The organism is Streptomyces sp. NPDC002788 (assembly GCF_053592115.1).
Window position 1 is genome coordinate 169889 of record NZ_JBSFVB010000004.1, and the last position, 55273, is coordinate 225161.

The 55273-nt window shown below is 72.0% G+C and carries 52 protein-coding genes, 2 tRNA genes and 3 pseudogenes (2 of these 57 cut by a window edge); 24 read left to right on the top strand and 33 right to left on the bottom strand.

Annotation, left to right across the window (positions count from 1 at the left end; all coding sequences use genetic code 11):
• The 4 genes in view from ACWD1U_RS09790 to ACWD1U_RS09805 are tightly spaced (at most 5 nt apart) and all read right to left on the bottom strand, a layout consistent with a single transcriptional unit that may run on beyond the window.
• Positions 1-806, bottom strand: partial view of a sugar phosphate isomerase/epimerase family protein gene (locus ACWD1U_RS09790; RefSeq protein WP_451106032.1) — the 5' portion only. Its footprint begins 97 nt before the window's first position; 806 of the gene's 903 nt are visible here — the first part of the coding sequence; its start codon is at positions 804-806; its stop codon lies off the left edge, out of view.
• Between the two features lies 1 nt (position 807).
• Positions 808-1719, bottom strand: coding sequence for an ATP-binding cassette domain-containing protein (locus ACWD1U_RS09795; protein ID WP_451106034.1), 912 nt, complete (start codon positions 1717-1719; stop codon positions 808-810).
• Between the two features lie 5 nt (positions 1720-1724).
• Positions 1725-2801 (bottom strand): ABC transporter permease, encoded by a 1077-nt coding sequence (locus tag ACWD1U_RS09800; RefSeq protein ID WP_451106035.1) that lies wholly within the window; start codon positions 2799-2801, stop codon positions 1725-1727.
• Positions 2801-3820, bottom strand: a complete 1020-nt coding sequence (locus ACWD1U_RS09805) for a sugar ABC transporter substrate-binding protein (RefSeq protein WP_451106036.1) — start codon at positions 3818-3820, stop codon at positions 2801-2803. Before ACWD1U_RS09805 ends, ACWD1U_RS09800 begins: the two co-directional genes overlap by 1 nt.
• 323 nt (positions 3821-4143) lie before the next feature.
• On the opposite strand from ACWD1U_RS09805, the gene iolC reads away from it, so the two are divergent.
• The 8 genes from iolC to ACWD1U_RS09845 all read left to right on the top strand — a co-directional run bounded on the left by iolC (position 4144) and on the right by ACWD1U_RS09845 (position 15534).
• Positions 4144-5121: a 5-dehydro-2-deoxygluconokinase gene (gene iolC, locus ACWD1U_RS09810; protein ID WP_451106038.1), complete on the top strand. Its 978-nt coding sequence runs from the start codon at positions 4144-4146 to the stop codon at positions 5119-5121.
• Between the two features lie 12 nt (positions 5122-5133).
• Positions 5134-6012 (top strand): Cgl0159 family (beta/alpha)8-fold protein, encoded by an 879-nt coding sequence (locus ACWD1U_RS09815; RefSeq protein WP_451106039.1) that lies wholly within the window; start codon positions 5134-5136, stop codon positions 6010-6012.
• Positions 6013-6087: 75 nt separating this feature from the next.
• Complete coding sequence (gene iolB, locus ACWD1U_RS09820) at positions 6088-6981, top strand: 5-deoxy-glucuronate isomerase (protein ID WP_451106041.1); 894 nt, start codon at positions 6088-6090, stop codon at positions 6979-6981.
• On the top strand, positions 6978-8852 hold the full coding sequence (iolD, locus tag ACWD1U_RS09825; RefSeq protein ID WP_451106043.1) for a 3D-(3,5/4)-trihydroxycyclohexane-1,2-dione acylhydrolase (decyclizing): 1875 nt from the start codon (positions 6978-6980) through the stop codon (positions 8850-8852). Before iolB ends, iolD begins: the two co-directional genes overlap by 4 nt.
• A gap of 43 nt (positions 8853-8895) precedes the next feature.
• On the top strand, positions 8896-10389 hold the full coding sequence (locus ACWD1U_RS09830; protein ID WP_451106044.1) for a CoA-acylating methylmalonate-semialdehyde dehydrogenase: 1494 nt from the start codon (positions 8896-8898) through the stop codon (positions 10387-10389).
• Positions 10390-10410: 21 nt separating this feature from the next.
• On the top strand, positions 10411-11196 hold the full coding sequence (locus ACWD1U_RS09835; protein ID WP_451106045.1) for a GntR family transcriptional regulator: 786 nt from the start codon (positions 10411-10413) through the stop codon (positions 11194-11196).
• A gap of 79 nt (positions 11197-11275) precedes the next feature.
• Complete coding sequence (gene galE, locus ACWD1U_RS09840; protein WP_451106047.1) at positions 11276-12376, top strand: UDP-glucose 4-epimerase GalE; 1101 nt, start codon at positions 11276-11278, stop codon at positions 12374-12376.
• Positions 12377-12423: 47 nt separating this feature from the next.
• Entirely contained in the window at positions 12424-15534 is a 3111-nt protein-coding gene (locus tag ACWD1U_RS09845; RefSeq protein ID WP_451106415.1) for a putative bifunctional diguanylate cyclase/phosphodiesterase, read from the top strand.
• 11 nt (positions 15535-15545) lie between these two features.
• On the opposite strand, the gene ACWD1U_RS09850 is transcribed toward ACWD1U_RS09845, so the two are convergent.
• Positions 15546-17357 (bottom strand): glycoside hydrolase family 15 protein, encoded by a 1812-nt coding sequence (locus ACWD1U_RS09850; protein WP_451106049.1) that lies wholly within the window; start codon positions 17355-17357, stop codon positions 15546-15548.
• Between the two features lie 191 nt (positions 17358-17548).
• Here ACWD1U_RS09850 and ACWD1U_RS09855 point away from each other — a divergent pair, with 191 nt between their 5' ends.
• From ACWD1U_RS09855 to ACWD1U_RS09875, 5 genes are read left to right on the top strand one after another with little or no spacing between them, the layout of a single operon-like run.
• Positions 17549-18376 (top strand): glycosyltransferase family 2 protein, encoded by an 828-nt coding sequence (locus tag ACWD1U_RS09855; protein WP_451106051.1) that lies wholly within the window; start codon positions 17549-17551, stop codon positions 18374-18376.
• Positions 18373-19659: a glycosyltransferase gene (locus ACWD1U_RS09860; protein WP_451106053.1), complete on the top strand. Its 1287-nt coding sequence runs from the start codon at positions 18373-18375 to the stop codon at positions 19657-19659. The genes ACWD1U_RS09855 and ACWD1U_RS09860 overlap by 4 nt, the downstream gene beginning before the upstream one ends.
• 15 nt (positions 19660-19674) lie before the next feature.
• Positions 19675-21018 (top strand): lipopolysaccharide biosynthesis protein, encoded by a 1344-nt coding sequence (locus tag ACWD1U_RS09865; RefSeq protein ID WP_451106055.1) that lies wholly within the window; start codon positions 19675-19677, stop codon positions 21016-21018.
• Positions 21019-21034: 16 nt separating this feature from the next.
• A complete protein-coding gene (locus ACWD1U_RS09870) occupies positions 21035-22015 on the top strand; it encodes a glycosyltransferase family 2 protein (protein WP_451106057.1) in 981 nt (326 codons plus the stop codon).
• The gene (locus tag ACWD1U_RS09875; protein ID WP_451106059.1) at positions 22012-22836 is read left to right on the top strand and encodes a polysaccharide deacetylase family protein; all 825 of its coding nucleotides are present in this window, start codon (positions 22012-22014) and stop codon (positions 22834-22836) included. The genes ACWD1U_RS09870 and ACWD1U_RS09875 overlap by 4 nt, the downstream gene beginning before the upstream one ends.
• Before the next feature lie 6 nt (positions 22837-22842).
• Here the strand turns inward: ACWD1U_RS09875 and ACWD1U_RS09880 are convergent, their stop codons facing one another.
• The 3 genes from ACWD1U_RS09880 to ACWD1U_RS09890 are packed head-to-tail and all read right to left on the bottom strand — an operon-like array spanning position 22843 to position 27223.
• The gene (locus tag ACWD1U_RS09880; RefSeq protein WP_451106061.1) at positions 22843-23664 is read right to left on the bottom strand and encodes a glycoside hydrolase family 16 protein; all 822 of its coding nucleotides are present in this window, start codon (positions 23662-23664) and stop codon (positions 22843-22845) included.
• Positions 23665-23669: 5 nt separating this feature from the next.
• On the bottom strand, positions 23670-25397 hold the full coding sequence (locus ACWD1U_RS09885; RefSeq protein ID WP_451106062.1) for an NAD(P)-binding domain-containing protein: 1728 nt from the start codon (positions 25395-25397) through the stop codon (positions 23670-23672).
• A complete protein-coding gene (locus ACWD1U_RS09890; protein ID WP_451106064.1) occupies positions 25394-27223 on the bottom strand; it encodes a glycosyltransferase in 1830 nt (609 codons plus the stop codon). The genes ACWD1U_RS09885 and ACWD1U_RS09890 overlap by 4 nt, the downstream gene beginning before the upstream one ends.
• Positions 27224-27447: 224 nt before the next feature.
• Between ACWD1U_RS09890 and ACWD1U_RS09895 the strand changes: the two genes are divergently transcribed.
• Positions 27448-28293, top strand: coding sequence for an alkaline phosphatase family protein (locus tag ACWD1U_RS09895; protein ID WP_451106065.1), 846 nt, complete (start codon positions 27448-27450; stop codon positions 28291-28293).
• Positions 28294-28303: 10 nt separating this feature from the next.
• On the opposite strand, the gene ACWD1U_RS09900 is transcribed toward ACWD1U_RS09895, so the two are convergent.
• Both ACWD1U_RS09900 and ACWD1U_RS09905 read right to left on the bottom strand, forming a co-directional pair.
• Positions 28304-29392: a GNAT family N-acetyltransferase gene (locus ACWD1U_RS09900; RefSeq protein WP_451106067.1), complete on the bottom strand. Its 1089-nt coding sequence runs from the start codon at positions 29390-29392 to the stop codon at positions 28304-28306.
• Positions 29389-30480 carry a phosphotransferase family protein gene (locus tag ACWD1U_RS09905; RefSeq protein WP_451106068.1) on the bottom strand — a complete coding sequence of 364 codons (1092 nt, stop codon included), beginning with the start codon at positions 30478-30480 and terminating at the stop codon, positions 29389-29391. Before ACWD1U_RS09905 ends, ACWD1U_RS09900 begins: the two co-directional genes overlap by 4 nt.
• A 154-nt stretch (positions 30481-30634) precedes the next feature.
• On the opposite strand from ACWD1U_RS09905, the gene ACWD1U_RS09910 reads away from it, so the two are divergent.
• Positions 30635-31363 carry a TetR/AcrR family transcriptional regulator gene (locus tag ACWD1U_RS09910; RefSeq protein WP_451106070.1) on the top strand — a complete coding sequence of 243 codons (729 nt, stop codon included), beginning with the start codon at positions 30635-30637 and terminating at the stop codon, positions 31361-31363.
• Here ACWD1U_RS09910 and ACWD1U_RS09915 read toward each other — a convergent pair.
• From ACWD1U_RS09915 to ACWD1U_RS09925, 3 genes are all read right to left on the bottom strand, one after another.
• On the bottom strand, positions 31329-32153 hold the full coding sequence (locus ACWD1U_RS09915; protein ID WP_451106072.1) for a DUF427 domain-containing protein: 825 nt from the start codon (positions 32151-32153) through the stop codon (positions 31329-31331). The two genes, ACWD1U_RS09910 and ACWD1U_RS09915, sit on opposite strands and share 35 nt — an antisense overlap.
• A 234-nt stretch (positions 32154-32387) precedes the next feature.
• Positions 32388-33371, bottom strand: a complete 984-nt coding sequence (locus tag ACWD1U_RS09920) for an aldo/keto reductase (protein WP_451106074.1) — start codon at positions 33369-33371, stop codon at positions 32388-32390.
• A 163-nt stretch (positions 33372-33534) separates the two neighbouring features.
• A tRNA-Pro gene (locus tag ACWD1U_RS09925) sits at positions 33535-33608 on the bottom strand.
• Positions 33609-33706: 98 nt separating this feature from the next.
• On the opposite strand from ACWD1U_RS09925, the gene ACWD1U_RS09930 reads away from it, so the two are divergent.
• The 3 genes and pseudogenes from ACWD1U_RS09930 to ACWD1U_RS09940 all read left to right on the top strand — a co-directional run.
• Positions 33707-34246, top strand: a complete 540-nt coding sequence (locus tag ACWD1U_RS09930; protein ID WP_451106075.1) for a DUF309 domain-containing protein — start codon at positions 33707-33709, stop codon at positions 34244-34246.
• A gap of 87 nt (positions 34247-34333) precedes the next feature.
• On the top strand, positions 34334-35104 hold the full coding sequence (cobF, locus tag ACWD1U_RS09935) for a precorrin-6A synthase (deacetylating) (protein WP_451106077.1): 771 nt from the start codon (positions 34334-34336) through the stop codon (positions 35102-35104).
• 138 nt (positions 35105-35242) lie between these two features.
• Positions 35243-35431 (top strand): annotated as a pseudogene (locus ACWD1U_RS09940) (HAD hydrolase-like protein); the annotation flags it as partial.
• Here the strand turns inward: ACWD1U_RS09940 and ACWD1U_RS09945 are convergent.
• Together ACWD1U_RS09945 and ACWD1U_RS09950 are read right to left on the bottom strand one after the other, a co-directional pair.
• A complete protein-coding gene (locus tag ACWD1U_RS09945; RefSeq protein ID WP_451106078.1) occupies positions 35417-36190 on the bottom strand; it encodes a sulfite exporter TauE/SafE family protein in 774 nt (257 codons plus the stop codon). The pseudogene ACWD1U_RS09940 and the gene ACWD1U_RS09945 overlap by 15 nt on opposite strands.
• Positions 36191-36278: 88 nt before the next feature.
• A complete protein-coding gene (locus ACWD1U_RS09950) occupies positions 36279-37466 on the bottom strand; it encodes a thiolase family protein (protein WP_451106079.1) in 1188 nt (395 codons plus the stop codon).
• 185 nt (positions 37467-37651) lie between these two features.
• Here ACWD1U_RS09950 and ACWD1U_RS09955 point away from each other — a divergent pair, with 185 nt between their 5' ends.
• Together ACWD1U_RS09955 and ACWD1U_RS09960 are read left to right on the top strand one after the other, a co-directional pair.
• Complete coding sequence (locus ACWD1U_RS09955) at positions 37652-37909, top strand: WhiB family transcriptional regulator (protein WP_451106081.1); 258 nt, start codon at positions 37652-37654, stop codon at positions 37907-37909.
• Positions 37906-38388 carry a Dps family protein gene (locus tag ACWD1U_RS09960; RefSeq protein WP_451106082.1) on the top strand — a complete coding sequence of 161 codons (483 nt, stop codon included), beginning with the start codon at positions 37906-37908 and terminating at the stop codon, positions 38386-38388. Before ACWD1U_RS09955 ends, ACWD1U_RS09960 begins: the two co-directional genes overlap by 4 nt.
• A gap of 140 nt (positions 38389-38528) precedes the next feature.
• Here ACWD1U_RS09960 and ACWD1U_RS09965 read toward each other — a convergent pair whose 3' ends face one another.
• The 7 genes from ACWD1U_RS09965 to ACWD1U_RS09995 are packed head-to-tail and all read right to left on the bottom strand — an operon-like array spanning position 38529 to position 45474.
• On the bottom strand, positions 38529-39218 hold the full coding sequence (locus ACWD1U_RS09965) for an SDR family oxidoreductase (protein WP_451106084.1): 690 nt from the start codon (positions 39216-39218) through the stop codon (positions 38529-38531).
• A complete protein-coding gene (locus ACWD1U_RS09970) occupies positions 39215-40096 on the bottom strand; it encodes a cupin domain-containing protein (RefSeq protein WP_451106086.1) in 882 nt (293 codons plus the stop codon). Before ACWD1U_RS09970 ends, ACWD1U_RS09965 begins: the two co-directional genes overlap by 4 nt.
• Positions 40093-41454 carry an amidohydrolase family protein gene (locus tag ACWD1U_RS09975; RefSeq protein WP_451106088.1) on the bottom strand — a complete coding sequence of 454 codons (1362 nt, stop codon included), beginning with the start codon at positions 41452-41454 and terminating at the stop codon, positions 40093-40095. Before ACWD1U_RS09975 ends, ACWD1U_RS09970 begins: the two co-directional genes overlap by 4 nt.
• Before the next feature lie 34 nt (positions 41455-41488).
• Positions 41489-42469, bottom strand: coding sequence for an alpha-ketoacid dehydrogenase subunit beta (locus ACWD1U_RS09980; protein ID WP_451106089.1), 981 nt, complete (start codon positions 42467-42469; stop codon positions 41489-41491).
• Positions 42457-43434, bottom strand: coding sequence for a thiamine pyrophosphate-dependent dehydrogenase E1 component subunit alpha (locus tag ACWD1U_RS09985; protein ID WP_451106091.1), 978 nt, complete (start codon positions 43432-43434; stop codon positions 42457-42459). Before ACWD1U_RS09985 ends, ACWD1U_RS09980 begins: the two co-directional genes overlap by 13 nt.
• A complete protein-coding gene (locus ACWD1U_RS09990) occupies positions 43425-44783 on the bottom strand; it encodes a M24 family metallopeptidase (RefSeq protein WP_451106093.1) in 1359 nt (452 codons plus the stop codon). Before ACWD1U_RS09990 ends, ACWD1U_RS09985 begins: the two co-directional genes overlap by 10 nt.
• Before the next feature lie 52 nt (positions 44784-44835).
• On the bottom strand, positions 44836-45474 hold the full coding sequence (locus ACWD1U_RS09995; protein WP_451106095.1) for a helix-turn-helix domain-containing protein: 639 nt from the start codon (positions 45472-45474) through the stop codon (positions 44836-44838).
• Between the two features lie 315 nt (positions 45475-45789).
• Here ACWD1U_RS09995 and ACWD1U_RS10000 point away from each other — a divergent pair, with 315 nt between their 5' ends.
• Positions 45790-46602, top strand: coding sequence for an SAM-dependent methyltransferase (locus tag ACWD1U_RS10000; protein WP_451106097.1), 813 nt, complete (start codon positions 45790-45792; stop codon positions 46600-46602).
• Between the two features lie 236 nt (positions 46603-46838).
• Positions 46839-47366 carry an NUDIX hydrolase family protein gene (locus tag ACWD1U_RS10005; RefSeq protein ID WP_451106417.1) on the top strand — a complete coding sequence of 176 codons (528 nt, stop codon included), beginning with the start codon at positions 46839-46841 and terminating at the stop codon, positions 47364-47366.
• A 176-nt stretch (positions 47367-47542) separates the two neighbouring features.
• On the opposite strand, the gene ACWD1U_RS10010 is transcribed toward ACWD1U_RS10005, so the two are convergent.
• Positions 47543-47616 (bottom strand) — tRNA-Pro (locus tag ACWD1U_RS10010).
• A gap of 91 nt (positions 47617-47707) precedes the next feature.
• On the opposite strand from ACWD1U_RS10010, the pseudogene ACWD1U_RS10015 reads away from it, so the two are divergent.
• Positions 47708-47962, top strand: a pseudogene (locus ACWD1U_RS10015) (transketolase); the annotation flags it as partial.
• Positions 47959-48611: pseudogene (locus ACWD1U_RS10020) on the top strand (transketolase); the annotation flags it as partial. The pseudogenes ACWD1U_RS10015 and ACWD1U_RS10020, both read left to right, overlap by 4 nt.
• Before the next feature lie 12 nt (positions 48612-48623).
• Here ACWD1U_RS10020 and ACWD1U_RS10025 read toward each other — a convergent pair.
• The 10 genes from ACWD1U_RS10025 to ACWD1U_RS10070 form a co-directional block, all read right to left on the bottom strand.
• On the bottom strand, positions 48624-48983 hold the full coding sequence (locus tag ACWD1U_RS10025; RefSeq protein ID WP_451106098.1) for an MmcQ/YjbR family DNA-binding protein: 360 nt from the start codon (positions 48981-48983) through the stop codon (positions 48624-48626).
• 30 nt (positions 48984-49013) lie between these two features.
• Positions 49014-49541: an N-acetyltransferase family protein gene (locus ACWD1U_RS10030; RefSeq protein WP_451106099.1), complete on the bottom strand. Its 528-nt coding sequence runs from the start codon at positions 49539-49541 to the stop codon at positions 49014-49016.
• Entirely contained in the window at positions 49538-50110 is a 573-nt protein-coding gene (locus tag ACWD1U_RS10035; protein WP_451106100.1) for a helix-turn-helix domain-containing protein, read from the bottom strand. The genes ACWD1U_RS10030 and ACWD1U_RS10035 overlap by 4 nt, the downstream gene beginning before the upstream one ends.
• 46 nt (positions 50111-50156) lie before the next feature.
• Positions 50157-51074 carry a LysR family transcriptional regulator gene (locus ACWD1U_RS10040; protein ID WP_451106102.1) on the bottom strand — a complete coding sequence of 306 codons (918 nt, stop codon included), beginning with the start codon at positions 51072-51074 and terminating at the stop codon, positions 50157-50159.
• An 18-nt stretch (positions 51075-51092) separates the two neighbouring features.
• A complete protein-coding gene (locus ACWD1U_RS10045; RefSeq protein WP_451106104.1) occupies positions 51093-52298 on the bottom strand; it encodes a glycine C-acetyltransferase in 1206 nt (401 codons plus the stop codon).
• 34 nt (positions 52299-52332) lie between these two features.
• Positions 52333-53361, bottom strand: coding sequence for an L-threonine 3-dehydrogenase (tdh, locus tag ACWD1U_RS10050; RefSeq protein WP_451106106.1), 1029 nt, complete (start codon positions 53359-53361; stop codon positions 52333-52335).
• 182 nt (positions 53362-53543) lie between these two features.
• Complete coding sequence (locus ACWD1U_RS10055) at positions 53544-54116, bottom strand: GAF domain-containing protein (protein WP_451106107.1); 573 nt, start codon at positions 54114-54116, stop codon at positions 53544-53546.
• A 61-nt stretch (positions 54117-54177) separates the two neighbouring features.
• Positions 54178-54807 carry a GTP-binding protein gene (locus tag ACWD1U_RS10060; protein ID WP_451106108.1) on the bottom strand — a complete coding sequence of 210 codons (630 nt, stop codon included), beginning with the start codon at positions 54805-54807 and terminating at the stop codon, positions 54178-54180.
• Positions 54785-55156: a DUF742 domain-containing protein gene (locus tag ACWD1U_RS10065; protein ID WP_333935161.1), complete on the bottom strand. Its 372-nt coding sequence runs from the start codon at positions 55154-55156 to the stop codon at positions 54785-54787. Before ACWD1U_RS10065 ends, ACWD1U_RS10060 begins: the two co-directional genes overlap by 23 nt.
• 2 nt (positions 55157-55158) lie before the next feature.
• Positions 55159-55273 carry the final stretch of a roadblock/LC7 domain-containing protein gene (locus tag ACWD1U_RS10070; protein WP_451106109.1) on the bottom strand. 317 nt of this gene lie beyond the right edge of the window, so the window shows 115 of its 432 coding nt (coding positions 318-432); its start codon lies off the right edge, out of view; it ends in the stop codon at positions 55159-55161.

The following is a 55273-nucleotide window of genomic DNA, read 5'->3' on the forward strand; positions in this document are numbered from 1 at the left end:
AACAGGTCCACGCCCAGTTTCTGCGCCGCCGTGAGGACCGGGCCCAACTCGGGTACGCCGGCGGGCGGTTCGCACATCACGCCGCGCTGCACGGCCGGGCCGAACGGGATCTCGTTCTTGACCACGTCGGCGAGGATCTCCGGGTCGACCTGCTTGAGGTGCAGGTAGCCGATGCGCTCGCCGTACGTCTCGATCAGCTTGACGCTGTCGCCGCCGCAGTAGGCGTAGTGGCCGGTGTCCAGGCAGAGGTTGACGACGTCGGAGTCGGTCGAGTCGAGGAACTGCTCGACGTGCTCCTCGGTGTCGATGTGGGTGTCGGCGTGCGGGTGGACGACGATGTCCAGACCGTACGTGTCCTTCACCTCACGGCCGAGGCGCTCCATGCCCGTGGTGAGGTTGCGCCACTGCTCGCCGGTCAGCTCCGGCGGCTCCAGGATCTCGGCGGTCTTGTCGTCCCGCCAGAACGACGGGATGACCACCAGGTGCTTGGCGTCCATCGCCTGCGTGAGGGCGGCGACCCGGCTGACCTGCTCCCAGGTGGAGTCCCACTCGGAAGGGCCGCGGTGCAGTCCGCAGAAGATCGTGCCGGCGGAGACCTTCAGGTTCCGCTTGGTCACCTCGTCGGTGAGCCGGGCCGGGTCCGTCGGCAGGTAGCCGTACGGACCGAGTTCTATCCACGAGTACCCGGCCTCGGCGACCTCGTCGAGGAAGCGTTCCCAGGGCACCTGCTGGGGGTCGTCGGGGAACCAGACACCCCAGGAGTCGGGGGCGGAGCCGACCCGGATCCGGTCGAGCGCAGAGGCCATGTCAGGACTTTCCTTCCGAAGACGTGGCTACGGGAGCGGTGAGGTCCCCCTCCTCGGGGAGCCCCTCGACGTCGACGCCGCGGACCTGCGCCAACTCGTGCTTGAGGGAGGCCAGTTCGGCACCGCCGGCCATGTGGTTGGTCAGCTCTTCGAGGCTGACGTCGCTGCGGGCGGCGGACAGTTCCATGGTGCCGAGGCGCAGCACGCTGAAGTGGTCGCCGACCATGTAGGCGTGGTGGGGGTTGTGGGTGATGAAGATGACGCCGAGGCCCTTCTCGCGGGCGGCGGCGATGTACTTCAGCACCACACCGGACTGCTTGACGCCGAGGGCGGCGGTCGGCTCGTCCAGGATGAGGACGCGGGCGCCGAAGTAGACGGCGCGGGCGATGGCGACGCACTGGCGCTGGCCGCCGGAGAGCGTGCCGATGGGCTGCTCCAGATCGTCCAGGACGATGCCCATGTTGCGCAGCTCTTCGTCCGCGGTCTTCTTCATCCCCTCGATGTCGAGACGGCGCACGGGCCAGGGGCCCTTGGTCATCTCGGAGCCGAGGAAGAAGTTGCGCCACACCGGCATCAGCGGCACGACGGCGAGGTCCTGGTAGACCGTGGCGATGCCCTTGTCGAGGGCCTCGCGCGGGGTGGAGAAGCGCACCGGCTCGCCGTCGACGAGGAACTCGCCCTCGGTGTGCTGGTGCAGACCTGAGATGATCTTGATCAGGGTGGACTTGCCGGCGCCGTTGTCGCCGAGGACGCAGGTCACCTTGCGCGGATGGACGGTGAGGTCGACGCCGTGCAGGGCGCGGATGTTGCCGTAGGACTTGCCGGCCCCGCGGAGCTCGACGAGGGGGCGGTCCCCGGCGGGCGGGGTGTCCGTCAGGACGGCACCGTGGGTGCCGGCTTCTTTGCTGGTCATCGCGGTCACCTCCGGGTCGCCGTGCGCTGGACCCACAGATTGATGAGGACGGCGCCGAGGAGCATCACGCCGAGGAAGGCCTTGAACCAGTCGGGGTTCCAGCCGGCGTAGACGATGCCCTGCTGCACCATGCCGAACATGAAGGCGCCGAAGACCGGGCCGATCGCGGAGCCGTAGCCACCGGTCAGCAGGCAGCCGCCGATGACGGCCGCGGCGATGTAGATGAGCTCCTGGCCCACGCCCTCGCCGGACTGCACGGTGTTGAAGGAGAACAGCTGGTGCATGCCGACGAACCAGGCGCCGAAGCCGACCAGCATGAACAGGGAGATCTTGGTGAACGTCACGGGCACACCGACGGCCCGCGCGGAGTGCTTGTTGCCGCCGACGGCGAAGATCCAGTTGCCGTACTTCGTGCGCAGCAGCACCCACGTGGCCAGGGCCGCGAAGACCAGCCACCACACCACGGTGATCTTCACCTGGACCCCGCCGACGTCGAACGTCGAGGCGAAGAGTTTCTGCGCCTGGGTGAAGCCGTCCATGTCGCTGATGTCGTCGGTGGCGACGTTGCCGGTGACCAGCTTGGTCACCGCGAGGTTCACGCCCTGGAGGATCAGGAAGGTGCCCAGGGTGACCAGGAAGCTCGGAAGGCCGGTCCTGACCAGCAGCCAGCCGTTGAAGGCGCCGATCGCGAGCGAAACGAGCAGGGCGACGATCACACCGACCCAGACGTTCATGGTCAGCTGGTAGCTGAGCATGGACGCGGTCAGCGCCGAGGTGATCACGGCGACACCGGCGGACAGGTCGAACTCGCCGCCGATCATCAGCAGGGCCACGGGCAGCGCCATGATCCCGATGGTCGACGACTGGTACAGGATGTTCGCCATCGAGCTGCCGTCGCGCACCGGCGGCGCGGCGAACAGGAAGAACACGAGCACGGCGACGGCGCCGAGGAAGACGCCGACCTCGGGCCGGGCGAGCAGCCGCAGCGCCAGCGGGCGCTGCCGCGTCCGGCCGTCCGACTGCTTCTGGCCGGGGGCCGGCGGTGTTCCCACCGCCGGCGTGGCCTGCTGGGTCATGCTCATCACCGGGTGCCCTTCGCGGCGAACTCCCCGATCTTGTCAACGTTGGACTTGTCGACGAAGGCCGGGCCGGTCAGCACGGGCTGCTCGCCACCGCCGCTGTAGTTGCCGTTGTTCTTGTAGAGCCACAGGCCGTCGACGGCCAGGTAGCCCTGCAGGTAGGGCTGCTGATCGACGGCGAACTGGATGTCGCCGGCCTTGATGGACTTGATCAGGTCCTTGTTGAGGTCGAAGGTGGCGACCTTCGCCTTGCTGCCGGCATCGGCGACCGACTGCACCGCGGTCAGCGCGAAGGGGGCGCCGAGGGTGACGACGTAGTCGATGGACGGGTCCTGCTTCAGCTTGGCGGTGATCGTCGACTTCACGGACGGCATGTCGGTGCCGTTGACGTTCTGCGGGTCGACCTTGCCGTCGAAGGTCTTGGCGACGCCGTCGCAGCGCTGGGTGAGGCCGACGTTGCCCTGCTCCTGCATGACGCACAGGACGTGCTTGGCGCCGACCTCGTTCAGCTTCTTGCCGAAGGCCTCGCCCGCGACGGACTCGTCCTGGCCGAAGAACTCCAGCAGGTTGAGCTTCTTCCAGTCGCTCAGGCCGGAGTTGAGGCCGACGACGGGTATGCCGGCCTGCTCGGCCTTGCCTATGACGCCCTTGAGCGCGTCCGGCTTGGCGAGGGTGACGGCGATGCCGTCGACCTTCTGGTCGATCGCGTTCTGGACCAGGTTGGCCTGGTTGCCCGCGTTCGGGTCGGCGGAGTAGACGAGCTTGATGTTGTCCTTGTCCGCGGCGGCCTGGGCGCCCTTGCGAACGGTGTCCCAGAAGGTGTCGCCGGGCGCCTGGTGGGTGACGAGGGCGACGGTCATGCGCGGCGTGTTCGCCTTGCCGGCGGAGGCGGCCGCGCCGCCTTCCTCGGACTTCTTGCCCCCGGAACTGCTGGAGCAGCCCGCGAGGGTCAGGGCCGCTGCGGCGGCCACGGCGACGACGGGCGCGAACCTGCGGGAGCGGGGGTGAGAAGAGCGGTCCATCTTTCCTGGCACCTCACTGTGCTACTGCGGGGAAAGGGGAGGGGATCACGAAGGGGTCCGTGGTCCCGGAGCCTTACGGAGTTTGGATCATGATGCCGCAAGCCGACTGTTGCGATGGCACGGGATACAAGTCCCTGCCGCGCCCGCTGTCAATACTTTGTTAAGACATCATTTCACGAGCAGGTCCGAATGTAAGTACAAACTATTGACAGCGCCGCCCTCCGGGACCTACACCTGGGAGGCGGCAGGTCCAGTGGATCCACGCCCCCACCGTGTCAGGGCGCCCCGGGACCCGCATCCCCAGCTTCCCGAGGAGGTCGCGCATGGCCGAGCCAGCCCAGTATTTCGATGTGATCACGATGGGACGCATCGGGGTCGACCTCTATCCCCTGCAGACCGGCGTCCCCCTGCCCGAAGTGGAGACCTTCGGGAAGTTCCTGGGAGGTTCGGCGGCCAACGTGGCGGTCGCCGCGGCCCGCCTCGGACGCCGGACGGCGGTGATCACGCGCACCGGCGACGACCCCTTCGGCACATACCTGCACGAAGAACTGAAGGGCTTCGGCGTCGACGACCGCTGGGTCACCCCGGTCGAGGCGTACCCGACACCGATCACCTTCTGCGAGATCTTCCCGCCGGACGACTTCCCGCTGTACTTCTACCGCCGTCCCAAGGCGCCGGACCTGGAGATCCACACCGACGAACTCGACTTCTTCGCGATCCGCGGGGCCCGGATCTTCTGGATCACCGGGACCGGCCTGAGCGAGGAACCCAGCCGTTCCGCCACGCTCGCCGCACTCAAGGCCCGCGACAAGTCGGGCATCACCGTGTTCGACCTCGACTGGCGGCCGATGTTCTGGGCCGACCCCGAGGAGGCCCGCCCGTACTACCGCGAGGCGCTGCGCCACGCCACCGTCGCGGTCGGCAACCTCGACGAGTGCGAGATCGCCACCGGGGTGCGCGAGCCGCAGGCCTGCGCGGAGGCGTTGCTGGCGGCGGGCGTGGAAATGGCCGTCGTCAAGCAGGGCCCCAAGGGCGTGCTGGCCGTGCACCGCGACGGCAGCAGGGCCGAGGTGCCGCCGGTGCCGGTCGAGGTGGTCAACGGCCTGGGTGCGGGCGACGCCTTCGGCGGCTCGCTCTGCCACGGTCTGCTCGCCGGCTGGGACCTGGAGCGGACCATGCGCCATGCCAACGCCGCCGGCGCCCTCGTCGCCTCCCGCCTCGCCTGCTCCTCCGCGATGCCGACCGAGTCCGAGGTCGAGGACCTCCTCGCCGGGGTGCCGTCGTCGAGCCCGAGCCACTGAACGGAGCCTTCCTTGAACATCGGCATCCCCGACCTCACCACGGTCCGAGCCCGCAACCCCGAGGCCGTCGCCGAGGCGGCCGCCCGCCGGGTGCGCCGCCCGCTGATCGGCGACAGCGGCCGGCTGATGATCGTGGCCGCCGACCACCCGGCGCGCGGCGCGCTCGCCGTCGGTGACCGGCGCCTGGCCATGGCCAACCGCGCGGACCTGCTTCAGCGCCTGTGCACCGCGTTGTCGCGGCCCGGCGTCGACGGGGTGCTCGCCACCGCCGACATCCTGGAGGACCTGCTCCTGCTCGGGGTGCTGGAGAACAAGGTCGTCATGGGTTCGATGAACCGCGGGGGTCTCGCCGGCGCCGCGTTCGAGATGGACGACCGCTTCACCGGCCACCGCGCCGAGGACATCGCCCGGCTCCGCTTCGACGCGGGCAAGCTCCTGGTCCGCGTGGACTACGACGACCCGGGCTCGCTGACCACTCTGGAGTCCACCGCGCGGGCGATCGACGCCATGGCGGCCCACCGGCTGCCCCTGTTCGTCGAGCCGTTCATCTCCCGGCGGGCCGGCGGCAAGGTCCGCAACGACCTGTCCGCCGAGGCCGTCACCCGGTCCATAGCCATCGCCTCGGGCCTGGGCGGCACCTCCGCCTACACCTGGCTGAAGCTGCCCGTCACCGACGACCCGGACGACATGGCCGAGGTCCTGGAGACCTCCACGCTGCCCGTCGTGCTGCTCGGCGGCGAGATCGGCGACGACCAGGAGGGCGCCTACGCACGCTGGCGCAAGGCTTTGCGGCTGCCCACCGTCCAGGGCATGGTCGTCGGGCGCTCGCTGCTCTATCCGGCCGAGGGCAGCGTGCAAGAGGCGGTGGACACGGCCGTCGCTCTGCTGTGAATCAGCCTGTCGTGAATCGGCCTGCTGTCTCTCGCTCCGCTGTGACTCGCTCCGCTGTGATCCGAAAGGCACACGATGACGCATCACCTTCCCGCCGGTAAGGCCCTCGGCGGCCCCTACACCGTCGACGTCACGCCCGAGAAGGCCGGCTGGGGGTACTCCAGCCTGCGGATCCTGGAGCTGCCGCCGGGCGGCGCGCACTCCTTCGACACCGGTGACAGCGAGTGGATCGTCGTCCCGCTGAGCGGCGGCTGCACGGTCGCCGCGGCGGACGACTTCGGCCAGGACACCTTCGAACTCGCGGGCCGCGCCGATGTCTTCAGCGGCGTCAGCGACTTCGTCTACGTGCCCCGCGACGCCCGTACGACCGTGACGTCCGCCACCGGCGGACGGTTCGCGCTGACCGGAGCGCGCTGCACCCGCCGGCTGCCCGCCCGCTACGGACCGGCCTCCGAGGTGCCCGTGGAGCTGCGCGGCACCGGGAACTGCTCCCGGCAGGTCAACAACTTCGGCGCGGCCGGGGTCTTCGAGTGCGACAAGCTCATCGCGGTCGAGGTGATCACCCCGGGCGGCAACTGGTCGTCGTTCCCACCGCACAAGCACGACGAGCACCGGCCGGGCGAGGAGTCCGTGCTGGAGGAGATCTACTACTTCGAGTTCGCCGGCCACGAGGGCACGCCCGGCCTCGGCTATCAGCGCGTCACGCCGTCCGGCCCGGGCCGGGACACCGACGTCCTGGCCGAGGTCCGCGACGGCGACGTCGTCCTCATCCCGGACGGCTGGCACGGGCCGTCGATGGCCACGCCCGGCCACCACATGTACTACCTCAACGTCATGGCGGGCCCGGAGGCCGAGCGCGCCTGGCTGATCTGCGACCACCCCGACCACGCCTGGGTCCGCGACACCTGGCCGGACCAGCCGGTCGACCCCCGGCTCCCCCTCTACACCGCCCCGGAGACCCCCGCATGAGCGCCCGCACCCGCCGACTGACGACCGCCCAGGCCCTGGTGCGGTTCCTGTCCGCCCAGTACACCGAGCGGGACGGCGTGCGCCGTCGGCTCATCGCCGGGACCTGGGGCATCTTCGGCCACGGCAACGTGGCGGGCCTCGGCCAGGCCCTTCTGGAGGCGGGCGAGGAGGCCATGCCGTTCCACCAGGGCCGCAACGAGCAGTCGATGGTGCACGCGGCGGTCGGCTACGCCCGGCAGCTGAACCGCCTGTCCGCGCAGGCGGTGACGACCTCGATCGGCCCGGGCGCCACCAACCTGGTCACCGGCGCCGCGCTGGCGACGATCAACCGGCTCCCGGTGCTGCTGCTGCCCGGCGACTACTTCGCCACGCACTGCGCCGACCCGCTGCTCCAGCAGCTGGAGCACCCGGTCGAGGCAGACGTGTCGGTCAACGACACGCTGCGCCCGGTGTCCCGGTACTTCGACCGGATCACCCGGCCCGAGGCGTTGATCCCGTCGGCGCTCCAGGCGATGCGCGTGCTGGCCGACCCGGCCGAGACGGGCGCCGTCACCCTCGCCCTGCCGCAGGACGTGCAGGCGGAGGCGTACGACTGGCCGGAGGAGTTCTTCGCCGAGCGCGTCTGGTACGTGCGGCGTCCCGCGCCCGATCCGGTGGAGCTGACCGCAGCCGTCGAGGCGGTCCGGTCGGCCCGGCGGCCGCTGATCGTGGCGGGCGGCGGCGTCCACCACAGCGAGGCGGAGGAGGCGCTGAAGGCGTTCGTGGAGGCCACCGGCATCCCGGTGGCCTCCACGCAGGCGGGCAAGGGATCACTGCGCCACGACCACCCCGCCGACCTCGGCGGCATCGGCCACACCGGCACGGCGGTCAGCGACGACCTCGCCCGCACCGCCGACCTGGTGATCGGCGTCGGCACCCGCTACACCGACTTCACCACCGCCTCCGGCACCCTCTTCCGGAACCCGGACGTGCGGTTCCTGAACCTCAACATCACCGGCTTCGACGCCCACAAGCTGGCGGCGCGCACGCTGGTCTGCGACGCGAAGTCCGGTCTCGAGAAGCTGCTGGACGCGCTCCGGGGCCACCGGGTGAGCGAGGCGTACGAGGCCGAGTACCGCGCCGGCAAGCAGCGCTGGGACGAGGTCGTCGAGGCCGCCTACCGCGCCGCCGACGAGAACGCGGTCCCGACCCAGACACAGGTGCTCGGCGCGCTGGACGCCACCGTGCGCGACGAGGACGTGGTGATCAACGCGGCCGGCTCGCTCCCCGGCGACCTGCACAAGCTGTGGCGCTCCCGCAGCCCGCGCCAGTACCACCTGGAGTACGGCTACTCCTGCATGGGCTACGAGATCCCGGCCGGCATCGGCGTCCAGCAGGCCGCCCCGGGCACGCCGGTGTGGGCGCTGGTGGGCGACGGCACCTACCTGATGATGCCGACGGAGATCGTCACGGCCGTCCAGGAGGGACTGCCGGTCAACATCGTCCTCATCCAGAACCACGGCTACGCCTCCATCGGCGGACTGTCGCAGGAGACCGGCGGCGAGCGCTTCGGCACCGCCTACCGCTTCCGGGCCGCGGACGGCACCTTCACCGGCGCCCCGCTCCCCGTCGACCTCGCGGCCAACGCCGCGAGCCTGGGCATGGACGTGCTGCGCGCCAAGACCGTGCGCGAACTGCGCGAGGCTCTGGCCGCGGCCCGCGCCTCCGACCGGCCGACGTGCGTCTACGTCGAGACCGACCCGGCCCCGACCGCTCCCCCGGCCGAGGCCTGGTGGGACGTGCCGGTCGCCGAGACCGCCTCCCGCGAGGCCGCCGTCGAGGCCCGCGAGCGCTACGACCGGCAGGTCGCCGGACGCCGTCGCCACATCTGAACTCCCCGCTGACATCAGGCACCACGAAAGGCCCTTGCACCCGATGAAGACCATCACCCACTGGATCGACGGCAAGCCCGTCGAAGGCACCTCCGGCCGGTTCGGCCCTGTCTACAACCCGGCCACCGGCGCCCAGGAGAAGCAGGTCGCGTTCGCCACCGTCGACGAGGTGGACGCCGCCGTCGCCTCCGCCAAGGCCGCCTTCGAGTCCTGGGGGACGTCCTCGCTCGCCAAGCGGACGGCGATCCTGTTCAAGTACCGCGAGCTGCTGGACGCCCACCGCGACGAGATCGCCGAGCTGATCACCGCCGAGCACGGCAAGGTGCACTCCGACGCGCTCGGCGAGGTCGCACGCGGCATGGAGATCGTGGAGCTCGCGTGCGGGATCTCCGTCCAGCTGAAGGGCGAGCTGTCCACCCAGGTCTCCACCCGGGTCGACGTCGCCTCGATCCGCCAGCCGCTCGGTGTCGTCGCCGGCATCACGCCGTTCAACTTCCCCGCCATGGTGCCGATGTGGATGTTCCCGCTGGCCATCGCGTGCGGCAACACCTTCGTGCTGAAGCCTTCCGAGAAGGACCCGTCGGCCTCCTTCAAGCTGGCCGAGCTGGCCGCCGAGGCCGGGCTGCCGGACGGTGTGCTGAACATCGTGCAGGGCGACAAGACGGCCGTGGACCGCCTCCTGGAGCACCCGGACATCGAGGCGGTCTCCTTCGTCGGCTCGACCCCCATCGCCAAGTACATCCAGCTGAAGGCCGTCGAACACGGCAAGCGGGTGCAGGCCCTCGGCGGTGCCAAGAACCACATGCTGGTGCTGCCCGACGCCGACCTGGACCTCGCCGCCGACCAGGCGATCAACGCCGCGTACGGCTCGGCGGGCGAGCGCTGCATGGCCGTGTCGGTGGTCGTGGCGGTCGGTGACACCGGTGACGAACTGGTCGGCAAGATCGCCGAGCGCGCGAAGAACCTGAAGATCGGCCCCGGCGACGACCCGGCGTCCGAGATGGGCCCCCTCATCACACGCGAGCACCGCGACAAGGTCGCCTCGTACGTGGCGAGCGCGGCGGAGCAGGGTGCCGAGGTCGTCGTCGACGGCACGGGCTTCTCGGTGGACGGCCACGAGAACGGCTTCTTCCTCGGCGTCTCCCTGCTGGACCGGGTGCCGCTGACGGCGGACGCCTACCGGGACGAGATCTTCGGCCCGGTGCTGTGCGTGGTCCGCGCGCAGACGTACGAGGAGGCCATCGAGCTGATCAACGACTCCCGCTGGGGCAACGGCACCGCGATCTTCACCCGGGACGGCGGCGCCGCCCGCCGCTTCCAGCTGGAGGTCAAGGCGGGCATGGTCGGCGTCAACGTGCCGATCCCGGTGCCCGTCGGCTACCACTCCTTCGGCGGCTGGAAGGACTCCCTCTTCGGCGACCTGCACATCTACGGCAACGACGGCATCGCTTTCTACACGCAGGGCAAGGTCGTCACAACGCGCTGGCCGGACCCGTCCGACGGGGGCATCAACCTCGGCTTCCCGAGCAACTCCTGACATCGCAAGGGGGGGGCGATCGTGGCGAGGACCGGTGACCGCGCCCGGACCGCGGCCGCTCCGGCGCTCGGATCGCTGGACTTCGCCCTGGACCGGGGCAGTCCCGTGCCGCTGTACCACCAGTTCGCGCAGCAGCTGGAGGCGGCGATCGAGCACGGGGTCCTCACCCCGGGCGACCTGCTGGGCAACGAGGTGGACCTGTCGGTGCGCCTCGGCCTGTCCCGTCCCACCGTCCGCCAGGCCATCCAGTCCCTCGTCGACAAGGGACTGCTGGTCCGGCGGCGCGGGGTGGGCACGCAGGTGGTCCACAGCCAGGTCAAGCGACCGCTGGAACTGAGCAGCCTCTACGACGACCTCGCGGCGGCCGGGCAGGGGCCGACCACGCAGGTCGTGCGCCACGAGACGGTCCCGGCCTCCTGCGACGTGGCGGCCGCTCTCGGCGTGCCCGAGGGCGGTGAGGTCACCGTCCTGGAACGGCTGCGGTGTACACACGGCCGGCCGGTGGCCCTGCTGTGCAACTACCTCCCGGCGTCCCCGCTCGACCTCGACGACGCCCGCCTGGAGTCGACCGGCCTGTACCGGATGATGCGCGCGGCGGGCATCACGCTGCACAGCGCCCGCCAGAGCGTCGGAGCCCGGGCGGCCACCGCCGAGGAGGCGGCCCGCCTGGACGAGCGGGAGGGTGCGGCCCTGCTCACCATGCAGCGCACGGCCTACGACGACACCGGGCGCCCGGTCGAGTACGGCACGCACATCTACCGTGCCTCGCGCTACACCTTCGACTTCCAGTTGCTGGTGAGGCCTTGACCGACCCCCGGAACCGGGTGCAAAGTCGTACATATACACCGTAAACATACGGTGCCGCCCCCGACGCGAGAGTGCTGGCATGGCCCGCAGGAGACAGTCGCCGCCCGTACGAGGAGCCAAGTCCTCGTGGGCACCCTCGACTGTTCTCGTCACCGGCGGGGCCGGTTTCATGGGCAGCCACACCTGCGTGGAACTGCTGGACCACGGCTACGAGGTGATCGTGGTCGACGACTACTCCAACAGCACACCGCAGGTCTTCGCCCGGGTGGAACGGATCGCCGGCCGCTTCGTCGGTGCCGTCTACGAGCTGGACATCCGTGATCGACACGCCCTTTCGGCCGTCTTCGACCGACACTCCGTGGACGCCGTCGTGCACTTTGCCGCGCACAAGGCCGGGGGCTTGTCGACACGGATGCCCGTCGCGTACTACGACACCAACATCGGCGGCACCACCGCCCTGCTGCGGACCATGCACGACCACGGGGTGCACCGGCTTGTCTACGCGTCCTCCTGCTGGATCTACGGCGACGCCGACGGCGGTCCGCTCGACGAGGCCACCCCGGTCCGGCCCGGCACCCCGTACGCGGCCTCGAAATGGATCTGCGAGCAGATCCTCGCGGACGTCTGCCACCGCCATCCCGAGTACACCGTGCTGTGCCTGCGCTACCCCGTTCCGGCCGGTGCCCACCCCAGCGGGCTCCTCGGCGAGGACCCGCCGCACATCCCCGAGAACCTGCTGCCCCGCCTCGCGCAGGTGGCCGTCGGCCGGCGCGAGAAGGTCTCCGTCTACGGCGACGACTACCCGACCCCCGACGGCACCGGGATCCGGGATTATCTGCACGTCATGGACGCCGTCGAGGCGCACCGCGTCGCGCTGGACCATCTGGCCGACTCCCCGGGCATGCAGGTGTACAACCTGGGTGCGGGAGCGGGCAGTTCGGTCCTCGACGTCGTCTCGGCGTTCTCCCGGGCCAGCGGCATGCCGATTCCGTACGACATCGCGCCCCGCCGCCCCGGGGACGTCGCCGAGCTGGTAGCCGACGCCACGGCCGTCGGGCATGCCTGGGGCTGGCGTCCCACCCGGGGTCTCGACGACGTGTGCCGGGACGCCTGGCGCTTCCAACGGCTCAACCCGCACGGCTATGTGGACACCGTGCAGGGGCCGGGGACGAAGGAGTAGCCGCCGTGCCCCCGCCGCCCGGCAGAGGCGGTCCGGCCGGCCGGCTGATGGCCGGCTATCTCACGCTGGCCGCGGTTTTCAGCGTCGTCTACGTGAGCGTCCCAGTGTTGCGCACGCCGGTGTGGGCCCTCGTCGGGACGGCAGGCGCGGCCGCCGTCGTCGCCGGGGTGCGGATCCACCGACCCGCCCACCGCGGGTCGTGGCTGGTCCTCGCCGCGGGGCTGCTGGTCCTCGCCGCGGGCGGCACCTACTACACCGCGCAGGAGGCGTACCTCTCGGCGTCGCCTCCGTTCCCCTCCCCGGCGGACACCTTCTGCCTGCTGATGTACCCCCTGTTCGCCGTGGGCCTGTCCGGTCTGCTGCGCTACCGCTGGACGGGCCGCGACCTGTCCGTCCTGCTCGACTCCCTGGTCATCACCGCGGGGCTCATACTGCCGGTGTGGGTGTACCTGGTGCAGCCGCTGGCCCGCCAGGAGGGACTGACCTGGCAGCAGCGCACGGTCGCCGTCGCCTACCTGCTCGGGGACGTCCTGGTGCTGGCCCTGCTCGCCCGGCTTCTCGCCCGCGGCCCCGGGCACGGCCCCGACCGGTCCGTGCGGCTGCTCGTCCTCGGCGCCCTGGCGCTGCTCGCCTCCGACCTCGCCGACGGCCTCCTGCGGCTCAACGAAACCTGGCAGCCGGACACCCTGCCGGACCTCGGGCGGATCGTGTTCTGCACGGCCTGGGGCCTGGCCGCGCTGCACCCCTCGATGGCGCGGCTGACCGCCCCCGACCCCCAGCCGCAGTCGCTGCTGCCGCCCCGGCGCCGGCTGCTGCTGCTCGCCACCGCGACCCTGATCCCGCCCGCGATCCTCGTCCACGAGGAGAGCGTGGGCCTGGCCTACGACGCGACCCTGCTGGCCGCGTTCTCCGGCGTGCTGTTCCTGCTGGTGATCCTCCGGCTCGCCCTGATGGTCGTCGCGCACCGCCGGGCCATGACGCGGGAGCTGGCCCTGCGCACCGCGGCCGCGTCCCTGGTCGGCGCGTTCTGGCCGGCGGAGATCGAGCGGGCCTGTGGCGAAGCGGTCACCGCCCTGTTCGGGCCGCAGGGCCGGCACGTGACCCTGCTGCTGTCGGCCGGGGAGGCCCAGGACCTGTACGCGCGCCTGGCGCGCTGCCCCGCCTGGGCCGGGGACCCCGGTGCCGCGCGCGACGGGCCCGCCGAGGTGGCCCGGGGCCGCACCCTCATGGTTCCGGTCGAGGCGCTCGGACCCGAGATCGCCGCCCGGCTCGGCGATCTGCCGACCACTCTGCTCTGCCCCATGGTCCAGCCCGAGCGGCCGGCCGGCGGCGAGCTCCCGGGCGCCCTGCTGGCGGCCGGCTCCGAACGGCAGCTCACCGAGATGCGCGGCTCTCTGGAGCTGCTCGCCTCGCACGCGGGGCTCGCGACGGAACGCATCGCGCTGCGCAGGGAAGTCATCCGCAAGGAGAACGAGGCGTACTTCCGCACCCTGGTGCACAACGCCTCGGACGTCATCCTCATCGTCGACGACGACACCACCGTCCGCTACGCCAGCCCGTCCGCGCCGAGCGTGTTCGGCAGCGCCGAACTCACCGGCATCCGGCTCCCGGACCTGGTGGACCCGCGGGAACGGGACCGGGCCGTCCGGACCCTGGCCGCCACGAGCGACCACGGCCCGCAGGAAGCGCACGACAGCTGGCGGGTGCTCCGGGACGCCGACCGCATCGAGGTGGAGGTGCGCTGCCGCGACCTGCGCCGGGACCCGACCGTGGGCGGCCTGGTCGTCACCCTGCGGGACGTGACCGAGCAGCGGCAGCTGGAGCACGAGCTGACCCAGCGGGCCTTCCACGACGCCCTGACCGGCCTGCCCAACCGCACCCTGCTGCTGGAGCGGACCGAACGCGCGCTGCGCCGGGGCCACCGGGAGTCGACGACGACCTGTCTGCTCTTCATCGACCTGGACGACTTCAAGATCGTCAACGACACGCTCGGCCACGCCGTCGGCGACCGGCTGCTGTGCGCCGTGGCCGAGCGCCTGTCGGGGACATTGCGCCGTACCGACACCGCGGCGCGGCTCGGCGGCGACGAGTTCGCCGTGCTGATGGAGGACGCGGAGCAGCCCCTCGACGCCGAAGTGCTGGCCGCCCACGTGGTCCGGACGCTGAGCCGGCCGTTCCACCTGGCGGTGGAGACGGTGAGCGTTTCGGCCAGCGTGGGCGTGGCCACGGCCGAGGACAGCACGAACGCCGGGGATCTCCTGGCACTGGCCGATCTGGCCCTCTACGCGGCCAAGTCGTCCGGCAAGCGCACCTGGCGCCGGTTCCAGCCCCAGCAGCGGACCCGGGTCGTGGAGCGGCACGAGCTGCAGGCGCGACTCGACCAGGCCGTCAGCAAGGAGCAGTTCGACCTGCGCTACCAGCCGGTGGTGGACATCGTGCGCGGCGACGTCGTGGGCTTCGAGGCCCTGGTCCGCTGGCCCGAACTCGGTCCCGATCCGGTCCCGCCGGGGCAGTTCATCCCGCTCGCCGAGGAGACCGGGCACATCTCGGCGCTGGGCGCCTGGGTGCTGCGCAGGGCCACGGCCGACCTCGCCCGGCTCCAGCACCGCACGCCAGGGCTCGGCCTGCCGTACCTCAGCGTCAACGTGTCCGCCAGGCAGTGGCGGGACACGGGCTTCCTGGACGAGGTGTGCACCGCCCTGGGCACCACCGGCCTCGCCCCGGGCACGCTGCAACTGGAACTCACCGAGTCGGTGCTCATGCGGCGGACCCGGCAGATCGACGCGCAGATCCAGGCGCTGAAGGACCGCGGGGTGCGCATCGCGGTCGACGATTTCGGCACCGGGTTCTCCTCGCTGCGCTATCTCCGGGACTTCCCCATCGACGTGCTGAAGATCGACAAGTCGTTCATCGACGGCATCCCGCACGACCCCCAGCAGGTCGCCCTGGTCGAGGGGATCGTCCATCTCGCCGAAACCCTGGGCCTCCAGGTGATCGCCGAGGGCATCGAGGAGCAGCCGCAGCGGGAGCTGCTGGCGGACATCGGGTGCCGGTACGGGCAGGGCTTCCTGTTCGCCCGGCCCTTGACGCTGGAACAGGGTGAAGTCGTGCTGCGGCAGCGGAACAGCGGGCGGCACGCGGCCGACCGAGGGCCGTGATCCCGTCGGCGTCAGCGCCGGCGCGCCCCCGGACCGCGGCGGCTCCGTGCGGACTCCGGTGACAGTCCGAACGCCGTCTCCACCAGCGCGATGTGGCTGAACGCCTTGGGCGCGTTGCCCAGTTGGCGGCCCGCGTCCGGGTCCCACTGCTCGGCCAGCAGACCGACGTCGTTGCGGGTGGCGAGGACCCGTTCGAAGGCCTCCAGAGCCTGCTGCCGGTGCCCCGTGGCGGCGAGGGCGTCTGCGTACCAGAGGGAGCAGGAGACGAAGGTGCCCTCGGCGTCGTCCGCTTCACCGGGCCCGGCGCCCCGCGTGTACCGCCGGAGGAATCCGCCGTGGTCGAGCCGGCTCAGTGCGCGTACGGTGCCGCGCACCCGCTCGTCGTGGGCGGGCAGGAACCCGACCCGGGGGATGAGCAGCGCCGAGGCGTCCAGGCCGGGTGCGCCGTAGGACTGCACGAAGGACCGGTGGGTGGTGTCCCAGCCCTCACGGCAGACCTCCCGGTGCACCTCCTCGCGCATGGCGCGCCACTGCCCGGAGGAGCCGTTGCGCCCGAGCAGCTCGCCCATGCGCACGGCGCGGTCGGCGGCCACCCAGGTCATGACCTTGGAGTGCACGAACTGGCGTCGCCGGCCGCCCACCTGCCACAGGCCCTGGTCCGGTTCGCGCCAGTGCCGCAGCAGGAACCCCATGAGCGACTCGACCAGCTCCCACACATGGGCCGGCATCGGGATCCCGGCGCGCAGCGACAGCCACAGCGTGTCCATGACCTCGCCGTACAGGTCCAGCTGGAAGCAGCTGACGGCCGAGGTGCCGAACCGCACGGGCCGGGAGTCCTCGTAGCCGGGGAGCCAGGGTGCCTCGGTCTCGGGCAGCAGCCGCTGGCCCTTGACGCCGTAGACCGTCTGCAGGTCGGCGGGGTCGCCCGCGATGGCCCGCACCAGCCAGCCCAGCCAGGCCGTGGCCTCCTCCCGGTATCCGCTGCGCAACAGGCAGGACAGGGTCCGACTGGAGTCGCGCAGCCAGCAGAACCGGTAGTCCCAGTTGCTCTCGCCGCCGATGGTTCCGGGCAGCGAGGTGGTGGGGGCGGCGACGATACCGCCCGTGGGGGCGTAGGTGAGGGCCTTGAGGGTGATCAGGGAACGCACCACGGCGTCCCGCCACGGTCCCCGGTAGCGGCACTGGGCGGCCCAGCGTCGCCAGAAGTCGACGGTCTCCTTCAGGGCGGTCTCCGCGGGGACGGACATGGGCGAGGGGGGCGCGGGCCGGTGCGAGGGGGTCCACCCCAGGGTGAGGGCCAGCCGGCGCCCGGCCGTGACGGTGAATTCCCAGACGGTGGCCTCCTCGTCACCCCGGTCCCGCACATGGCCGTCGGCACCGAGCCAGACGGCGTCCGGGCCGGCGACCGCCACGGTGCACTGGCCGACGTCCCGGACCCAGGGGACGACACGGCCCTGGTGGAAGCGGAGCCGCAGTTCGCTGCGCAGGTCCACCGTGCCCGACAGGCCCTCGACGAGGCGGACGATGCACGGCACGTCGGCCCGCGGAGGCATGAGGTCGGTGACGCGTACCGTCCCTGTCGGGGTCTCCCAGACGGAGTCGAGGACCAGCGTGTCGGCGCGGTAGGAGCGGCGCGTGCAGAGGCCGCCGGAGACAGGGGCGAGGCGCCAGTGTCCGTTGTCCTCGGTGCCCAGCAGGGCCGCCAGGCAGGCCGGGGAGTCGAAGCGTGGCAGGCAGAGCCAGTCGACCGACCCGTCCCGGCCGACCATGGCGGCCGTCTCCAGATCGCTGACGAGGGCGTAATCCTCGATGGGTGCATTCATGATCGGGGGCTACGCCGACGTGCACTTTGCCGCTTTCCACCCTACGCCTGACAAGGCGCCCGGCCCAGACCTCCCCGACGGCGGAAGCAGCGCACCTCTTGACGTAACGGACAAAACGCGCAAGATGTACGTATACGCCGTAAACATATGGCGTCTTCCCAGGAAGACGCTCCACCGGAAGACACGGCATCATGAAAAAAACGCATCGCCTGACCGAGCACCCCTCCTTCGTCGCCCAAGCCGACGGCAACGGCTCCGCGCACCCGGACCGGCCCGCGCACCCCCTGCGCCGGGCCGAGGACCGACCCCCGCCGCGGGCCACCGTGAGCCTGGTCGTCCCCGCCCGCAACGAGGCGCGCAACATCCCCTGGGTCTTCGAGCAGATCCCGGACTGCGTCGACGAGGTCATCCTGGTCGACGGGGACTCCGTCGACTGCACGGTGCACATGGCGACCCGGTGCCTGCCGACCGTCCGCCACGTCGGGCAGAGCGGCCCGGGCAAGGGGAACGCCCTGCGCACCGGTTTCGTCTCCGCCACCGGCGACTACATCGTGATGATGGACGCGGACGGCAGCATGCTGCCCGGGGAGATCCCGCACTACCTGCACTTCCTCGACAACGGCTTCGACTTCGTCAAGGGCTCCAGATTCATCGCGGGCGGCGGCTCCCTCGACATCACACGCATCCGGCGGCTCGGCAACCAGGTGCTCCTGGCCGCCGTGAACCACCTCTACGACGCCAAGCTGACGGACCTGTGCTACGGGTTCTGCGCCTTCCGCCGCGACTTCCTCGACGACCTCGACCTGCACTCCTCGGGGTTCGAGATCGAAACCGAGATGATCGCGCACGCCCTGCGTTCGGGCCTGCGCATCGCCGAGGTCCCGAGCCTCGAACTGCCCCGGCGCAGCGGACGTTCCAACCTGCACGCGATCTCGGACGGCCGCCGGGTGCTGCGCACGCTGCTGTCCGAGCGGCCCGGGGCGCGGTCCGCCCCACGGGCCGCGAGGAGTCCGGCATGAGCGTCACCCGGCGTCCGGCGGCCGCCTCCCGCACCCCGGCGCCGCATCCAGGCTCGCCCGAGCCGGCATACGCGCCGGTCGGGGTCGTCGACATGGATCTGACGCGACCGTACGAGTTCCGCCTGCCCGGGGGGCCGGGACCGGTCCGCCCGACGGCGCCGGTGCTGGCCCTGGTGCGGCTGCGCGGCCGTCCCCTGGGGCTGGTCACAGCGGCCGGCGACGAGGGCGACGCGCCCGAGGAGCTGTGGTGGTCGGCGGCCGACACGGCCCGGCGGCGGTTCCTGCTCCCGCGCACGGGAACTCCCGCCCGGGCACCCGTGCTCGCCCCGCCGTCCATCAGCGTGATCATCGCGACGCACGACCGGCCACGGATGCTCCGCGAGTGTCTGGACTCGCTGCTGCGGGTGGACTATCCGCACTTCGAGGTGATCGTCGTGGACAACGCCCCGGCCGACGACACGGCCGAGCGGCTGGTCCGCGACGCGTACGGGGACCGGGTGCGCTACGTCCGGGAGCCGGTGGCGGGCCTGGCCCACGCGCACAACCGCGGCCTGGCCGCCGCCCGGGGCGAGATCGCCGCCTTCACCGACGACGACACCCTGGTCGACCCGGGCTGGCTCGCCGCGATCGCGGCCGGCTTCGCCCAGGATCCAGGAGTCGGCTGCGTCACCGGACTCATCGTCCCGGCCGAACTGGAGACCGCCGCCCAGGCCGCCCTGGAGCACCACGGCGGCTTCGCCAAGGGGTACGCCCCGCGCACCTGGTCCCTGCGCCATCCGCCTGAAGACCCGCTGTTCCCCTTCACGGCCGGGCGCTTCGGCTCCGGCACCAACATGGCTTTCCGCACCTCCGCGCTGCGGGCGCTGGGCGGCTTCGACCCGGCCACGGGCACCGGAACCCCGGCCCACGGCGGCGACGACCTGCTCGCCTTCTTCCGGGTCCTGACGGCCGGTCACACCCTGGCCTACCAGCCGGACGCGATCGTCTGGCACCGCCACCGCCGCACCCAGGACGCCTTGGACGCCCAGGCGTTCGGCTACGGGGCCGGGCTCGGCGCGTACCTCACCGGCGCCCTGGTGCACGAGCCCCGCATGATCCCGGCCCTGCTGCGCAGGCTGCCCCGGGGCGTCCGGTACGCCCTGGCTCAGGCGCACCGCAAGGCGGAGGCGGACACCGCGCGGTCGCGACGGCTCGCCCGCCTGGAACTGCGCGGCCTGCTGTACGGGCCGGTCGGTTATCTGCGCAGCCGCCGCCGCAACCACACCGGCGGCAGCGGGGCCTGAGGAGAGACCGTGCACATGCCCCAGGAGGCAGTCGACAGGCCCGAGGCCACGGACACACCCGGCCGGGGGCGGTCGCTGACCACAGCGGTACGCACCGGCATCGCCCGCGTCCTGCCCAGCGAACCGCTGGTGCGCAACGGCCATCTACTGGCGGTCAGTTCCCTGGTCAACGCCGGAGTCGGCGCGATCTTCTGGCTGTTCGCCACCCACTGGTACGACGACGAGGTCGTGGGCGTGAGCTACTCCGCCCTGTCCGCGTCCCTGCTCCTGGCCAACATCGGCCAGCTCAACCTCAACGACTTCCTGATCCGGTTCCTGCCCTGCTCCGGACGGCAGACCCGCAGACTGCTGCTCACCTGCTACGCGGTGACCGCCTCGTGGAGCGCCCTGGTCTGCCTCGTCTTCGTCCTCCTCGTGCCCGCCCTCTCGCCCGAACTGGCCTTCCTGCGCGACCCCCTGGTCGCCGTGTGGTTCGTGGCTGCGACCGCCGCGTACACCATCTTCGTCCTGCAGGACGGAGCACTGACGGCGATGCGCCGCCCGGGCTGGGTCGTGGCGGAGAACATGGTCTTCGCCTTCACCAAGATCGCGCTGCTCGCCGGTGGTGCCCTGCTGGTCCTGAAGACCGGGATCCTGCTGTCCTGGGCGGGCGGCCTGCTCGTCTCCCTCCTCGTGGCCAACTACCTGCTGCTGCGGCGAGCCGTGCCGCGCCACGAACGGGAGAACCCGGAGGCCGTGCGCCCGCCGCGGCTGCTCAGCTACGCGGCGGCCGACTACACGGGCTCCCTGTTCCGGATGGCCGCCTACACGCTCGTGCCCCTGATGGTGCTGAGCGTCCTCGGGGCGGAGCAGAGCGCCTACTTCTCACTCGCCTGGATCATCGGCTACGTGCTGTTCCTGGTGGTTCGCAACATGGGCAGCTCGCTGGTCGTCGAGGCGGTGCGCCGCCCCGAACGGCTCGCGGAGCAGGGGCTGCGGGTGCTGCGCCACTCCGGGACGATGCTGGCCGCCGGCGTCGCCGTCATCGTCGCCGGGGCCCCTTGGATCCTGCAGTTGTTCGGGCCCGGCTACGCCGAGCACGGCACCACCCCGCTGCGTCTGCTGGCCCTGTCCGCGCTGCCCAACCTGGTGTTCAGCGTGGCCGTGGACGTGCTGCGGGCCCAGCGCCGCATGCGCCTGGTGGTCGGGCTGCAGATCGCCCTGTGCGTGCTGGTGCTGGGCATGGTCCAGCTCCTGCTGCCGGTGTTCGGCGTGACGGGCGCCGGCATCGCCTGGCTGGCAGCCGAGTGCCTGATCGCCGCACCGCTGCTGATCTGGCGGTCCCGCTGGCTGGTACCCGGTTCCGGGAGCACGTCATGACCTCCGGGAGAACCTCATGAACACCGCACCGAGCCTCTCGGTCGTCGTGTGCGCCTACACGCTCGACCGCTGGGAGGATCTCCAAGCCGCCATCACCTCCGTCCAGTCCCAGCGCCGGCCACCGGACGACGTCGTGCTGGTCGTCGACCACTGCCCGGAACTCCACCGGCTCGCAGGCCGTCTGCTGCACGGCGTCCGGGTACTGCCCAACCGGCAGCGCAAGGGTCTGTCAGGCGCCCGGAACACCGGCGTCGAAGCGGCCGTGGGGGACGTGGTGGCCTTCCTCGACGACGACGCGACCGCCCACCCCTCGTGGGCGGACCGCCTGCTGGCCGACTATCGCGACCCGCGGGTCGTCGGCGTCGGCGGGCTCGTCGTCCCCTGGTGGGAGACGGACCGGCCGGCCTGGTTCCCCCCGGAGTTCGACTGGGTGGTCGGCTGCTCGTACCGCGGTCTGCCCGAGGAACGCGCGCCGATACGCAACTTCATCGGGGCCAACATGTCCTTCCGCAAGGACGCGCTCGACACGACCGGCGGCTTCCGCACGGACCTCGGGCGGGTGGGCACACGGCCCCTGGGCTGCGAGGAGACGGAACTGTGCCTGCGCATCGCCTCCCGTCGCCCCGACACCGTACTGCTCTACGACCCCTCGGCCGCCGTCCGGCACCGGGTCCCCGCCGCACGCGCCACGTGGTCGTACTTCCGGTCCCGCTGCTACGCCGAGGGGCTCTCCAAAGCGCTGGTGGCCCGCTACAGCGACGGCCCCGCCGCCCTGTCCAGCGAGCGCGCCTACCTGACGAAGACGATCCCGCGCGCCTTCCGCGAGGCCCTGCGCCCGGGCCGGCCCGCTCCGGTGCGCACCGCCCTCGCCCTGGCCCTCGGGGTGAGCGCCACCGCCCTGGGATACGCCGTGGGCTCCGTGCGCGCCCGGCGCTCCGCCGTCCCCGCACCTCCCGCCCCGGCCCCCCGCGCGCCCGCACACGGGAGCCCGGCATGACGCACCAGCCCGTCCCCGTCCTCCTGTACCACTCGGTGTCCGCCGACCCGCCCGCGTGGATCGCCCCGTTCACGGTGAGCCCCCGCGTCTTCGCCGAGCAGCTCGGCCTCCTCGCCGACAGCGGCCTCGAGATCGTCCCGCTGCGGCGCCTGGTCGCCGCGGTGCGGGGCGGCCCGCCGCTGCCGGCCCGGTCGGCCGTGCTGACCTTCGACGACGGGTTCGCGGACTTCCACTCCACGGTGGCGCCGCTGCTCGCCGCCCGGGGCCTGCCGGCGACCCTCTACGTCACCACGGGCGCGCTGGGCGGACCGTACTGGCCGGCGGAGCACGGCAGTCTCTTCCCTCCCGCGCCGATGCTGACCTGGCGTCAGGTGCGGGAGCTGGACCCGCTCGTCGAGATCGGCGGGCACACCCGCACCCACCCGCAACTGGACACTCTCCCCCGGCAGGCCGCCCGGGAGGAGATCGAGGGCTGCAAGGCCCGCCTGGAGGACGCCCTCGGACATCGCGTCGACGCCTTCGCCTACCCCCACGGCTACTCCGACCGCGCGGTCCGCAGCCTGGTGGACGAGGCGGGCTGGACCTCGGCGACGGCCGTCCGGTACGGCTTCAGCTCCGGCGCGGACGAAGTGCTGCGCATCGCCCGGCTGATGGTGCGCGCCGACACGGCACGGGACCGGTTCCTGGCCTGGGCGCAGGGAGCGGGAGCACCCGTCGCGCCGTTTCCCGAGCCGGCCCGCACGAGGGCCTGGCGCAGGTACCGGCGGCTGCGCGCGGGCATCGACCTCCCTTACCCGTCGCTGCCCGCACCGGCGCGCTGACCTCCTTCACTCCTGCCAGATCCGCACCCAGTCCACCGTCATCCGGGCGGAGTCCACCGCCGCCGGCGGCGACCGGGGCACTCCGACGGCGAGATTGATCAGGACCTCCATGGGCACGTGAGGGATCCGCTCGGGCTCGGTCACCCGGAACCTGCGGACACCGTCGACGTACCAGCTCACCTCGTCGGGGGTCCAGAGCAGGCCGAAGACGTGATGCCTCTCCGGGAACGGGACAGGCCCGAATGTCCCCCGCGCCCGCTGGTCGCCTTCCGGGCTGCGCCAGTGCACGTACATCATGACCCGGTCCGTGCGCTCGAGGAACTCCATGATGTCCAGCTCGGGGGGCGTGAATTTGGACGCCGGCATCATCCAGAACGCGGGGAACATACCCGCCTGTGCGGGGATCCTGATGGACGCCTCGAAGTACCCGTACGTGAAGACGTGCCGGGGTTCGGCGTACCAGTCGTCCCGGCCGGTGGAGATCATGCCGGAGCGCCAGGGGTAGGTCCGGTCGTCGCTGCCGCGGGTGGAGCGCCGCTCGGCGTCGAGGCTGAGGTGCCCGTCGCCGACGGAGACCTGGCCGGGCAGGTACCACTGCTTTTCGTCGTTGCCGCTGTTGGTGCACCCGTCCTCGTTCCAGTCGTAGCAGGTCGCCCAGCGGTCGGTGTCGAGTTCCGAGCCGTCGAACTCGTCACGGAACGTCAGTTTCCAGTCCTGCGGGACGGGCTCGGGCCTGGGTGCCTCCGGCTCGGTGGCGCCGCAGCCCACGGCCAGCACCAGCGTCATCGCCAGGGTGGCCAGAGCGGCTCGCAGCCGTCGCGCGGGCACGGGGACTACCGCCGTTTTCCGGCCGCGACGGCGGCGGTGAGACGGCGCGCGGCGAAGCCGGTGCCCGTGACGAACCGCAGCAGCGGCCCGAAACTCGGCGCCGCCGCGAGCCCGGTGAAGTAGAGGCCGGGCGTGGAGGACTCGAACCCGGAGGTGAGCACCGGCGCCCCGGCGAAGACCCGCAGCGACCGCCTGAGGCCCGGCTCCAGCAGGTCCAGACGGCGCACGTCGACCCGGTAGCCGGTGGCGGCGAGGACGTGGTCGGCCACGATGTCCTCGGGCCGGCCGTACTGGTCGAGCAGCCGCAGGCGGACGACTCCGTAACCCGGCTCGGCGGCGACCAGCGTACGGCCGCACAGCACCGGGAAACGGCCCGCCGCCCGCTCCTTCAGCCACCAGGCACCGGACGGCCTCGGTACGGCGCGCAGCAACTCCATGCGCAGCGGTGCCGGGAGCCGGCGGTAGGCCGCCCCGCTGCGGCTGACGGCGCCCAGCAGCGGGCGCCCGCGGCCGAGCGGCGAGCCGGGCGGCCGGGAGCGGGCGCCCGTTCCGTTCGGTGGCGGCGGGTCGAAGAGGACGGCCGGGGTGCGGGCGACGACGGTGGGCCGGGCTCCGGCCTCGTGCAGCAGGGTGGCGCACTCGAGCGCGGACTGCCCGGCCCCGAGGACGGCCACCCGCTCCCCCGCGAAGCGGCGCAGGTCCGTGTGCTCGCTGCTGTGCGAGACGAGGCCTTGCTCGGCGCCCGCGCGCAATTTCCGCGGGACGTAGGCGAAGGGCACCGCGCCGGTGGCGAGCACCACGGAGGCGGCGAGCGGCTCCTCGCCGGAGTCGAGGAGCAGCCGGAAGCCGCCGTCCGCGGCCCGGATCCGCCGCACCCGGCAGGGCTCCAGTTCGGGCACTTGGTGCTCCTGGAACCACCGTCCGTAGTCGACGTACTCCTCGAGCGGCACCGGGCGGCGGTCGTCCGCCCGGGTCGGCCCCCGTGCCGCTTGGAAGTCCGCGAACCCGTAGCCGCGTTGCGGGGCCGCGATGGTGGAGGCGGCCGGGACGGTCTGCAGGAGCATGCCCTCGGGCATGTGAGCCCGCCATGACTCCATCGGCTGCCCGAAGACGCGGGGCCGCGCTCCGGCGGCGCGCAGATGGCAGGCGGTGGCCAGGCCGTACGGTCCGGCACCGACGACGGCGACGGTGACGCGGTCGCTCGGCCGGTCCGGGCGCCGTGTCCCGCCGGGCCGTTCGGGTGCCGGCCGGACCGTGGCGCCCGAGCCGTGCCGCGTGCCCGGCGCGGGCGGGGGCCGGCTGAGGGGTGCTGACGGTGCGCCGTCGGGGCCGGTGCGCCGCGCGCCGGGCCGGCGGCTGCCCGGGGTGGGCAGCAGGGCCAGCAGTGACGTGATGGCCGCCAGGGTGCCGATCACGCGGGCCGTGGTGAAGGAGTCGCTGAGGTAGAACGGCTCCACCGCGAGGAGCGCCAGGCACAGGCTGAGGGCCAGCGACAGGAACGCGGTCTCCACGACGAGCGGCCAGCCGCGGTCGTGCCAGGGCGTGGGCCTGGCCCACCGGGTGGCTGCGATCCCCGGGCACAGGAGCAGGAAGGCACAGACGATCAGCAGGCGCGGGACGCCCGCGTCCGCCAAGGTCGAGGTAGCGGCGAGCGCGATCCAGCCGGACAACGCGAGCCCGATGCGAAGCGGCCACCTCCACTGCGGCGGAAGGCTGGTGGGAAGCGTGGTCATGACGACTCACTCCGGTCGGGGTTCTGGTACCGGTAGACCACGGCGTCCTTGTTGCGGAACACCTGCACGAAGCCCCAGGTGTTCGACATCGCGGTGTCCATCCGCTGCATGGTGTCGGCGGGCAGGATGCCGTTCAGATAGCACTCGGCTGCCTGCGCGCGGCTGAGCACGATGTAGGCCGGCTCACGCACGGTGGCACCGTCGATGAACGGCTCCAGCCCCTCGATCGGGTCCTGCACCAGCCGCTGCCGGACCTTGAGTTCCTGTTCGTTGAGCTGGATCCGCGGGTGCTTGTCGTAGTTCATCTCCAGGCCGGGCACGTCCGAGGTGAGGGAGACGATCAGGGATCCGGGCGGTGTGGTGGCCGTGACGAAGCGGGTGGCGGCCACCTCGTCCTTGGTGAAGTAGTTGGCCGACTCCTTGCCGTAGTAGCCGAAGAGCAGTCCGCCGAGCATCGCCAGGAGCACCGGGGCGACCGCGAGCACGCGCAGCCGCGGATGTCTGCGGGACTCGAACAGCAGCGCCGAGACGAGGAGGGCGGCCGCGGGCAGCGCGAACAGATAGGCGCGGAAGATCATCTCGCCGCCGTAGGCGTTCGCGACGAGGACCGGCATCGGGGCGAGGACGAGCAGCGGCATGGCCGTGCGGCGGGTCCAGCGCCGGCTGACGAACGCGAGGGCCGCCATCAGGAACACCGCGGCGGACAGGCCCCGGTCGACCCAGGAGACCGTCACCTGTCCGGGGGCGGCGCCGCCCAGCGCCGCCAGCCCGGAGACCACGTTGGCGTCCGGCTGCAGCAGGGAGCTCACGAACTCGCTCAGATTGTCCGAGACGAACGGCCGGGCGACGGTGGCGTCCCAGGCCAGGGTGAGCAGCACCCCGGCGCCCAGCACCGGCAGCAGCACGCGTCTGTTGCGGCGCGGCAGCGACAGCGCGGCCAGCGCGCTGATCATCATCAGCGGGGTCAGGGGGTGCGAGCAGACGATCACCGCCATGATCAGCACCGCGGCCAGGAACCTGCCCGCGGGCCATGCCCTGGCCCTGGAGCCCAAAGGCCGCTCCGCCGACGCCCGCAGCTGTCCCGTCACCAGGGCGATCAGCGTGACGAAGAGCAGGAACGCGAACGCCTGGGGGGCGAAGTAGTCCTGCCCCACCCACGAGCAGGAGTAGTAGACCCAGACGGCTCCCCAGATCAGCCTGCGGTCGGTGGTCACGGACCGGTAGATCAGCAGCAGGGGGGCGATCAGCAGGGCGTTCACGACGGGCGGCGCCCACACCGCGTAGCCGAGGGACGACTCCAGGCCGGTGGCCTGCACCACCAGGGCGTTGAGGTGGAAGAAGCCCGGCCACTGGTCGTAGACGTCGAGTTTCTCCGCGCCGGGCACGTCGCCGCCGTTGCGGATCATGGCGTCGACGACCGCGACGTGCTTCCACGCCCAGCCGTAGCGGAGCGTGGGATACAGCAGGGCGGGCGTGGCGTGCAGGACCGCGATCAGGACGAGGACGTGGGCGGCGAACCAGCCGCCCCGGGTCCGCCGGTCGGACAGGGCCACGCAGAAGCCGAGGGCGAGCACCCCGAGGGCGACCCAGAAGAGCACCGGCAGCACCTGGAGCAGGCCCAGGTCGGTCATGGCGTTCAGGTTCACGTGGCGCAGGGAGAGCAGCCACAGGACGAGCGAGACGGGAAGGGCGGCCCGCGCCGCCCACTGCAGTGCCGTCGTCCGCCGCTGTCCGGGCGGTGCCAGCGCCGTGTCACCGGCTCGCCGCGGCTCGACGGTGGCACGCGGCGCCCACTGACCCGTCATCAGCGGCGAACGCTTGCCCATGGAGATGCCTCCCGCACGGCGGGTGCGACGACCAGGCCGGGGAACGCCTCTCGGCGGCGCTTCCTTCATCGGCCCACATCAGCGATCCATGCCGACCGATACGCGGCATAAGTGCTAAAAATTACGTTACTGCCGTTTGGTGCGACCGGCAGCGCGATGGAACCGGCCATCAGAGGAGTGCAGTGACGCCACGAGTGAGGACCTCGTCCCGGCCGGTGCGCCGCATGCGGACGTCGCTCGTCGCCGCCTCCGCCGCCCTGGCGGCGCTCCTGCCGGTCGCGGGCTGCGGCTCCTCTGGCCGGGACGACGACGTCCCCCGGCCGGACCACATCGTGGTGGTCGTCGAGGAGAACCGCGGCTACGAGGACATCATCGGCTCGCCCGATGCCCCGTTCATCAACGACCTGGCCCGCAAGGGCGCCAACCTCACGCAGTTCTTCGCCATCACGTATCCGAGCCAGCCGAACTATCTGGCCCTGTTCTCCGGTTCCACGCAGGGCGTCGACAACGACTGCCCGAACGACTTCACCTCCCGCAACCTCGCTTCCCTGCTGCTGCAGGCCGACCTGACGTTCACCGGTTACGCGGAGAGCCTGCCGAGAGTCGGCTTCAAGGGCTGCACCAGCGGCCCGTACGTACGCCGGCACGCGCCGTGGGTGAACTTCACGAACCTGCCGGACTCCGTCAACCGCCCGTGGACGGATTTCCCCGAGGACTTCTCGGACCTGCCGCACGTCTCCTTCGTCGTGCCGAACCTCGAGAACGACATGCACGACGGCGGCATCGAACGGGGCGACGCCTGGCTGCGCGAGAACCTCGGGGACTACGCGGAGTGGGCCATGACCAACAACAGCCTCCTGGTGGTCACCTGGGACGAGGACGAGGGCGGCGAGGACGAGGACAACCACATCCCGACCGTCGTCGTCGGCGAGCAGGTGGAGCCGGGCGACCACGACCAGCCGAACAACCTGTACGGGCTGTTGCGCACGATCCTGGACGCCTACGACCTCGACCAGCTCGGCCACAGCGCCGATGCCGAGCCCCTGGACATCTGGAAGGACCGCGCCTGAGCGGCGCCCCTCAGGCGTCCTGGAACCGGATCACGCGTTTGACGGCCGTCCGCAGCCCGCGCTCGACCGCGGAGAGGGGCAGCCGTTCCCGCCAGTAGCGGGGAGACGGGCGGCTCACCGCCCCGAAACCGGCCTTGAAGTGCTCCAGCGAGGAGCCCGGGGCTGACTCGCCCAGGTCGAAGATCCGGCAGCCCTGCTCGCACGCCTCCTCGACGGCCAGCCGGTACAGCAGCGGCGTGGCCCGGACCGGATGGGCCACGTCCCGGTTCATGGCCGCCCGCCAGAACTTGGCGTGCGGGCCGTGCCGGAGGACCACGATGGCCGCGGCGGGCTCCCCGGCGTCCCAGGCCACCCAGAGCGCGCAGGACGCGCCGAAGCGGGCGGCCACCGCGGCCAGCCGCTCGGTGGGGAACTCCCGTCTCCGGCGCCACCGGGCCAGCGCCGGCGGCTCGTGCTGCTGTGCGGCCCAACGCTCGATCGACTGGTCGTACAGCTGCTGGAAGACGGGGACGAGCCGACCGGTGCGGTCCACCTCCACGTCGAGGTGCGCCTTCTCGGCGCGCTTGACGTCACGCCGGACCCGGGTGTGGAAGCGGTCCCGCCACACCGTTTCGAAGCCGCCGTCGAGGTCCACCGCCTGGTTCGTGTGGGACTCCAGCCGGAAGATGCCCGGGGCGGCCCGCTCCCACAGCTCCGCGCCCTGCGGCCGGAAACGCACGCCGACGCGCAGGGCGGGCCGGTGCGCCAGGTCGTCGAAGAGCGCCCGTGCCTGCTCGGGACCCACGACGCCCCCGGGGGTCACCGGCCCGCCGATCCCCCAGCCGGCCGGCCAGGACTCCTCCGTGTCCAGCCGGCGGGGGCGCCGCCTCCTGCTGACGAGTGGCAGGACGATCCGGCTGCCGTCGGGAAACGCGTAGAGGCGGCTGGCGTCCCGGTACGGCCCGGTCTCGCACAGGCAGTCGAGCCAGGTCGGTGTCTGCGTGACGCTGAGGTCCGCGTCCCGCTCGGCCAGCTCCCACCAGATCGGGCGGGGCGCGGGGGTCGTGACGTGGGCGGGACCGGCCGCGGTGTCGATCACGAGTTCGGCGGGCGCGTTCACGGTGTCCTCCCGCGGGGGCGTGGGCTCGGCGCCGTCGCCTGCGCCGGGGCCTCGCCCTCGTGCGCCAGCACCTCGCCGAGGACCGACACGACGTTGTCGGCGACCCAGCGGTGGCTGCGCGCGTACCGGGCCGATTTCTCCAGGTTCCCCGCGACGTGCCACAGCCAGGTCAGCACGGTGACGGCCGTTTCCCCCCGGGTGCCGAGTTCCAGGGCCCGCGCCTCGGCCAGCAGCCGCCGGTCCTCGGGCCTGAGGGAGGCACGCCGTACGACATCGGCGACGACCTCGCCGAACTCCCGGCCGGCGAGCTGGTGCCGCAGGGTCAGCACGAAGGTGTGGCAGTCGAGCAGGGTGGGGCCCTCCGGGACGGCGCCGGCCCAGTCGATCACCCCGGACAGCGTCCCGTGGTCCCGCGACAGCAGCACGTTCCCGGGGTGGAAGTCGCCGTGCGTCCACCCCACCAGCAGCCGGCGCCCGGTCAGCTCCCGCTCCAGGAGTTCCCGCACGGTCGCCAGCGCTTCCGCGCCCTCACCCCGGCGGCACCAGCGGACCTCCTCCGTGAGGACGTCCAGCCGGGGCTCCACCCAGTCGGCCACCCGGGGTGTGACGTCCTTCGTCCGTCCGGTGGCGAGGTGCAGTTCGCGGATCGCCGAGAGGGCGGACACGGCGATCCGGCGGGCCGGCCCCGGGGAACTCCGCAGGAACGCGTCGGCCCCGACGCCCGGCAGGCAGGACTCCACCACCACCGGCAGCTGACCCTCCAGGCGGCTTTCCCGCACGACGGGAAGCAGCCGCCGCCATGAACCGAGACGCTCGTCCCGGGCCAGCAGTCGCACGGCCTCGCACTCGTGCGCCAGCGATACGGCCGCGCGTGCGCTGCGGGGGTGTTTGACCAAGGCGGCCTGCGCACCGCCGCCGTCGAGCCGGAAGACGAGGAGGTCGGAGAAGGTCCGCCGCGGCCGGTACGGGTCACCGCCGGCGCCGAGCGAGTCCGCGAGCCTGCGGGCCGCCAGCAGATCGGCGGGACGCGTCAGAAGAGGGGCGGGGCGCAGCGGCAGGAGGCCTCTCAGCTCCTCGGTCAACGTCATCCGGCACTTCCTTCAGCCTGATGCCCCGCACATACCCCGCATATCGCCTCTTTTCATCATCGGCGCAGCTCGGTTGAGGTGCTACTCGGCCGCGATCGTGTATGTGTACGTCGTAGGAGTCCCGCTCCGTCCTTCCGCACACCGAGGAGGCAGCATGGCGAACAGCCGTGGACCACGGGAGGCCCGGCGCGCCAGCGACCGCGGCCGGTACGGCCGGCTGAACCGGGAGCGGGTGCTGGCCAGCGCCCTGCAGCTGGTGGACCGCGAAGGACTCTCGGCGTTGAGCATGCGCCGTCTCGGTACCGAGCTCGGCGTCGAGGCCATGGCGCTCTACCGGTACGCCTCGAGCAAGGACTCCCTGCTCGACGGGCTGGTCGAGGCCCTGTATCTGGAGCTGGAGGAGCGGCTGGCCGAGGACCCGGGCGAGGACGCGGACTGGCGGGCCGGGCTGCACCGGATCGCCCGCGCGACCTACGACGTGTGCCTCACGCACCCCCAGGCGGTGCCGCTGCTCGCCACGCGTCTGCTGGCGGTGCCGCTGGCACGGCGGCCCGGCGCGGTGCTGCGGGACCACGAGCGGGTGCTCGCACTGCTGCGGGGCGCCGGTTTCGGCGAGGCGGCCGCGGCCGGCATGTTCCGCGCCTTCACCGCCTGGCTGCTGGGCTATGTGTCCGTGGAGCTGCGCCCCATGGTGGACAACCCCGACGAGACCGATCCCGCCTTCCGGCTGGGGCTGCACCGGCTGTCCCCCAAGGACCTGCCGACGCTGCGGGAGACGGCGGCCGCGCTCGCCGAGCGGGGCGGTCCCGAGGGCCTCGCGGCCGGTCTGGACGCCCTGCTCGACAGCTTCACCGGTGGCTCTTCCTCCGCAGCATCCGGCTGAACGGCGTCTGAGTGCGCTCCAGGCGCTCGCCGTCCACCGTGATGTCCACGACCTCGTTGAAGAAGGCGACCCGCCCCCGGATCGCCGCGACCGCGGGCAGCGGCTCCGGGTAGGCCCAGAGGATGTCGGGCGGTACGTCGCCCTCGCCGCGCCAGGACCAGTACGCGGCGGTGCCCTTGTAGGGGCAGCCGGTGCTGTGGTCGGTGGCGTCGAACAGGTCGAGGCGGACGTCCTCGCGGGGGAGGTAGTACCGCGTGGGCAGAGACGTCTCGAAGAGCAGGACCGGCGCGTGGCTGTCCGCGACGACCCGCCCGTCGATCTCGACCCGGACGTGGCGGCTGCTCGCCAGCACGTCCACGCGTTTGTGCGGGTCACGGGGATGGATGAAGATCTCCTCGTCCTCCTCGTACCAGTGGTCGAGGCCCGTGTCGGCACGCAGGAACCACTCGAAGGCGATGTGGCCGGCCAAGTCGTCGGCGGGGAACGTCCAGGCCGCGTTCTGTCGCACGTCGCCGTCGGCGTCGAGGTCGTAGAAGACCCGGGAGCCGGTGTGTGCGCCGACGGGCGGGCTCTTCGCCGGGTGGAGGAGGTCGGTGCGGACCTCCTCGCGCGGGAAGGCGTACTGCGGCACGGGCAGGTGGGGTTCCCAGACGAGGACCGGGTGCCGGCTGTCGACGACGGTGACGTCGCCCTTGCGGCCGCGCACCCAGCGCTCGCTGGGCTCCCACATGAGGCCTTCCGCAGTGGTTCTGATCGACTGGGCGGCGGGGCGGGCCGGGCGGATTCTCATGGCCGGTGCTCCTTCCGGGAGGTCCGGATGTCCGGTTCCCTCCACGGTCCCACGGTCCGGCCCCCCGACTCAGGGGTCCTTGCACTGTGCCCGCCCGGGTCGTGCGGCCTGGCACCGCGCCTCGCCGCGTTGCCCAACCGCCCAGGTAGCTCCGCTACCAGGGCACTTAGGCGCGTTGCGATGCACGGCACCGGACCACGCGACCTGATCGGACGGTCATGGTGCAAGGACCCCTCAGTGCGCCGCGTCCAGCCGGGCTCGCTGCTCGGCGGTCAGTTCCAGGTCGACCGCCGCCAGGTTCTCCTCCAGCTGGGCCACCGAGGAGACCCCGGCGAGCGGCACGATCGGCAGTCGGCCGCCGATCTGCCAGGCGAGCACGACCTGGTTGACGGTCGCGCCGGTCTCCCGGGCCACGTCATGGAGCACCGCGCGGCGGGCCGGGGTGCCGGGATGGTCGAAGTCGGCGGGCAGCCGCTCGGGGCGGGTGTAGGCGCCCTTCAGCAGCGGCGAGTAGGCGACCAGGGTCAGGCCCGGTTCGGCCCTGAGGTAGTCGAGCAGATCGGGGCCGGCGTGGCCGAGGCTGCCGTCCGGGAAGAGGGCGTCGGGTACGTCGGTGCGGGGGCGCAGGTGGGTGTGCGCGTACTGCAGCACCTCGTAGCCGGGCAGTCCGGCCGCGGCGGCCAGGGCCCGGGCCCGCTCGACGCGCCAGGTGGCGTGGTTGCTGACGCCGAGCAGTCCGACGGTGCCCTCGGCGACCAGTCCGGCGAAGGCCTCGACCGTCTCCTGGAGCGGGACGGTGCGGTCCTCGATGTGGGCGTACAGCACGTCGATCCTGGCCACGCCGAGCCGGTCTCGACTGCGTGCGGCGGACTCGCGGATCACCTTCGCCGACAGGCCCTCGGGGTTGTCGACGTAGCTGGTGCCAGGTGCCAGGGGGCGGGCGCCGAGCTTGGTCGCGATGACGATCTCGTCGCCGATGCCGCGGCTGCGCCGCCATCGGCCGAGGAGTTCCTCGCTCTGGCCGCCCTGGCCGCCGTCGACCCAGAAGGCGTAGTTGTCGGACGTGTCGATGAAGTTCCCACCGGCTTCGACGTAGCGGTCGAGCACGGCGAAGGACGTCGCCTCGTCCGTCACCGAGCCGAACAGCATCGCGCCGAGCGCGAGCACGCTCACCTCGCGGCGGGTTCGGGGGTCCGTGCCGATCGTGCGGTACTTCATGGCTGGTGCTCCCTCCTGCATTGCCCCGGGTGTCGGGGCTCGGGGAGGAGTCTTCAGCCTGGAGTGCTCTCCAAGGCAAGGGCGCAGGCACCGGGAAGCGGGGAGAGGGCGTACACACGACGAAGAGCCCCGCAGGCATCGGCCTGCGGGGCCCTTCGCACCGTCGGGACGACAGGATTTGAACCTGCGACCCCTTGACCCCCAGTCAAGTGCGCTACCAAGCTGCGCCACGTCCCGGTGCGCGCCACCCGCCGTGACCGGCGTGATCGCGCGAACAGCACTTTACCCCACACCCCTGCCCGCGCCGAAAGCGGGCCGGGCGGGACAATCGGCGTATGGGCAGCACAGGAGAGACCTACTCGGGCCGGCCGGGCGACGCACGGGACCGCGACAGCGAGGGCCGGGCGCGCAACGCCCGGCCGCGGGACGGTCTCGGACGGCCCCTGCCGTACGGCGAGGACGGCGTGCCCCGGCAGCCCGAGGGCGTGGTCCGCACCCCGGAGGAGTCCGTCACCGAGGCGCAGCGGCTGCTGGACGAGGGGAAACCCTTCCACGCGCACGAGGTCTTCGAGGACGCCTGGAAGTCGGGGCCCGAGGAGGAGCGTGAGCTGTGGAGGGGGCTGGCCCAGCTCGCCGTGGGGCTCACGCATGCCGCACGCGGCAACCTCACGGGCGGGGCGCGCCTGCTGAGGCGCGGGGCGGGCGCGGCCGAGGCGTGGGTGTCCGGCTCCGGGCAGCCGCGGCCGCACGGGATCGACATCGGGGGCGTGGCCGCGTGGGCGCGGGAGCTGGCCGGGGAGGTGGAGCGGGAGGGCCGGGCCGTGGATGCGGGGGCGCGGGCGCCCCGGCTGCGGGGAGCGGGCGCGGGGCGCTGACCCGGGACGACGCCGGAGGCGCGCTCGCCCGGCACTGACCCGGCACGCGACAGCCGTCCTGTCAGTGGCCTGCGGCAGACTCGACGCGTGCGAAAGATCCATGTCATCGGTATCGGCGCGGGCGACCCCGACCATCTGACCCTGCAGGCGGTCCGGGCCATGCGGGACACGGACGTGTTCTTCGTCCTCGACAAGGGCGAGGTGACCTCGGACCTCATCAGGTTGCGCCGGGACATGCTCGGCACGCACCTGCCGCAGGGGACGTACCGGGTCGTCGAGGCACGCGACCCGGAGCGGGACCGCGTGGCCGACGGTACGGCCTACGCCTTGGCCGTCGGGGACTGGCGCGGGGCCCGGGCCGGCGTCTACGAGCGGCTGATCGTGGAGGAGCTCGGCGAGGAGCAGACCGGCGCGTTCCTGGTGTGGGGCGATCCCTCGCTGTACGACAGCACGTCGGCGATCCTGGAGGAGGTGCTGGAGCGCGGCGCCGTGGCGTTCGAGTACGACGTCCTGCCCGGCATCAGCAGCGTCTCGGCGCTCGCCGCCCGGCACCGGACGGGTCTCAGCCGCGTCGCCCGGCCGGTGCAGATCACCACGGGCCGACGGCTCGCCGAGGGTCTCCCGGAGGGCGTGGACGACGTGGTCGTGATGCTCGACGCCCGCCGGGCCTTCCGGCAGTTCACGGACGAGGACATCGACATCTACTGGGGTGCCTACCTCGGCACCCAGGACGAGATCCTCGTCTCCGGCCCGATCGCCGAGGCGGCGCCCCGCATCGAGCGCCTGCGGGCCGAGGCCCGCGAGCGGAAGGGCTGGATCATGGACACCTACCTGCTGCGCAGGCACCCCCGTGACTGATACGACCGGGGCTCCCAGCACCGGGCAACGGGCGGATGTTCGAGCAGGCGCACATAGCCCACAGGTGTGACGCGGACCGGCGGCAGCACCTCGGGCGGCATCCGGCGCCGCGCCGCGATCGGCCCGAGACCGCCCACGGAGACCATGATGGTCGGGGACGACGTGTCCGACGTGCTGGCGGCGCAGCGGGCGGGGATCACCGGGGTCCTCATGCGGACCGGCAAGTTCCAGGCGAAGTCGCTGCGGGCCGCCGACGGATCGCCCGGCCATGTGATCGACTCGTTCGCGGATCTCCCGGCGCTGCTGCGGGGGTCAGCGCAGCAGTAGTTGCAGGCCGCCGACGATCGTGGCCGCGATGACCAACTGCTCGAACAGCCGCTGGTTGATTTTGTGCACCGCCCACTTCCCGAACAGCGCGCCGGGCACGACGAACACCACGAGTGCCAGGTCGAGGAGGAGCGAGCGGCCGTCGATCAGGCCCAGCCCGGCGCTGAAGGGCAGCTTGGCGACGTTGACGATCAGGAAGAAGAACGCCGACGTGCCGAGGAAGCCGAGCTTGCGGAAGCCTGCCGACAGCAGGTACATCGACATCACCGGGCCGCCCGCGTTGGCGACCATGGTGGTGAAACCGCCGAGAACGCCGTAGGCGCGGGCCTTGAGACGGCCGGCCCGGGTGGTGACCGGCTCCGGCTCCTCCTCCGTGTCCGCCGTTCGCCTGCGCCACACGGTCACGGCCGCCATCAGCAGCAGGATCGCGCCGATCGACGTCCGTACGATCGCGTCGTCGGCCCACATCAGGAACACGGTGCCGACGACGACGCCCGCGGCGACCGCGGGGAAGAGCCGCCACAGCGTGGGCCAGTGCGCGTGCCGCCGGTAGGTGGCGACGGCGAGGAGGTCTCCGGCGATCAGGACCGGCAGCAGCACGCCGGTGGAGGCGCGGGCGGGCAGCACCGCGGCGAAGAGGGCGAGGCTGACGGTGTTGGCCCCGCTCACGGCGGTCTTGGAGAAGCCGACGAGCAGGGCCGCGAAGGCGAGGGCGGCGAACTCCCAGCCGGTGATGTGCCAGAGTGTCATGGTGTTCATGCGAACACCGATGCTATGGGCGACGAACCGGTGGAGTAAGCGCCGTCTCGCCTGGTGGGCCCGGACGCAACGTTCGTGGTCAATACGGCTAGTGCCGCTCGACGAGCACCGCGCTCCCCTGTCCCACGCCGACACACATCGTCGCCAGCCCCCGCTCCGCCCCCGTGCGCCGCATCCGGTGCAGCAGCGTCGTCAGGACGCGGGCGCCCGAGCAGCCGAGGGGATGGCCGAGGGCGATGGCGCCGCCGCTCGGGTTGACCAGCTCCGGGTCGATGCCGAGCTGGTCCACGCAGGCCAGGGCCTGGGCCGCGAACGCCTCGTTGAACTCGGCCTCCTGCAGGTCGCCGACGCTCCAGCCGGCGCGGCTGAGCACCTTCCGGGTGGCGGGGACCGGGCCGATGCCCATGACGTCGGGGTGGACTCCGGCGGAGGCGCCGGCGACGTAGCGGCCCAGGGACTCCAGGCCGAGCTCGTTCAGCGCCTCCTCACTGACCAGGAGGAGGCCGGCGGCGCCGTCGTTCATCGGTGAGGCGTTGCCCGCGGTGACCGTGCCGCCCTCCCGGAAGACCGGCTTCAGGCGCGCCAGCTTCTCGTACGAGGTGTCCTCGCGGACGCACTCGTCGGTGTCGACGACCACCCCGTCGGGGCGTTCCACGGGCAGCAGTTCGTCGTCGAAGTGGCCGTTCTTGCGGGCCAGGGCGGCCCGTTGGTGGCTGCGCAGCGCGAAGTCGTCCTGGCGTTCGCGCGGGATGCCGTACCGCGCGGCGACCTCTTCGGCCGTCTCGCCCATGGCCAGCAGGCCGTGCAGGTCACGCATCGCCGGGTTGACCAGGCGCCAGCCGAGGCGGGTGTCGGCGGTCTCGATGCGGTGGGGCAGGGCCTCGTCGGGGCGGGGAAGCACGAAGGGGGCGCGGCTCATCGACTCGGAGCCGCCCGCGATGACGATGTCGGCCTCGCCGGCGGCGATGGTGCGGGCGGCCGTGGTCACGGCCTCCAGGCCGGAGGCGCAGAGGCGGTTGACGGTTGCGCCGGGCACGGAGTCGGGCAGGCCGGCCAGCAGCGCGGCCATGCGGGCGACGTTGCGGTTGTCCTCGCCGGCCTGGTTGGCGGCGCCCCAGTAGACGTCGTCGATCCGGGCCAGGTCGAGCGCGGGCACGTCGCCGGCCAGGGCGCGCACGACGGTCGCCGCGAGGTCGTCGGGCCGTACCGAGGACAGGGATCCCCGGAGCTTGCCGATGGGGGTGCGGCGGGCGGCCGCGAAATGGACGGGACGCACGGGAGGACTCCTCACACCGCCTGCTAATTAGCACCGCTAGTTTTGAACTATAGCCCCTCGGTCCACCCTTGTGAAGATTTCGGGGGTGGAAGTGCTCTCGAAGGGCGTTATCGCAGGCCTGGACCCCGGTATCCGCGCTTCCGCAACGGGTTTGCCCCAGAGGCGCCCGGGGCACCCGCGCGTTCATGGAGTGGTTGCGGAGCGCCGCCTGCGTGGACGAGGACCCCGAGCTGTTCTTTCCCGTGGGCACCACGGGACCCGCCGTGCGGGACGTCACCGCCGCGAAGCGGATCTGCGCCCGCTGTCCGGTCACCGACGACTGCCTGAGCTACGCCCTGAGCAACGGCCAGGCCACGGGCGTGTGGGGCGGCACCTGCGAGGAGGAGCGCGACGCACTGCTCCGGACCACGAGGAACGACGCGAGAAGGAGAAGCGCCCTATGACGGCTGTGAGGAGCACTCTGCCCGACGAGGCCCGACGGGTCGCCTGCGAGGCACTCCAGGACACCCTGGTGGATCTGCTCGGACTCTCGCTCATCGGGAAGCAGGCGCACTGGAACATCGTCGGACCGCGGTTCCGCTCCATCCACCTCCAGCTCGACGAGGTGGTCTCGGCGGCGCGGAACTTCGCCGACACGGTGGCCGAGCGCTCCGCGGCCCTCGGCGTGCCGCCGGACGGCCGCCCGGAGACCGTCGCCAAGACCTTCACGCTGCCCGCCCCGAAGGAGGGCTGGGTGCGCGACTCGGACGCCGTGCAGGTGATGGCGCAGGCGCTGCGGGACGCGATCGCCCGGCTGCGCGAGCGCGTCGACGCGACCGAGAAGGCGGACGCCGTCACCCAGGACCTGCTGATCGGCATCACCGCGGAGCTGGAGAAGCAGCACTGGATGTTCGAGGCCGAGAACGTCCCGAGCGGGGGCTGACCATCCGCCTCCGGCGGTGAACGCCCGAGGCACAGCCGTACGTCCGGCCGTGCGCGTCGACGAGTACCCGTACGACGCGTACGGCCGGACGTGCGCAGCCGGGGCGGGCATCCGGCCGGAAGGGCACCAAGGGCTGCCCCTCACCCGAGCAACCACCCGCCGTCCACGGTCAGTTCGACCGCGTTGACCGACCGGTTCCGCAGCAGGAAGTCCACCGCGTCGACCACGTCCGCCATCGTGGTGAGCCGTCCCGTGGGCGTCTCGGTGCGCAGCGCGACGAGCACCCTCTCCGGTTTGGCCTGCCAGTACGGGCTGTCGCCGACGACACCGGGGTGCACGGCGTTGACCCGGACGGGAGCGAGCTCCACGGCGAGGGAGTTCATCAGGCCGCGCACCCCCGCGTTGACCGTCGCCACCGTCGTCGCGCCCGGATAGGGGCGTTCCTTCGCCTGGCCGCCGAAGAGCACGATGGCGCTGTCGTCGTGCAGCCGGGGCCGCAGGGTGTGCACGACCTCCGTGTAGCCGACGAGCTTGAGGGTGACCAGGCGCAGGGCGGCGTCGATGTCGTACTCGGTCACCTTGTTGTCGTCCCGGGAGACACCGGCGATCACCAGGTCGTCGACGCGACCCACGTCGGCCAGCGCCGCCGCGATCTCCAGCGGCCGCGCCAGGTCGACGGCGAGTCCGCGCGCCCCGACCTCCTCCGCGACCGCGCCGGCCCGCTGGGCGTCGCGGCTGGTGAGCATCACGTCGTCTCCGCGCCCGGCGCGCGCACGGGCGAACTCGAGACCGATCCCGGACGTGCCGCCGACGACGAGCACACTGCTCATGAGCCCTCCTTCAGTGCCGTGCGCAGGTAGTCCCAGTCCCGCGTGAACCGGTACGAGTGCCGTGCCGGCGGCTGCGGCGCCTGCGTCTCCAGCCAGCGCAGCGGCCCCTGCCCGGCGTTGACGAACCCGTGCACACAGCCGGTGCCCGCCCAGGCCAGATCGCCGGGTTCCAGTCGGTACCGCTCGCCGTCGAGAGTGGCCTCGGCCACGCCGTCGAGGATCAGGTACGTCTCCTCGAAGGGGTGGTCGTGGGTGCCGATGACCCCCTCGGAGGCGTACTGCACCATGAACATCGTCGAGGCGACCGCGCCCAGATCGCTGTCGATCATCATCTTCACCGTGATGTCGCTGTAGACCAGCAGCGCGGTGCGCATGCTCGCCGTGACGGCCAGCAGGTCCTGGGACTGCTTGCCCGGGTCCATCTGGTCGGGTTCGAAGTGCCCGAAGGAGCGCGTGCGCGGGTCGCGGACGTCGATCCGGGCGGGCTCGCGCGCGGGCAGGCCGGGCACCGCCTGCGTGTCGTGTCCGTAGCGGGCCCGCGGTACGGGGGCCAGCATGTCCGCCCAGCGCCCGCCGGTGTCCCCGGCGCCGCGCCAGGCGTGCGGGACCCCGATCGGCAGCAGGCCGTAGTCGCCCTCCGCCAGGAGGTACGAACCCTCGGGCACGTCGAGGACCACGGTCCCGTCGAGGACGAAGAAGGTCTCCTCGTACGCGTGCACATGGGCGGACACGCTGCCGTCCGGGCGCAGTTCGCACCGGCCGAAGCCGGTGTGCACACTGCCGTCGTCCTCGCCGACCAGCGTCCGCCGCCGGTGCCCGTGGGCGTCGTACGGCGGCTCGGCCAGGTCGGCGGCGCGGCGCACCAGGTGGTTCGTCATGCCGTCGCCTTCGCCCCCTTCGCCTCCTTCGCCGCGAGGAGCCGGTCGCGGGACTCCTCCACGAGCCGCAGCGCGCGTGCCGTGTCGGCGCGCAGTCTGCCGTCGCGCTTGCGGATGACGCCGTCGACGAGGACGGTGTCCACGTTGGACACGTCGGCGCACAGCGCCACGGCGGCCGCCGCGTCGTGTAGGGGGGCGACGTTCGGCGCGGTGGCGTCGATCGCGACGATGTCGGCGCGCTTGCCGGGCGTGAGGGAGCCGGTGCGATCCTCCAGTCCCGCGACGTGCGCGCCGTTGACCGTGGCGATCTCCAGCATCCGGCGCGCGGTCAGCATGGTGCTGGGTGCCGGCAGGTTGGCCTGCCAGCAGTCGGCGTTGACCCGGGCCCGTTCGGCGCCGAAGGCCGCGCGGATCTGGGTGAACATGTCGCCGGGCACGGTGGTGACCACGTCGATGCTGAGCGAGGGCCGCAGGCCGTGCTCGATCGCCTGCATCACGGGCGGCCAGCCGTGCCCCATCTGCAGCTCCACCTGCGGCGCGATGGACACGGTGCCGCCGCTGTCGGCGACCATCCGCCACTCTTCCTCACTGAAGTAGCAGCAGTGGACGTAGGTGGTGTCCGGGCCGAGGAGGCCCAGCCCGTGCAGCTGCCTGACCATGCCGAAGCGGCCGGCCAGCCGGCCCATGGCCACGTGCACGGTGATCGGGATACCCAGCTCGCGCGCCATGGCCCATTCGGCGGTGACGACCTCGTTGACGCAGAAGCCGGGGCCGCGCGTGGCGAGGGCCATGGTCAGCAGACCGTCGTCGGACGCGAAGTGCGTCGACCGGATCCGCCGTACGTCGTCCGCCGGCATCGCGATCCTGCTCTCGAACCAGTAGTCGGCGAGGGAGGTGTTGGCGCTGCCGTACGCGTACCGGGCTCGGATGCCGGACTCCGCCAGGCCCTGGATCGCCGCGTCCGGGTGCTCGGGCGTGTTGTTGATGTGCGACCAGTCGACGAGTGTCGTGATGCCGGCGTTGAGGCATTCCAGCGCCCCCGCGAGGTTGCCGGCGTAGACGTCCTCCGGGGTGTACAGGGGTGCGAAGGTGTCGAGGATGTCGACGAAGTAGTCGTCGAGGGTGGCGTCGGGGGCGACGCCCCTGATGGGAGCCTCCCAGGTGTGGCGGTGGGTGTCGACGAAGCCGGGGATCACGATGTGGCCGCTCAGGTCCAGGACTTCGGCGTCGGCGGTGATCCCGGGCTCGACGGCGGCGATCCTGCCGTCCTCGACGAGGACGTCCCCCTGGGGCAGGTCCCCGATGCCGGGGTCCATCGAGATCACGTGACCGGAGCGCAGCAGGGTCCTTGTGGTCATCGCGCTTCCTCCCGTGGGATGTGCGGTGCGTGGATCAGTAGGCGGCGAGTGCGCGGACCGCCGTGACGACCTTGTCGACGGTGGGGATCACCCGCTCCTCCAGCGCGTCGGCGAACGGCAGCGGGACGCACTCCCCCGCCACCCGCCGCAGGGGCGCGTCCAGCAGGCCGAAGCCCTCGTCGGCGAGGACGGAGACGACGGTGGCGCCCCAGCCGCCCTGGTACGGGTTCTCCTCCACGGTCACGAGCCGCGAGGTCTTCCCCAGTGAGGCGAGGACGGTCGCGATGTCGAGAGGGACCAGGCAGCGCAGATCGACCACCTCCGCCTCGATGCCCTCCCCCGACAGCCGGTCGGCGGCTTTCAGGGCCAGCGGCACCGTCGCGGCCAGGGCGACGAGCGTGACGTCGGCGCCCTCACGGACGACGGCGGCCCGGCCCAGCTCGACGAGGTGATCCGGCGGGGGCGGGGCGCCCTTGGTGGACAGGAGTGCCTTGTGCTCGAAGAAGACAACGGGGTCGTCGCTGCGGACCGCCGCCGCCATCATGCCGATCACGTCGGCGGGTGCCGCCGGTGCGGCGATCTTCAGGCCGGGCACGGTCAGCGCCCAGTTCTCGGTGGCCTGGGAGTGCTGCGCGCCGAAGCCGAGCCCGCCGCCGTTGGCGGTGCGTACGACGAGGGGGACGGTCACCTGGCCGCCTGTCATGTAGCGGACCTTGGGGATCTCGTTGGCGAGGTAGTCCCAGCAGCAGGCCAGGAAGTCGGAGAACATGATCTCCACGACGGGTCGCATCCCGGTCATGGCGGCGCCCATCGCCGCACCCACGATGGCCTGTTCGGATATGGGCGTGTCCCACACCCGCTCGGGCCCGAACTCCGTCAGCAGCCCCACGGTCGTCTTGAACACCCCTCCGGCCGCGCCGATGTCCTCCCCGAGGCACACCACCGACGTGTCCCGGCGCATCTCGCGGGCGAGGCCCTCGGCGACCGCGTCGCGGTAGCTGATCACGTCCGCCATGCGGCACCTCCGTCCGCCCACACGTCGGTCAGCGCCTCCCGCGGATCGGGGGCCGGAGCGGCCCTCGCCGCCTCGACGGCCCGCTCCACGACGGCCCGGGCCCGCTCGTCGGCCGCCGCGATGCTCTCCTCCCCGGCCCCCAGCTCGGCGAGGCGTCCCCGTGCGAGGTCCAACGGGTCGTGCTTGAGCCACCGTTCGACCTCCTCGGCCGGGCGGTAGGTCGCCGGGTCGGCCCGGCTGTGCCCGAAGTGACGGTAGGTCTCGGCCTCCAGCACGGCCGGCCCGTCTCCGGCCCGGGCCCGCCGTGCCAGCCGCTGCACCGCCTCCTCGACGGCCACGACGTCGTTGCCGTCGACGACCTCGCCCGGGATGCCATGGGCGGGCGCCCGGTCGGCGGCGGGACGGGACACCGCCGTGACATCGGCGATGGGGGTGTACTCCATGTAGAAGTTGTTCTCGCACACGAACAGCACCGGCAGCTTCCAGACGGCGGCCAGGTTGAGCGACTCGTGGAAGGCGCCGATGTTGGTCGCTCCGTCGCCGAAGAAGGCGACCGCGAGCTGGTCGGTGCCGCGCAACCGGGCCGACCAGGCCGCGCCGACCGCCATCGGCAGATGGGAGCCGACGATGGCGTAGGAGCCGAGCATGCCGGTGGCCGCCTTGGTCAGGTGCATGGAGCCGCCCTTGGCCCTGCACAGCCCGGTCGCGCGGCTCATCAGCTCGGCGAGGCACTCCTCGGGGGTGGCGCCCCGGGCGAGGGCATGGTGGTGGCCCCTGTAGGTGGCGAACACATAGTCGTCCGGGCACAGGGCGGCGCTCGCGCCCACTGCGATCGCCTCCTGCCCGGCCGCGAGATGGGTGGTGCCTTTCACCAGGCCCTGCAGGAAGAGGTCGTGGGCGGCCTTCTCCGTACGGCGGATGACGGCCATCCGCTCGTAGCGGTCGAGGAGTGCGGTCACGTCCATCGGCGGTCCTCGTCGCCGGTCCGTGAGCGGTCCCCGGTGTTGAGGTGGGACTGCGCCTCGCGGCGGGTGTCCAGTTCACCGCCCACCGTCCAGTACTTGCGGCCGGCCACCAGCAGATCCTCCGCGGGGAACTTGGTGATGACCTCGCAGCCGTCCGCCGTGACGACGAGTTCCTCCTCGATGCGGGCGGCGGACCAGCCGTCGGCGGCCGGCCAGTACGTCTCCAGGGCGAACACCATGCCCTCTTCCAGGACTTCGGGGTGATCGAGGGAGACCAGACGGCTGAAGATCGGCTTCTCCCAGATCGACAGGCCGACGCCGTGGCCGTACTGGAGGGCGAAGGCGGCCGTCTCGTCCGTGAAGCCGAAATCCTCGGCGTGCGGCCACACCTGCACGACGTCGGCCGTGGTCGCGCCCGGCCGGACGAGCGCGATCGCCTCGTCCATGTACTCCCGGCAGCGCACATAGGCGTCCCGTTGAGCCGGCGAGGCGCTGCCCACGGCGAAGGTGCGGTAGTAGCAGGTGCGGTAGCCGAGATGACTGTGCAGGATGTCGAAGAAGGCGGGGTCGCCCGGGCGGATCAGGCGGTCGCTGTAGACGTGCGGATGCGGTGAACAGCGCTCGCCCGAGATGGCGTTGACGCCCTCGACGTACTCGCTGCCGAGGTCGTACAGGACTTTGCTGACCACGCCGACGCACTCGTTCTCGCGCACGCCCGGGCGCAGGTGTCCGTACAGCTCCTCGTAGGCCGCGTCGACCATGGCGCAGGCCTGGGTGAGCAGGGCGATCTCGTCTCCTGTCTTGATGCGGCGGGCCTCCAGGAAGACCTGCTGCCCGTCGACGACGTCGATGCCCTCGGCGCGCAGCGCGGTGAGGACAGGCATCTCGGCGACGTCGACGCCGAGCGGTTCGGCGGCGACGCCGTGCTCGCGCAGCTCGGCGGCGATCTTGGCGGCGACGTCCTCGGCGATGCCCGCGTCCGGGTGGAAGGCGCCGCGCAGGGTGGAGATGCCGGCGCGGGCACCGGTGGGCGGGCCGCCCCGGCCGTCGCTGTAGTCGAGCCACGGGTTGTACAGCTGGTGGTGGCGGGCGGCGGAGCCGAAGTCCCAGACGACCGGTTCGCCGTCGCGCACGAGCAGGGCGAAGCGGATCAGTTTGTCCATCGCCCAGGTGCCGATGTAGGTGGCCGTCATGTAACGGATGTTGGCGAAGTCGAAGCTGAGGACGGCGCCCAGCGCGGAGCGGTTCAGGGATTCGTGCAGCCGGGCAAGCCGCTGCCCGCGCAGCCGGTCCAGGTCGACGCGCTCTTCCCAGTCGACGGCGTTGGGGCCGTATGTGCGGATCGCCATGGCGACCACCCCCACTTCGGAGTGAACGCCCGGGTGCAGCGGGTGTCAAGTGTCACTGAACATCGCCCGAGACGAACCAGACGCCCACAGCCGGTACCTCTCCATCGTTGCGGTAGCGGTGGGGAGTCGTCGACTCGAAGCAGACGGAGTCGCCCGGGCGCAGCGTGTACTCGTCGAAACCGAGGGTGAGGATCAGCTCGCCGGAGGTCAGATGGCCGTACTCGGTCCCCGGGTGCCGCATCAGGGCCCCGGAGCCGGAGGAGGCCCCGCCGGGCCGGTACGTCACCAGCAGGAAGTCCGCGTCCGCCCCGGGCACCCGGCCGAGCCGCTCCCACACGACCCCCGAGTCCAGCTCCAGCGTCTCGCGCTCCCCGGCGCCGACCAGCGGGCCGATACGCCGGTCCGGTTCGGCCGCGAAGGCGGCGAGCGCGTGCGGGACGGTGCCGGGCGGGCTCGCGCCGGCCGTCGGCGAGGGGACCCGCGCGTCGAAGAGGGACTCGACGGAGATCCCCAGAACCGTCGTGATCGCGTACAGGGTGCTGACGGACGGCTGGCTCTTGCCGGTCTCGATCTGCGACACGAGACTCGCCGACACACCGATCTCTCGCGCCAGCGCACGCAGGCTCATCCCGCGTTCCAGACGCGCCTGCCGCATACGCGCCCCGACGGGCGGCACATCGGCGGGTGACACGGGGGGCTCCTCTGCTCGGACGGCGTGTGCAGCTTCATTGAACAGCGCGCGGGAACCCGGGCGCCACCATTTCCCCGCCGGGAACAGCACGCCGGAACCGGGACGCGGCTTCTTCCCCGCCGGGAACCCCACGTCGCCCGCCGCGAGCTCCGGCCAGCGGCACAGGGCTGCCGGCAGCTCTCTCCCGCCCGGCCCCTCCGACAGCCGCGCCCGCTCTGCCGATTCCCGGGACAGCGTGATCATCAAAGCGGCACAATGACGACGACCGTTCGGTCGTTCGGTCGTTCGGTCGTTCGGGCGAGGAGAGGACGAGTCGTGAGTGATGGCCACACCCCTTCGGGAGGGTCGGCGCGGCTGAACACCGGTGTGGCGCACAACGCGCGCGTGTGGAACTACTGGATCGGCGGCAAGGACAACTACGAGGTCGACCAGCAGGTCGGCGAGCACGTCGCCGGCATGTTCCCGATCATCCGGGACATCGCCCGGGCGGACCGCGACTTCCTCGGCCGGGCCGTGTCGTTCCTGGCCGGTGAGCGCGGCGTGCGGCAGTTCCTCGACATCGGCACGGGCCTGCCGACGGCGGACAACACCCACGAGATCGCCCAGCGGATCGCGCCCGACTCCCGCATCGTCTACGTCGACAACGACCCGATCGTGCTGGTGCACGCCCGCACACTGCTGACCGGCACACCCGACGGCGCCACCGCGTACATCGACGCCGACGTGCACGACCCGGACGCCATCCTCGAACGTGCCGCGAGCACCCTCGACCTCACCCGCCCGGTCGCCGTGATGCTGCTGGGCATCCTCAACTTCGTCCTGGACATCGACAAGGCCCGGGACATCGTGCGCCGCATGATGTCCGCCGTTCCCTCCGGCAGCTTCCTGGTCCTCACCCACCCGACCTTCGACGACGAACTCGGCGGCGCCGGCCAGATCCCGGCCATGGAGTTCTGGAACGAGAACGCCACTCCCCCGATCACCGCCCGCAGCGGCGCGGACATCGCCACGTTCTTCGAGGGGCTGGAGCCGCTGGAGCCGGGCATGGTGTCGTGCGGGCAGTGGCGGGCCGAGCCCGGCTCGGCCGTCCTGGTACCGCAGTACGGCGCGGTGGCCGTCAAAGCCTGACGCGCGGCGTCCGGGCCGCGGGGGACCGAGGAGCAGCGACGGATGACCACCCTGGCCGATCCCGTGCCCGGCGGCCCCGGCGACGTCGAGCGGGCCGCCGAGCGGGGAGCTCGCCGGCGCGGGGTGTGCACGGCCTGCCGGAGAACATCGATCGGGCGTGTGGACGGTCACAGTTCTCCCGGAACGGCTACCCAGGAAGTCCGAACGGCTGAAAGTATGATCAAGCAATGTCTGACATGACCGAGACCACGCCCGGCTGGCTGTCCTCCGACGAGCTGGAGATGGCGCGCGCCCGTATGCCGATCCTGTACGTCGAGGCCGTCCCGGTACGCGTCGACGACAGCGGCGAAGTCACCAGCGTCGGCCTGCTGCTGCGCATCGGACCCGACGGTACGGTCAGCCGGACGTTGGTCTCCGGCCGCGTGCTGCACCACGAACGTGTCCGCGACGCCCTCCTGCGCCATCTGGAGAAGGACCTCGGGCCGGTCGCCCTGCCCCGCGTGCCGGCCTCGCTCCAGCCGTTCACGGTCGCGGAGTACTTCCCGACGCACGGCATCACGCCGTACCACGACCCCCGTCAGCACGCGGTGTCCCTCGCGTACATCGTGCCGGTGACAGGCGACTGCCGGCCCCGGCAGGACGCGCTCGACCTGGTGTGGTTCAGCCCGCAGGAGGCCGTCTCACAGGCGGTGCAGAGCGAGATGCCGGGCGGCCACGGGGTGCTGCTGAAGCAGGCGCTGGCGCATGCGGGGTGTGTGATCTGACCCTCCGGTGCGCCGACGAAGGGACCTCGTCGACGCGGCCTGTCGACACGCCGCCGCACGATCCGTTCGTCGTTGCCGAAGGTCGCGCCGGCGCCGGCGGCTGAGCCCGGGTCGGCGGCTGCCCCGAACGCAATCAGCGGGTCTGCCGATATCGGCAGACCCGCTGGTCGACTCTGTCGGGACGACAGGATTTGAACCTGCGACCCCTTGACCCCCAGTCAAGTGCGCTACCAAGCTGCGCCACGTCCCGTTGCCCGCCTGACCTGGGGGTTTCCCCCGGCCGAACGCGCAGGGAAACAATACCGCACTCGCGCCGGTGAGCGCGCATCCGTTTCCGCGAGCACGGGCTGCCGATCGCCGTAGGGACGGCACTGGGGCTGCGCGCCCAGGGAATCGACGAGCCGCGGGTGTGGGCCCTGAGCGGCGACGCCGAGCTGGACGAGGGCAGCAACCACGAGGCGATCGCCTTCGCCGGGCCCGCCGGACTCGACCGGCTGCACACCGTCGTCGTCGACAACTCCTCGGCGACGTACGCGCGGCCCGGCGGGATCGCGGCCCGGTTCGAGGCGGCGGGCTGGTCCGCCCTCACCGTCGACTGGACCTCGGCCACCAGGACGCGGGCGCGGTGCTGGTGAGCGCCGCCGCCTCCTTCGACTGGCCGGCGGGCGGCTACACCCACATGGCGCCGGGCGACGTGGCGCTGCTCGACACCCTCGACGGCTGGACCGTCCATGTGCCGGGCCACCCCGACGAGGCCGAGACACTGCTGCGCCACGCGGTCGCCGCGGGCGACGACAAGGTGTACGTACGACTGTCCCTGCAGTCCAACGGGCGGGCGCTGCCCGTCGACGGGGAGCGCTTCCGCACCGTCCGCGAGGGGCGCTCCGGTGTCGTGGTCGCTGTCGGGCCGACGCTCGACGCGGTGCTCGACGCCACCGAGAACCTGGACGTCACCGTCCTGTACGCCACCACCGTCCGTCCTTTCGGCGGGGCCGCCCTGCGCCGGGCCACCGAGACCGCCGGGGGGACATCGTCCTCGTGGAGCCCTACCTGGCGGGCACCTCGACGGCCGCCGCGAACGACGCGCTGTCCGATATGCCGCACCGGGTCCTGGGGCTGGGCGTGGGCCGTCGTGAAGTGCGGCGGTACGGGCGGTTGGAGGAGCATGTCGCCGCCCACGGCCTCGACGCCCGGTCGCTGCGGGAGCGCATCGGGAGCTTCGCCGGGGCGGCCGCTGCCGCTTGAGATGCGGAGGCGTCACTCCCCCGCCGCGAGGCCAAGCCGGGGGTGTTCCTCCAGAAGCCGGGTCGGGGCCGCCTGACGCCAGGAGTCCGCGAGGATGTCCCGCAGTTCGCCCTCGTCCTCCAGCGCGGCGAGCCGGGCCCGCACCCAGGCGAACTGCGCCTCGTGGTCGGCGATCCAGAACTTCCCCGGCTCGGCGAGCACCAGCTCGTCCCGCTCCTCCTTGGGACATCGCACGGCGATCGACGTCTCGTCCTCGGGAAGGGTGGCGAACATCTTGCCCGCGACCCGGAACGTGGGCATGTTCCAGGCGATCTTCTCCGTCGTGTCCGGCAGGGACAGGGCGATCCGTCGTACGTCTTCGGCATCCGGCATGGCAGGCACCGTATCGGCTCCCACTGACAATCACCTGGTGAGAGCGGTTGCCGACAGGTGCTTGTAGTAGATCGTCGTCGGCCGCAGCTCGCCGTCGGGGCTCGCCGCGTAGTCGGGGATGGCGCCGACCGGGGTCCAGCCTGCGGACCGGTACAGGTGCTCGGCGGGGCTGCCGGTCTCGGTGTCCAGGTGCAGGAGGGTGACACCGGCCGCCGCGGCGGCGGCCTCGGCGGTGACCAGGAGCCTGCGCCCGAGACCCTGCCCGCGGGCCTCCCGGTGCACCATCAGCTTGACGAGTTCGGCGCGGTGGCGGCTGTTGGGCTTGCCGGGGAAGGCGAGGCTGACGGTGCCGAGCACCCGGCCGCCGTCGGGCGCCGCCCAGACGGCGAGCTGGCCCGCGGTCACGTCCGCCGCCCGCTCCTCCCACCACGCGAGCGCCTCGGCACGGCCGAGCGGGGCGAGGAAGCCGATCGAGGCACCGCCGTTCACGGTGTCCGTCAGCAGGTCCGCCAACGCCCCGGCGCACCGGAGCAGGTGCGTGTCGTCCAGACGGATCACGGCCGGACCACCGCCAGCAGATAGCGGACGCCCTCGGGGGCTGCGCACCGGAACCGGGTCGGCCCCCACACGCGCATGCGCAGGCAGTCGCCCGTGCCGAGGTGGTGCCCGATGTCCTGCACGGTCACCTCGAGGGCCCCTTCCAGGACCCAGATGTGCTGCTCCAGGCCGGCCACGGCAGGACGGTCGTAGGCGATGTCGGCGCCGGCGGTCAGGCGTCCCTCCACGAGTTCACCGCGCAGGGCGGAGTGCGGGGGTGACACGGACCGCCGGACGAAGCCGGAGGCCTGGTCCTGCCACCGGGGCTGTTCGGCGGCGCGCACCACGGGTGCCGGTTCGGCCTCGACCTCGCTGAGCAGTTGGGACATGGTCCGGCCGTAGACGGCGCACAGGCGGTTCAGGAGCGAGGCCGTGGGGCTGATCTCCGCCCGTTCGGCCCGGGACAGGGTGGACCGGCTCACTCCGCTGCGATCGGCCAACTCGCCCAGGGACCAGCCGTGTTCGGCCCGCAGTTCGGCCAGGCGTACCCCCAGCCGGGTATCGACGGTATCCGTCTCGTCGCTTCTCATATCCGGGACGCTATCCCTGATGTGCGACGGCCGGGTTACGGGCTCCTCACACCGGCAGCGGCTGTGCCCGGGCCGCCGCGCTCAGCGCGTCCAGCACCGGGCGGATCAGGGGGTGCCCCTCGGCTCCCCGGCGTACGGCGGCGAAGACGCGGCGGGTGGGGGCGGTGCCGTCGACGGGGCGGACGACCACGCCGGCGAGGTCCATGCCGCGCAGCGCCGAGCGCGGTACGAGGGCGACGCCCACATCGGCCGAGGCGAGGGCGACGACCGCGCGGAAGTCGTCCGAGGAGTGCTCCATGCGGGGCTGGAAGCCGGCGTTCTCACAGGCCAGGACGACCACGTCGTGGCAGGGATTGCCGGGGTACGGGCCGATCCAGGGGTCCTTGGCGAGTTCGGCGAGCGGGACCTCGGCCGCTTCGGCCAGGCGGTGCGTGACGGGGACGACCGCGTCGAAGGGCTCGGCGTACAGCGGCACGTGGGCCAGTCGCGGGTCGTCGGCGGGCGGTGCACCGCGGTACTCGACGGCTACGGCGACGTCGACCTGCCGGTCCAGCACCATGGGCAGGCTGGCGTCGCCCTCGGCGTCCTGGACGCGGATGCGGATGCCGGGCGCCGACTCGGCGAGCCGGGCCACCGCGGGCGCGACGACCAGGGCGATCCCGGTCGCGAAGGAGGCGACCGTGACGGTGCCGGCCGCGCCCGAGCTGTACGCGGCCAGCTCGGCCTCGGCACGTTCCAACTGGGCGAGGACCGCGTTGGTGTGGTTGAGCAGGATCTCGCCGGCGGGGGTGAGGCGTACGCCCTTGGCGCCGCGCTCGACGAGCCGGTGGCCGGTCTCCTGCTCCAGCGCGGCGAGCTGCTGGGACACCGCCGACGGGGTCAGGTACAGCGCGGCGGCCGCCGCCGTCACCGTGCGGTGGTCGGCCACCGCACGGAGGATGTGGAGCCGCCGCGCCTCGATCATGTGACCGATTCTCTCAGGTCACCGGCTGTTCTCAGCCTCCAGCTCCGCCCGCGCCGCCACGAAGGCGTCCACCGCGCGGTTCACGTCGTCGGCGGAGTGCGCGGCCGACAGCTGGACGCGGATCCTGGCCTGCCCCTGGGGCACGACCGGGTAGGAGAAGCCGATCACGTACACGCCGCGCTCCAGCAGCAGTTCCGCCATGCGCCCGGCGACCGCCGCGTCGCCGATCATCACCGGGGCGATGGCGTGGTCGCCGGGGAGGACGTCGAAGCCCTCCTCCGTCATGCGGCCGCGGAACAGGGCCGTGTTCTCGGCGAGCCGGACCCGCAGGTCGTCCGCCGACTCCAGCAGGTCCAGCACCTTCAGGGAGGCGGCCGCGATCACCGGGGCGAGCGTGTTGGAGAAGAGGTACGGCCGGGAGCGCTGCCGCAGCAGGGCGACGATCTCGGCGCGGGCGGCGACATAACCGCCGGAGGCACCGCCGAGTGCCTTGCCGAGAGTGCCGGTGATGATGTCGACGCGGTCCATGACGCCGTGCAGTTCGGGCGTGCCGCGCCCGCCCGGGCCGACGAAGCCGACGGCGTGCGAGTCGTCGACCATGACCATCGCGTCGTAGCGGTCGGCCAGGTCGCAGATCTCGCGCAGCGGGGCCACATAGCCGTCCATGGAGAAGACGCCGTCGGTGACGATCAGGCGGCGGCGGGCGTCGGAGGCCTCCTTCAGGCGGGCCTCCAGCTCGGCGAGATCGCGGTTGGCGTAGCGCAGGCGGCGGGCCTTGGACAGCCGGATGCCGTCGATGATCGAGGCGTGGTTCAGCGCGTCGGAGATGACCGCGTCCTGAGGGCCGAGGAGCGTTTCGAACACGCCGCCGTTGGCGTCGAAGCAGGAGGAGTACAGGATCGTGTCCTCCTGGCCGAGGAACGCCGACAGTCGCGCCTCGAGCTCCTTGTGCACCTCCTGCGTGCCGCAGATGAAGCGGACGGACGCCATGCCGTAGCCCCAGCGGTCGAGCGCGTCGTGGGCGGCGGCGACGACCTCGGGGTGGTCGGCGAGGCCGAGGTAGTTGTTGGCGCAGAAGTTGAGGACCTCGCCGGGGCGGCCGCCCGCGGTGACGTTCACGGTGGCGGACTGCGGGGTGCCGATCACGCGCTCGGGCTTGTGCAGCCCGGCGGCGCGGATCTCGTCGAGGGTGGCGCGCAGGTCGTCGCGCACGGAGTCGAACATCGGGAAGCTCCTGAGGTGCTTGCGGAGAAGGGAGTCACGCGGTCCAGTCGAGGATGACCTTGCCGCCGCGGCCGCTCGCCGCGTCCTCGAACGCCGCCTCGAAATCGCGGTGGCCGTAGCGGCCGGTGATGACCGGCGCGAGGTTTAGGCCGCCCTCGAGCAGGACCGACATGGCGTACCAGGTCTCGAACATCTCGCGGCCGTAGATGCCCTTGATGGTGATCATCGAGGTGACGATCCGGGCCCAGTCGACTGGGAACTCCTGCGCGGGCAGGCCGAGCATCGCGATACGACCGCCGTGCGTCATGTTGGCGATCATGTCGCGCATCGCCTCGGGGCGGCCGGACATCTCCAGGCCGATGTCGAAGCCCTCGCGCAGTCCGAGCGTGCGCTGCCCGTCGGCGATGGTGGCTCCGCAGACGTTCAGCGCGAGATCGACGCCGATCTTGCGGGCCAGCTCCAGCCGCTCCTCGCTGACGTCGGTGATCACGACGTTGCGGGCTCCCGCGTGCCTGGCCACGGCGGCGGCCATCAGGCCGATGGGGCCCGCGCCGGTGATCAGGACGTCCTCGCCGACGAGCGGGAACGACAGCGCGGTGTGCACGGCGTTGCCGAACGGGTCGAAGATCGCGGCCACGTCGAGGTCGACGGGCACCCGGTGCACCCAGACGTTTCCGGCGGGCAGGGCCACGTACTCGGCGAACGCGCCGTCCCGCCCCACTCCCAGCCCTACGGTGGCCCGGCACAGGTGGCGGCGGCCGGCCTGGCAGTTGCGGCACTTGCCGCACACCAGGTGGCCCTCGCCGCTGACCCGGTCGCCGACGGCGATGTCGGTGACGTCCCGCCCGGTCTCGACGACCTCGCCGACGAACTCGTGCCCGACCACGAGCGGGGCGCTGATCGTCTGTCGGGCCCAGCCGTCCCAGGCACGGATGTGCAGGTCGGTGCCGCAGACGCCGGTGCGCAGCACCTTGATCAGGACATCGCCGGGACCGATGACCGGCTCCGGGACGTCCGCGAGCCACAGTCCGGGTTCCGCCTTCTGTTTGACCAGCGCCTTCACCGCTACGGCTCCTGGGGGTGAGTCCCGGCTCCGGGCATACCGAAGAAGCCCCTGGGCCGGGAGAGGAGTGGAATCGCACAGCAATCTGCCGTACGACGGCGCACCGGTCCATCGAGGATTTCTTAAGCGCCGCCTCAGCTTTCCTTCACACGCTCAACGGGCCCGGCGGTGCCCCGGGGCGGTCAGTAGGGCAGCAGGCCGTCCCGGCCTTCCAGCTGGACGACGAGCTGCGCGGCGTGTTCCTTGATGGCGGTCAGGCCCGGTCTGCCCCACTGCCGCGGTTCGATGTCGGCGACGCTGACCGTGCCCAGCACCAGGCCCGTGCCGTCGAGGAGCGGCGCCCCCAGATACGAGCGGATGCCGAACTCGTCGACCACCGGATTGCCCGCGAACCGCGGATAGTCGCCGACGTCCTCCAAAGCCAGGGCTTTGCGTCGCGCCACCACATGGGGGCAGAAGCCGTGGTCGCGGGGCAGGGCGCGGCCGAGGCGCGGACGGGTGCCGTCGCTCCGCACGACGGGCGCCACGGCCGGGACGCACAGGCCCGCATAGAACTGGCCTTGTTCATCGGGGAAGTTGACCATGGCGTACGGCGCCCCGGTGACCTCCGCGAGGCGCTGGGCGAAGGCGTCGAGTGCGGGTTCGGGGTGCTCGCCCAGGCCCATCCCGCGCAGTCGGCGGGCGCGGGCGGGGGCCTCCTTGTCCTCAGGTGTGAGCAGCAGACGACCGGCCGGGCGCGGCGGGTCGTAGGTCATGGGCGTGCTCCCGGAATGTGGGCATGCGTCATAAAAGGTCTCCCTGGCCGGTGTTCCCGGATCACATGTGGGCGCCGTACCCCGTGGCGGGGGCCGACGTGTGGGCGATGAGGTGACGCACCAGGGTCAACAGGGTCTGGATCCCGGAGCTGGAGATCCGGGCGTCGCAGCACACGACGGGGATCTCGTCGGGCAGGTCGAGGGCACCTCGTACCTCCTCTGGATCGTAGCGGTAGGCGCCGTCGAACTCGTTGACGGCGATGATGAATCCGATGCCGCGCTGCTCGAAGAAGTCGACGGCCGCGAAACACTCCTGCAGGCGGCGGGTGTCGGCGAGGATGACCGCGCCGAGCGCGCCCTCGCACAACTCGTCCCACATGAACCAGAAGCGCTCCTGGCCGGGTGTTCCGAACAGGTACAGCACGTGGTCCGCGTCGAGTGTGATGCGGCCGAAGTCCATGGCCACGGTCGTCTCGACCTTGTTCTCGATGCCGTCGAGGTTGTCGGTCGCGGCGCTGACGGTGGTGAGCAGCTCCTCCGTGCTGAGCGGCGCGATCTCGCTGACCGCGCCGACGAAGGTCGTCTTGCCCACGCCGAACCCGCCCGCCACGAGGATCTTCAGCGCGGTCGGAAACGGATCGGCGTCGCGGCCGGGTCCGTCGGCGTAGTCAGAGCTGTCGTCGTAGTCCATCGAGCACTGCCTCCAGAAGGGCCCGGTCCGTCGGGTTGTGGTGGAACGCGGGGGGCTTGGTGGTCAGCGCCCCGCAGTCGACGAGGTCCGCCAGCAGCACCTTGGTGACGGCCACCGGCAGTTTCAGATGGGCGGCCACTTCGGCGACCGCGACGGGCACGCGGCACCGTTCGAGCGCCTGCGTGTGTTCGGGGCCGAGATAGCCGAGGGGGGTCGCCCCGGTGGCCATCACCTGCGACACGAGGTCGAGCGCGACGGTGGGACGGGTACGGCCGTTGCTGACCGTGAACGGGCGCACCAGCCGCCCGGCCGCGTCATCGAGCCAGGGCCCGTCACCGGCCGCCGTCACGCTCAAGGCCTCATCGCCGGGGATTCGACGGACTGCCGGGGAGCGGTCACCAGGTAGGGGCGGACGCTCTTGACCAGCATCGCCATCTCGTAGCCGAGCACGGCCGCGTCGGCCTCG

Excerpts from the sequence above, each read along its gene's own strand:
- ACWD1U_RS09875 (WP_451106059.1), top strand. The coding sequence starts at position 22,012 with ATGACGCACCAGCCCGTCCCCGTCCTCCTGTACCACTCGGTGTCCGCC.
- ACWD1U_RS09985 (WP_451106091.1), bottom strand. The coding sequence starts at position 43,434 with ATGGACGTGACCGCACTCCTCGACCGCTACGAGCGGATGGCCGTCATC.
- ACWD1U_RS09870 (WP_451106057.1), top strand. The coding sequence starts at position 21,035 with ATGAACACCGCACCGAGCCTCTCGGTCGTCGTGTGCGCCTACACGCTC.
- ACWD1U_RS09980 (WP_451106089.1), bottom strand. The coding sequence starts at position 42,469 with ATGGCGGACGTGATCAGCTACCGCGACGCGGTCGCCGAGGGCCTCGCC.
- ACWD1U_RS10055 (WP_451106107.1), bottom strand. The coding sequence starts at position 54,116 with ATGACCTACGACCCGCCGCGCCCGGCCGGTCGTCTGCTGCTCACACCT.
- ACWD1U_RS09955 (WP_451106081.1), top strand. The coding sequence starts at position 37,652 with ATGGAGTGGTTGCGGAGCGCCGCCTGCGTGGACGAGGACCCCGAGCTG.
- ACWD1U_RS09805 (WP_451106036.1), bottom strand. The coding sequence starts at position 3,820 with ATGGACCGCTCTTCTCACCCCCGCTCCCGCAGGTTCGCGCCCGTCGTC.
- ACWD1U_RS09890 (WP_451106064.1), bottom strand. The coding sequence starts at position 27,223 with ATGGGCAAGCGTTCGCCGCTGATGACGGGTCAGTGGGCGCCGCGTGCC.
- ACWD1U_RS09905 (WP_451106068.1), bottom strand. The coding sequence starts at position 30,480 with ATGACGTTGACCGAGGAGCTGAGAGGCCTCCTGCCGCTGCGCCCCGCC.
- ACWD1U_RS09920 (WP_451106074.1), bottom strand. The coding sequence starts at position 33,371 with ATGAAGTACCGCACGATCGGCACGGACCCCCGAACCCGCCGCGAGGTG.
- ACWD1U_RS09990 (WP_451106093.1), bottom strand. The coding sequence starts at position 44,783 with ATGGCGATCCGCACATACGGCCCCAACGCCGTCGACTGGGAAGAGCGC.
- ACWD1U_RS09975 (WP_451106088.1), bottom strand. The coding sequence starts at position 41,454 with ATGACCACAAGGACCCTGCTGCGCTCCGGTCACGTGATCTCGATGGAC.
- iolB (WP_451106041.1), top strand. The coding sequence starts at position 6,088 with ATGACGCATCACCTTCCCGCCGGTAAGGCCCTCGGCGGCCCCTACACC.
- ACWD1U_RS09845 (WP_451106415.1), top strand. The coding sequence starts at position 12,424 with ATGGCCGGCTATCTCACGCTGGCCGCGGTTTTCAGCGTCGTCTACGTG.
- ACWD1U_RS10040 (WP_451106102.1), bottom strand. The coding sequence starts at position 51,074 with ATGATCGAGGCGCGGCGGCTCCACATCCTCCGTGCGGTGGCCGACCAC.
- ACWD1U_RS10060 (WP_451106108.1), bottom strand. The coding sequence starts at position 54,807 with ATGGACTACGACGACAGCTCTGACTACGCCGACGGACCCGGCCGCGAC.
- ACWD1U_RS09860 (WP_451106053.1), top strand. The coding sequence starts at position 18,373 with ATGAGCGTCACCCGGCGTCCGGCGGCCGCCTCCCGCACCCCGGCGCCG.
- iolD (WP_451106043.1), top strand. The coding sequence starts at position 6,978 with ATGAGCGCCCGCACCCGCCGACTGACGACCGCCCAGGCCCTGGTGCGG.
- ACWD1U_RS10025 (WP_451106098.1), bottom strand. The coding sequence starts at position 48,983 with ATGCCGGATGCCGAAGACGTACGACGGATCGCCCTGTCCCTGCCGGAC.
- galE (WP_451106047.1), top strand. The coding sequence starts at position 11,276 with ATGGCCCGCAGGAGACAGTCGCCGCCCGTACGAGGAGCCAAGTCCTCG.
- ACWD1U_RS09800 (WP_451106035.1), bottom strand. The coding sequence starts at position 2,801 with ATGAGCATGACCCAGCAGGCCACGCCGGCGGTGGGAACACCGCCGGCC.
- ACWD1U_RS09895 (WP_451106065.1), top strand. The coding sequence starts at position 27,448 with ATGCGGACGTCGCTCGTCGCCGCCTCCGCCGCCCTGGCGGCGCTCCTG.
- ACWD1U_RS09885 (WP_451106062.1), bottom strand. The coding sequence starts at position 25,397 with ATGACCACGCTTCCCACCAGCCTTCCGCCGCAGTGGAGGTGGCCGCTT.
- ACWD1U_RS09910 (WP_451106070.1), top strand. The coding sequence starts at position 30,635 with ATGGCGAACAGCCGTGGACCACGGGAGGCCCGGCGCGCCAGCGACCGC.
- ACWD1U_RS09970 (WP_451106086.1), bottom strand. The coding sequence starts at position 40,096 with ATGACGAACCACCTGGTGCGCCGCGCCGCCGACCTGGCCGAGCCGCCG.
- iolC (WP_451106038.1), top strand. The coding sequence starts at position 4,144 with ATGGCCGAGCCAGCCCAGTATTTCGATGTGATCACGATGGGACGCATC.
- ACWD1U_RS09960 (WP_451106082.1), top strand. The coding sequence starts at position 37,906 with ATGACGGCTGTGAGGAGCACTCTGCCCGACGAGGCCCGACGGGTCGCC.
- ACWD1U_RS09930 (WP_451106075.1), top strand. The coding sequence starts at position 33,707 with ATGGGCAGCACAGGAGAGACCTACTCGGGCCGGCCGGGCGACGCACGG.
- ACWD1U_RS09855 (WP_451106051.1), top strand. The coding sequence starts at position 17,549 with ATGAAAAAAACGCATCGCCTGACCGAGCACCCCTCCTTCGTCGCCCAA.
- ACWD1U_RS09795 (WP_451106034.1), bottom strand. The coding sequence starts at position 1,719 with ATGACCAGCAAAGAAGCCGGCACCCACGGTGCCGTCCTGACGGACACC.
- ACWD1U_RS09830 (WP_451106044.1), top strand. The coding sequence starts at position 8,896 with ATGAAGACCATCACCCACTGGATCGACGGCAAGCCCGTCGAAGGCACC.
- ACWD1U_RS10035 (WP_451106100.1), bottom strand. The coding sequence starts at position 50,110 with ATGAGAAGCGACGAGACGGATACCGTCGATACCCGGCTGGGGGTACGC.
- ACWD1U_RS09965 (WP_451106084.1), bottom strand. The coding sequence starts at position 39,218 with ATGAGCAGTGTGCTCGTCGTCGGCGGCACGTCCGGGATCGGTCTCGAG.
- ACWD1U_RS10045 (WP_451106104.1), bottom strand. The coding sequence starts at position 52,298 with ATGTTCGACTCCGTGCGCGACGACCTGCGCGCCACCCTCGACGAGATC.
- ACWD1U_RS09850 (WP_451106049.1), bottom strand. The coding sequence starts at position 17,357 with ATGAATGCACCCATCGAGGATTACGCCCTCGTCAGCGATCTGGAGACG.
- ACWD1U_RS09915 (WP_451106072.1), bottom strand. The coding sequence starts at position 32,153 with ATGAGAATCCGCCCGGCCCGCCCCGCCGCCCAGTCGATCAGAACCACT.
- ACWD1U_RS09865 (WP_451106055.1), top strand. The coding sequence starts at position 19,675 with ATGCCCCAGGAGGCAGTCGACAGGCCCGAGGCCACGGACACACCCGGC.
- ACWD1U_RS10005 (WP_451106417.1), top strand. The coding sequence starts at position 46,839 with ATGACCGAGACCACGCCCGGCTGGCTGTCCTCCGACGAGCTGGAGATG.
- ACWD1U_RS09945 (WP_451106078.1), bottom strand. The coding sequence starts at position 36,190 with ATGAACACCATGACACTCTGGCACATCACCGGCTGGGAGTTCGCCGCC.